This is a genomic window from Burkholderia sp. NLJ2 (genome assembly GCF_049487195.1).
Classification (GTDB): Bacteria; Pseudomonadota; Gammaproteobacteria; order Burkholderiales; family Burkholderiaceae; genus Burkholderia; species Burkholderia pyrrocinia.
The window spans coordinates 1,488,383-1,544,952 of sequence record NZ_CP137810.1 but is presented as its reverse complement, the minus strand read 5'-3'; the positions used below and the strand labels follow the sequence as shown (position 1 = coordinate 1,544,952).

The following is a 56,570-nucleotide window of genomic DNA, read 5'->3' as shown; positions in this document are numbered from 1 at the left end:
CGCAATCGCAGTCGCAATCGCAATAGCAGCCGCAATAGCAGCGGCAATAGCAGTCGCAGCCGCAATCGCAATCGCAATCGCAGCCGCAGCGCCAGTCGCCGCTGTCGACGCTGGAATCGCCTTCGATCGCGTTGCGCGGGTCCGACGGCGACGTCAACCGGCCTGCGTAAACCGCCCCGGCGTGATCCCGAACTGGCGCGCGAAGGCACGTGTCAGGTGGCTCTGATCGGCAAAGCCGGCTTCGGCCGCGGCATCCGCGATCGGCAGGCCGCCGGCGAGCAGCGCGCGCGCCAGCCGCGCGCGCGACTGGATCAGGTAGGCGTGCGGCGTGATACCGAGTTCGCGCGCAAACCCGCGCAACAACTGGAAGCGGCTCACGCCGCTCAGGTCGGCCAGTTCGGCGAGCGAAACGGGCGCGGCCGGCGCCGCGTCGAGCCGTTCGCGGGCGACACGGATCGCCGGCGCGACGCCGGCCGCCGGCAGCGTGCGGTTCGCGTGCCGGGCGAGCAACCCGGCGACGAGCATCACGAGCGCTTCGTCGCGGGCCAGCGGCTGGGTTTCCCCGGCGACGATGCGCGCATGCAACCGGCCGACGGCGGCCGTAAGCCGCACATCGCGCACCGCCGGATGCGCAAGCTCGACGCCGCCGAGGCCTTCTTCCGCCGCGACGCCCGCGACCAGCGCGGGCGCGAGATACAGCATCCGCCAGCGCCGGCCCGTGCCGGCATCGATCGGCGAGCCGTCGTGCATTTCGCCCGGGTTGACCATGATCGCGTCGCCCGCCAGCGCGTCGACCTGCCCGCGGCCGCTCCACGACCGGTGCGCACCGCTGACGATCACGCCGACTCCGAATTCGTCATGCGCGTGGCGCGGAAACGCGCGGTCGGATTCGAGGCTGATCGCCTCGATGCCTTCGCCGGTCCGTCGGTAGTGGGTGACACGGTGCATGTGCGCTCCTCGCGCCGGGCGCGGCGCGGATGACGTGCACTTTAGCGCGTTCCGGCGCCGCGCGCCCTTCATCCTTTTGGCCGATACCGCGCGGCGCGCGCAGCCCGCACCATGTGCACATCGGCAGCGTACACGGCCCGCCGGGCCTGAGGCTGCGCGGGAGACGGCAGGTGGAACGACAGGATCCGGTATTCATTCAGGTTGGCGCGCTCGCGGACGGCTTCGCGCCGGAAGCGAACATCCTCGCGCCCGTCGACGCGCTCGCCGGGCGTACGCTGGCGCTCGGCGATGCATCGGGCGCATGGCGCGTCTATACGTTCGAGCCCGGTGCGCTGCAGTGGCGCGATGCGGCGACCGACGCGAGCGGCCGCGAGCCGTGCCGCGTGACGCGGCTGCGCAACGGGCTGTACTTCGTCGACTACATCGACACGGCCGCCCGCGCGACGTCGGTCAGTCTCGTGATCGATCTCGACAGCGGCGTGTGGACGTCGGTCGTCGGCACGCTGCCGACCGAAGCCGACACGCGCATCGACGCGTTCACGCGCGTCGCGCGCGGGCTGCCGCTGACGGCCGTCCACGCGACGTTCCGGCACGGCACGCTCGGCGGTCATGCGCAGCCGGGTCCGCTGCACCGACCGACGCGCGAACTGATCGGCAAGCGGACGATGTACCGCTACAGCCCGACCGAATGCTACGAGCACATCTACCTGAACGAGAACTTCTACGCGTGGCAATGCCTGCAGGGCGTCGAAGGCGGGCTGGCCGACGTCGATCGCTGCCACTACTTCCGGATCGCCGACGAGCTGTATCTGTTCGTGTGGCGCGAAAAGGTGGTGCCGACGCTCGGCGTCGTGCTGATCGACCTCGCGCAGCGCAAGACCGACGGCAAGATCTTCGGTTACCAGGGCGGCGATTTCGGCACGCTGTCGAACTTCCAGGTCGGCGCCCATGCGCAGGTGCTGAACGAAACCGTCCATCCGCTCGGCGGCGAGGCGCAGCAATGAATGCCGTGCCGGGCAGCGGCCGCCTGCGTGCGGATTTCAGCGGGCGCGTCGTGCTCGTCACGGGCGCCGCGCAAGGGATCGGCGCGGCGATCGCGCGCCGTTTCGCGGAATCCGACGCGTTCGTCGCGCTCGCCGACCTGAACGGCGAGGCCGCCGCCGCGCAGGCCGATGCGCTTGCCAGCGCGGGCGGCGATGCGCGCGCGTATCGGGTGGATGCCGCCAGCCGCGACGAACTGGGCGCGCTGGTCGCGGCGGTCGAGCGCGACGGCGGCCGGCTCGATGTCGTCGTCCACAACGCCGCGTATTTTCCGCTGACGCCGTTCGCGCAGATCGACGAGCCGACGCTCCAGCGGACGCTGTCGGTCAACCTGTCGGCGCTGTTCTGGCTCGCGCAGGCCGCGTTGCCGGCATTCGAGCGCGCGGGGGCCGGCCGGCTGCTCGTCACGTCGTCGGTGACGGGGCCACGTGTCGTCTATCCGGGGCTCGCGCATTACGCGGCGTCGAAGGCCGGCGTGAACGGCTTCATTCGCGCGGCGGCACTGGAGCTTGCGCGTCGCAACGTGACGGTCAACGGGGTCGAGCCGGGGATGATCCGTACGCCGGCGGCCGGCAATCTCGGCGACGCGTCGGTCGCGGCGCAGATCGCCCGCGACATTCCGCTCGCGCGGATGGGCGAGCCGGAGGACATCGCGAACGCGATGCTGTTTCTCGCCTCGGCCGACGCGGCGTACATCACGGGGCAGACGATCGTCGTCGATGGCGGCGCGACCTTGCCGGAGAGCGGGGCGGTGCTTGGTGGCGAGTGACGATTGACCGGGTAACGAGTCGCGGAACGGGGCGGTCCCGGCGGCCCGCTGCGAGCTCACGCAGCAGGCTCGGCATGTTCCGTCGGGGGCATCGTCGCGAGCATCAGTCCGGCATCCCGTCATGGTCCCCGAGTGGTCTGGCGGGCCAGTCCACCCAGCGGTCCGCGCGGGTAAGCTCATAGGCCTCGTTCTTCGGGTAGCGGATGCGGTTGTCGTCGCGCGGACGTTCACCGATCACCATCAGCCTGACTTCGTCCTTCGTGTTGTTGATGAAGGTGTGACAGATTCCGGTACCCGCCGGAAACGCGACGGAATCACCTTCGGCAACGGGGTAAAGCACGCCGTCGATCCAGACATCGGGCTTGCCTTCGAGCACATACACAAACTCCTGCTCGGTGCTTTCGGCATGCGGATATGACGTCCGCCGACCCGGCAGAAGCCTCACGTGATGAATGCCGATACGCGTGATGCCGAGTTCGGCGGAAAGCGGTGCGTCCAGCGCCATCGGCTCGGTGTCGCCGCGATAGCAATGCGCTTCCGGTTCTTCGAGCTCGGTCCAGTGCTTGATGAAAGCGGGGCGGGTCATCGGTTGCGCTCCTTTCGGGGGGATGTCGAGGGTAGCGGTTCAGGCGCCGACGTCAGCAATGATTCGCGCCCCATCTCGGCGAATGGACCTCGGCCGATAACATACCAGCCAATACGAAAGGACGGTTGCGCGTTGCGGCTCCCGGGTGGCGGGACGCGCGACCAGGAGGTCGCAGGCGAAGCGAACGGTGGCATCCACGGAATTTCGCGACGAACCTTTTTGCGCTGCGCAAATGCTGTGCGCGACGCGCGTGTGTCGGCCGCCGCGCATCGCCGAGACTACAGCCAGCCGTTGCGGATGAATTCGACGATCGAATAGCGGCGGTTCTCGAGATCGTGCTGCCGGACGGCCTCGACGATGCGCGACACACCATCCGCGTAGGGCGTCGCGCCGTACACGCGCGATTCGAACTGCAGGCTGCACGCGCCGTCGTCGATGCGTATCCGGTGAACTGCGTGGCGCCCGAGCTGGTCGTCGGGAATCGCGAATTCGCTGCGCTGTACGTCCGGGTCGCGTACGGAGCGGATGTCCTCCGGCCGCACGCCGAGCGACTGGCCGATGCCGACGGCCGTGCCGGGGACGGACGTCTTGCCTGCCTGGTGCGACTCCGTCAGGCCGATCTCGCAGTCGTGAAACAGGTGGCCGCTCGTTTCCAGCATGCTCATGAACTTGAGCATCAGGACGTTCGTGTTCGGACACAGCACGACCGGGAAGTCGTGCGATCCGGTTTCGAGGTCGGAGCCGGTAGACAGTTCGACGAGCGGCGACGCAGTGGCTTCGCAGAACGCGATGACGGCGGGGAGTTCGCGGCCGGAACCGGCATGCACGACGATCGAGCGGGCGTCGCTACGTCGGGCGTCGCTACGTTGCTCATCGGTTCGCGCTCCGTCCGGCCAGGACATCACGCGACAGGTTGCCGGGTCGAGCTTGTGTGCGTCGAGCAGCTCGTTAGCCAGCTTGCCGGTTCCAACGACGAGTACTTGCATGGGATTGACGGGTTGAGGTTCAGGATTCGATACGAAATCGGCGCGGGCGTCGGATAGCCCGGCCCGGTCGAGGTGCGCGCCGGGCCGGCCTCGCGCATTATGCCCGGCCGCCCGCATGTGCGCCTGTCGGGCCGCGCAGGGGCAGCCGCGGCGTGTCAGCTTGCCGACGCCGATGTCGACGCCGATGTCGATGCCGATGCAGACGCCGACGCCGACGCCGACGCCGACGCCGACGCCGATGCCGACGCCGATGCCGACGCCGACGCCGATGCCGATGCCGATGCAGACGTCATCGGCAACCAGGCATTCGCGGTGTTCTGCGCGGCCAGCTGCTTTGCGATCGAGCGTGCGAGCCGGTCGGTATCGGACGCCACCGTATCGTGCTTCGCCTCCGACACGCCGTGCAGGCCGGCGCCGACCGCCGCCGACGTCGCGAGGCGGCCGGCCATCGCGCCGACCCCGGCGGTTTCCGCCATGCCGGGCAGGTGGCCGCTGTTCGCGCTGACGGAGAACGTGGTGAGCGGCTGCGGTGTGCCGTGGGCCGGCTGGAACAGCACGGTCACCGATGCGCCCACTTCGCTCTTTCCCGCGCCAAGCCCGATCAGGATGCGGCGGCGGCGATTGCCGGCGTCGATCGTCTCGAACCGGCCCTGGACGATCAGCGCGTCGCGGTCGTTCGGCACCGGGCCGTCGGTGCGCAGCGCGGGAATGCGTTGCGACCGGAGTTCGCGCACGAGCGCGTCGGCGAGTTGCGCGCGGGTCTTCAGCGCGCTCTGCTGGCGCTGCACGTCGGCGGACGAGCCGCTCGCGAGCATCGCGAGCTTGTTGATCATCCCTCCGTCGACCTTCACGTCGGTCGCGGCCACGTCGAACGTGGACACATAGACGACGTCCGCATGAACCTGCGGCAGCGTGCGGGCGACGGGCGCCGAGGACGTGGCCGTGGTCGCGGTCGATGCGCAGCCGGTCATCGCGAGCGCGCCGGCGATCAGCGCGGCACTGGTCAGATGTTTGGCGTGGGCGGTAAGTGCGTGAAGGGAAGTGAACATGTCGATCTCCGTTGCCTGGATGAAGTTGCCGATACTGTCGCAGCATTCAGGAACGCGAACGATCGGAAGCGGGGCGTGGACGCTGGCGGGAGAGCGGTTTCATGCCGTTGCGCAACACGCAGGCGCAAGTATGCGGAGATGGGGCGGTGTACGCCACGCAGGAATTATGTCGGCACATGTCACGGGCCGGCGTGCGCGGCCGTCAAGCAGTCAAGCAGTCGAGCAGTCGAGCAGTCGAACCCTCAGGCCCTCAGGCCCTCAGGCCCCCAAGCCCTCAAGCCCTCAAGCCCTCAAGCCCTCAAGCCCTCAAGCCCTCAAGCCCCCAAGCCCTCAAGCCCCCAAGCCCTCAGGCCCTCAAGCCCTCAAGCCCCCAAGCCCCCAAGCCCCCAAGCCCCCAAGCCCCCAAGCCCCCAAGCCCCCAAGCCCTCAAGCCGACAGCGACGGTCGGCCCGGCACGGACGCATCGAGCGGCAGCGCGACGACGGCCTCCAGCCCGCCGCCATCGCGGTCGCGGAACGTCAGCGACCCGCCGTGCAGGCGGGCGATCCGCTCGACGATCGCGAGGCCGAGGCCGGTGCCGCCGGCGTGGCTGCGCGCGTTCGCGCCGCGGCTGAACGGCGCCTTGAGCCGTTCGAGTTCCGCCGCGCCGATACCGTTGCCGCGATCGCTGACCACCGCGTACGCGATGCCGCGTTCGCTCCACGTGCGCACGCCGAGGCCCGTACGGCCGTAGACGACCGCGTTCTGCATCAGGTTCATCAGCAGCCGCATCAGGCTGATCGGGCGGAACGCGAACGCGGGTACATCCCCTTCGTCGAATTCGAATTCGTGGCCGAGCCCCGCAAAATCCGCGACGAGCTGGCCGATCAGCGCATTCAGGTCGCCGGTTTGCGGCGTTTCGCGCTCGCCGCTGCCCGCGTAGTCCATGAATTGCTGCAGGATCGTATCGATCTGGTCCAGGTAGTGCTCGGCCGATGCGGTGAGCGCGTCGTGCGTGCCGCGCGGCAGCGCCATCGCGATCGCAAGGCGCAGCTTGGTGAGCGGCGTGCGGATGTCGTGCGACACGCCGGCCAGCATCAGCGAACGGGTGGCTTCCGCCTGTTGCAGCGCGTCGGCCATCCGGTTGAACGCGCGGCTCACGTCGGCGATTTCGGTCGGGCCGTCGGTCGGCAGCGGCGGCGGGCGCTCGCCCGCGCTGACGCGCTGCGCCGCGCGCGCCAGCGCGTCGAGCGGCCGGTTCAGGTGGAGCTGGATCAGGTAGCCGGTCAGCGCGGCGAGCAGCGCCAGCCCGACCGACAGCACGAGGGCCGTCGTAATGCCGCTCGCCTGCGCGTCGGCGGCCATCGGCAGCGGCACCCAGACAGGCGAGCCGGCGGCATGCAGCCGGATCCACAGGCGTTCGTCGTCGCCCGACTGCCAGCGCGCCGGGAGGCCGGGCGGCAGGTGGCGTTCGAGCGCCTGCATGAACACGTCGCGCTGCCAGGTGCGGAAGAAGGCGGCCAGGCTCGGCGCATGCGGCGGCGCAGCGGGCGGCGGCGATGCCTGGCCGCCGAACTGCGCGACCATCGTGCGGCCCGCGTCAGGCGGCATGCTGGCCAGCGTGCGGTCGAGCAATTGCACGTAGTCGGAGAAGATGATCGAGGCACGCTCGATGCGCGGGCGCTGCACGTAGTGCAGCAGCACGCCGAGCGAACAGGAAAGCGACAGCGCGACGAGCGCAACCAGCAGCGCGATGTTGCGCGCGAGCAGCGAGCGCGGCAGCGGGACGCGCATCACGGCTCGACACCGGCCACCAGCATGTAGCCGATGCCCCAGACCGTCTTGATGAAGCGCGGCTTGCCGGGATCGTCTTCGACGATCTGGCGCAGCCGCAGGATCTGTACGTCGACGCTGCGGTCGAGCGCGGCGTGGTCGCGGCCGCGCGCGCGGGCAAGCAGGTTCTCGCGGCTCACCGCGCGGTTCGGCGACGAGCCGAGCGCATGCAACAGCAGCATCTGCGCCGAATGGATCTCGACGAGCACGCCGTCGCGCATCAGCGTCTGCTGGCCGACGTCGAACGTGAATGCGCCGAAGCGCAATCGTTGCGACGTCACCGTCGGCTCGCCGGCCGCCATCTTCTGCCGCCGCAGCAGCGCGCGGACGCGGGCCACGAGTTCGTCGGGGAGAAACGGCTTCGCCAGGTAGTCGTCGGCGCCGGTCTCGAGGCCGACGACCTTGTCCGCCGCATCGCCTTTCGCGGTGAGCATCAGGATCGGCAGCGTCTGGCCTTCCGCGCGCAGGCGCCGGCACACGCTCAGGCCGTCTTCGGGCTCCATCATCAGGTCGAGCACCAGCAGGTCGTACGGTTCGCGCTGCAGCAGGCGGTCGAGCCGCTTGCCGTCGGCGACCGCGCGGACCTGGAAGCCGTGGCCGGTCAGGAAGCGCTGCAGCATGTTGCGCAACTCGGCTTCGTCGTCGAGCACGACGATCCTGCAGGACTGTTCCATCGGTTGCCTCCCGGTGCGTTCCGCGCGGCCGGACTTGCGTCCGGGGTCAGCGGGCCGCCATGCGCTGGCGCATGAAACTGGCGACCTGCGCGAGCGTGACGTAGCCGTTGTGCTGCGCGTCGATCTCGTCGAAATGCTGCGCAACCATCGGCATGCCCGCGGCGGCCTGCTCGCGGGTGAGCTTGCCGTCGTGCGTCGTGTTCGCGGTGGCGAAGCGGGTCTGCAACTGCATGAGCGCATGTTCGACGCGTGCACCGCCGTTCGCCGCGCCCGGCGGCACCTGCTGGGCCGACGCTGCTGCTGAGACGATACACAAAACGACGACGGCAATCATCTTCTTGATGGACTTCATTGGGTTTCTCCTTGCGTGGCCGACGGTCTGCGCCGGCCGGGTGGTTGATGAAACTGAAACGGATGGAAAACGAAACGGGGCGATGAATGGATTCGGGCCGATACCGGGTTACGCCCAGTGCGCGGGCACCCAGACGCGGCCGGCCCAGTGGCCGGGCACCCAGACGACGGCGCGCGGCGGATGAGCGACATACACGGCACGCGGTGCGACGTACACCGACCGCGGCAGCGGCGGCGCGAGGTACAGGACCTTCGGCGGCGGCGGTGCGACATAGACGATGCGCGGCGCGGGGGCGATCACGACGGCCTTCGGCGGCGCAACATGCACGACTTTCGGCGGCGGCGTGACGACGACGGCTTTGGGGGGCGCAGGGGTGACGACGACGGCGGCCGGTGCGGGCGGCGGCGGTGCGACGACGACTGTGGCCGGTGGCGGCGCAGGCGCTGCGACCGCGACCGTGGCGGCGGTCGGCGGGGGAGCCGTCACGACCATCGCGGCCGGCGGGGGCGGCGCGACGGGCACCGGCACTGGCACCGGCAGCGGAACCGGAACCGGAACCGTCCCCCCGGCCACGACAATCGTGCCGCCTGCCGCCGTACTGCCGTGAATCACCGCCGTGCCGCCGGTCGATACCGTGCCGCCGTGCACGATCGTCGAGCCGCCCGACGTCGTCACGATGCCCGGCGCCACGCGCGTCGCGCTGCCGGCATGCGTCACGCTCCCGCCGTCCGTGCCCGTCACGGTGCCCGAGCGCGAGCAGGTCGCGCCCGCGCAATTCGTCGACGCCGTGTGGCTGGCCGTGTTGCCGCCCGATCCCGTGATCGTGCCGCTCGACGAGTACTGGCCCGGGCCGTTGCGCGTCACGCTGCCCGACGTCGATGCGCTGCGGCCGTCCGAACCCGTCAGCGAACCGGCATGCGAGCAGGTGCCATCCGCGCAGCTCGTGTCGCCGCTGTGTTCGACCGAGCGCCCGTTGGGGCCGACGGCGGTGCCGCTGTTCGAGAACTGGCCCGGCGCGGTGCGCGTCACGGTGCCGGTATTGGTCGCGATGCCGCCGCCCGGGCCGATCACGCCGCCCGCATGCGAGCAACTGCCGCCGCCGCATGAGCCGGCGTGTGCGCCGCTGTAGGCGCCGTGCGGCGTGTAGGCGGTGCCGTGGCCGGTCCAGCCGGCGAAGGCCGGCGCGCTGGCGAGCGTGACGAGTGCGGCGGCGGAGAAGAGGAAGCGGGATTTCATCGGGTGTCCTTGCGATTCGTTTCGGTGCACGCAGTGGCGTGGCGACGGGACGAACTTTAGGACGGCGACGCGCGCCAGTCGCGTCATAAAAGATGTCGCGGTGTTACATGTGACGTGCCTTTTTTCGGTACGACGAATGCCTGAATCGGAAGCGTCGATCGCCGGCGAGCCATGTCAGGCACGGCTGACGGCGATGCGGCTGCGTGCGGGTGGCAGGCGGCCGCATCGGTCAACGCGTGTCGTGCGCAGTCCAAACAGGTGTTGCGTTGACATGCGGCGACATATTTGCCGGCCAATTCACGGATGTGCGGCGCATATCGAACGCCGACGATGCGGCACGTACAACCGGAGCCCGCGCCACCTCAACGTGCAGCCGTAGCCATATACCGCCCGATGAATGGCCTCGCGATCGGAAGCCTCCGTGTTCATGTGTCGCGCACTGTCGATCGGCCCCGCCACGACATACGGCGACACATTTCGCGCCCGACATGTTCACGCCGGGTCATCAACCGTCGAACCTCCAATCCACAAGCGCCCGTGACCGCCGCCCGAGCGCATTTCGCCACGACATACGGCGACACATTTCGCGCCCGACTTGTTCACGCCGGGCCATCAACCGTCGAACCTCCAATCCACAAGCGCCCGCAACCGCCACCCGTCGCCCGAACGCATTTCACCGCGACATACGGCGACACATTTGATGCGTGGTCTTTCCATTCCGCGCCCACTACAGTGCGTTCCATTCGACGCGACGGCAGCACATGCCGCACATGACGCGTCCGACTCAACCGAAGGAAAGACCCATCATGCTCACGACCACCGGAAAGCTCGCGTACTTCGTCACACTCTTCATCGTCGCCGTTTCGCTCGTCGAGGCGGCCGTGCTCACCTGGCGCCGCAGCCGCCAGCCCGAACCGTTCGACTGGAACGAGGTCTGGCTGTCGCTCGCCGATCTCGCGGGCCGCAAGCTGCTCGCGCTGGTGCCGCTGTCGCTCGCCACGCCGGTGTTCGATTTCGCATGGGCGCACCGGCTCTTCACGATCCCGCTCCACAGCGTCGCGCTCGCGCTGCTCGTGTTCATCGGCCAGGAGTTCTGCTACTACTGGTATCACCGCGCGTCGCACCGCGTGCGCTTCTTCTGGTCGACCCACGCGGTGCACCATTCGCCGAACCAGTTGACGCTGTCGTCTGCATTCCGTCTCGGCTGGACCGGCAAGATCGCCGGCGCCGCGATGTTCTTCACGCCGCTCGTGTGGCTCGGCGTGCGTCCGGAAGCCGTGCTCGCGATCCTGTCGTTCAACCTGATGTACCAGTTCTGGCTGCACAACACGTGGATGCCGAAGCTCGGCTGGCTCGAATACGTGTTCAACACGCCGTCCGCGCATCGCGTGCACCATGCGTCGAATCTCGACTACCTCGATGCGAACTACGGCGGCGTGCTGATCGTGTTCGACCGGCTGTTCGGCACCTACGTCGCCGAGCGCGCCGACGAGCCGTGCCGCTACGGCCTCGTCACGCCGACCCGCTCGCGCAATCCGTTCGTCGTCGAGCTCGAGCACTGGGCGAGCCTCGCCCGCGACGTCGCGACGGCCCGCGACGTGTGGACCGCGATCCGTTTCGTGATGCTGCCGCCGGGCTGGCGTCCGGGCAACCAGGGCGAAACGACGGAGGAACTGCGCCGCCGCAGCCTCGGCGCCACGCGCACGCAGGCGTGAACGGCGCTACGCTGTCGAAACGCCGGCCGCGCACGCCCGTGCCGCGGCCGGCATGCCCCATGCATCACGCATAAACCACCCATCTTCGATCCAGGAGAGCACATCGATGGAACACGACCTGAAAGGCAAGGCAGTCGCGATCACCGGCGGATTCGGTCATCTGGGCGTCGCGACGGCCGCGTGGCTGGGCGAGCGCGGCGCACGCGTCGCGCTGATCGGCCGCGGCGCGGCGCCGGCTGCGCAGACGCTGCCCGGCGTGCCGGCCGACGCGCTGCGCATCGGCGGCATCGACCTCGTCGACCCGCAGGCCGCCGCACGCGCGCTCGAATCGGTGCACCGCGAATTCGGCCGGGTCGACGCGCTGCTGAACATCGCCGGTGCATTCGTATGGCAGACGATCGCCGATGGCGACGCTGCCACGTGGGACCGCATGTACGAACTGAACGTGAAGACCGCGCTGAACGCGTCGAAGGCCGCGCTGCCTTACCTGCTCGCGAGCCCGGCCGGCCGTGTCGTCAACATCGGCGCGGGCGCGGCGTTCAAGGCCGGCGCGGGCATGGGCGCTTATGCGGCCGCGAAGGCCGGCGTCGCTCGGCTCACCGAGGCGCTGGCGGCCGAACTGCTCGACCGAGGCGTGACGGTGAACGCGATCCTGCCGAGCATCATCGATACGCCGCCGAACCGCGCGGACATGCCCGACGCGGATTTCACGCGCTGGGTCCGGCCGGAACAGATCGCGGCGACGATCGGTTTCCTGCTGTCGGCCGACGCGCAGGCGATCACCGGCGCATCGATTCCGGTGAACGGCCGCGTGGCGTAGCGCGCCCGGGCGGGGCTCGCCGCATCGCGGCTCGCGCCGCGGCCGGCCGTGCGTACAATGTCGCACCGGAAACGCGCGAGCCCAGCCTGAGACCATGAATCAGCCCAATATCCTGATCGTCGAAGATGAAATGGCGATCGCGGACACGATCGTCTATGCCCTCGGCACGGACGGCATGCAGACCGTCCACTGCACGCTCGGGCAGGCGGCGCTCGACCATCTGCGCGACGCGCGCGTCGACCTGGTCGTGCTCGACGTCGGCCTGCCGGACCTCAGCGGCTTCGAAGTGTGCCGGCGGCTGCGCACGTTCACCGACGTGCCGGTGATCTTCCTGACCGCGCGGCACGACGAAATCGACCGGATCGTCGGGCTCGAAATCGGCGCCGACGACTACGTGGTCAAGCCGTTTTCGCCGCGCGAGCTGGCCGCGCGGGTGCGCGTGATCCTGCGGCGCTTCTACCGGACGGCCACGCCGCAACCGACACCCGCGTCCGCGCCGGCAGAGGCGCAGGCCGCGACCACCGCGCCGGGCTTCGTGCTCGACACCGACGGCGCGCGCGTGTCGTGGCTCGGCCACGCGCTGGACCTCACGCGCTACGAATTCGGCCTGCTGGCGCTGCTTGTCCGGCATCCGGGGCGCATCTATTCGCGCGAGCAACTGATGGATCTCGTGTGGCACGAGGCGCTCGATTCGGCCGACCGCACGGTCGACACGCACATCAAGACGCTGCGCGCGAAACTGCGTGCGATCGATCCCGAGCGCGACCCGATCCGCACGCATCGCGGAATGGGTTATTCGCTGCAACCGTAACGACCGGCACCGCCATGCATATCGGCCTGCGCATCTTCTTCGGTTTTTTCCTGATCGTCGGTCTCGCCGCGCTGATCACGCTGCGCGTGTTCGTGCAGGAAGTGAAACCCGGCGTGCGCGAGGCGATGGAGGACACGCTCGTCGACACCGCGCAGGTGCTGGCGACGCTGGCCGCCGACGACATGGCGAACGGGCATATCGCCGACGGCGCCTTCGCGCGGCAGCTCGAAAAACTGCACGAGAGCCCGGTCAGCGCGAACGTGTGGGGCATGCACAAGAACACGATCAGCTACCGCATCTACATCACCGACGCGCACGGCATCGTGCGCTACGACTCGGCCGGCGGCGCGGTCGGGCAGGACTATTCGCGCTGGAACGACGTGTACCGGACGCTGCGCGGCGAATACGGCGCACGCAGCACGCGCGCCGACCCGAACGACGAGAGCAGCACCGTGATGCACGTCGCTGCCCCGATCCGGCGCGGGAACGAGATCATCGGCGTGCTGACGATCGCGAAGCCGAACCAGACGGTTGCGCCGTTCATCGCGCGCAGCCAGCGCAAGATCATGCTGTACGGCGCGTTGCTGATGGGCGGCGCGATCCTGATCGGCGCCGCCTGTACGTGGTGGCTGGTGCTCGGGCTGCGGCGCCTGCAACGTTATGCGCGAGCGATCGCGGCCGGCGAGCGCGCGGCGATGCCGCTGCAGGGCGCGAACGAGCTGGCCGAGCTCGGGCGCGCGGTGGAAAGCATGCACCAGCGCCTCGAGGACCGGCAGTACGTCGAAACCTACATCCACACGCTCACGCACGAGATGAAAAGCCCGCTGGCCGCGATCAGCGGCGCCGCGGAACTGCTGCAGGAAGAGATGCCGGTCGCGAACCGCCGGCGCTTTACCGAGAATATCCGCCGCCAGGCCGGCCGCCTCGAACAGATGATCCGCAAGCTGCTCGCGCTGGCCGAAGTCGAGCAGAAGCAGCGCCTGTCGGTGCGCGAACCGGTCGCGCTGCTGCCGGTGCTCGAACAGCTTGTCGAGGATATCGAGCCGCGTGCGCGCCAGCGCGGCGTGAGCCTGCGGATCGACGCGAACGACGCGAACGACGCGGCCGCTCCGGCCATCGTCGAAGGCGATCCGTTCCTGCTGCGCCAGGCGCTCGGCAACCTGCTCGACAACGCGCTGGATTTCGCGCCGCAGGGCAGCACGATCCGGATCGCGCTCGAACGGCAGCCGGCGGGCAGGGCGCACGTCGCGGTCGTGCGTGTCGCCGACGACGGCCCCGGCGTGCCCGACTACGCGCTGTCGCGCGTGTTCGAACGCTTCTATTCGCTGCCGCGCCCCGACGGGCAGGATCGCAGCACGGGCCTCGGGCTGTGTTTCGTCCGCGAAGTCGCGATGCTGCACCGCGGCCAGGTCGCGCTCGCGAACCGCGACGAAGGCGGCGCGTGCGCGACGCTCACGCTGCCGTCGGCTGGCTGAACGCGCTTCACGTTCGCCACACATTCGCTTCACACCGGCTTCAATCGCCCTTCACCGGGCCCGCTCATGCTGACCGTATCTTCCACTCCGGTACCCGTCGGCAATGAATCGAGTCCTGTTGTTCAAGTCCGTGATCACCGCGTTTCTCGCGCTGTCGATCCTGATCCCGCTGCACATGGTCCAAAGCATCGTGCAGGAACGCGCCGAGTATCGCCAGAGCGCATTGCAGAGCATCTGGGCGAGCTACGCGGGGCCGCAGACGGTGACGGGGCCGGTGCTCGTCGTGCATTACACGGAAGTCACGCGCGTGCGCGACGATACGAAGGCCGGCGGCGCGGCGAAAACGAGCCTGAAAAGCGAGGCGAAGCGCCTGCTCGTGTTTCCGAAGACGCTGAATGTCGACGGCACGCTCAAGGTCGAGGTGCGCTATCGCGGTATCCACAAGGCGCTCGTGTACGGGCTGGACAGCCGGCTGACGGGCACGCTGGCGCTGCCGGACCTGAAGAAGCTGCCGCAGGCCGACGGCCATGTGAGCTTCGCGGTCGACAGCGCGTATGTCGCGATCGGCATCGGCGACATTCGCGGGCTGAAGGCGCAGCCCGACCTGCGCGTCGGCGGCAAGCGGTTCGACGTGGAGCAGGGCACGCGGCTGGACAGCCTGCGCCAGGGCGTGCACGCGAATATCGACCTCGCGGCGCTGGCGGACGCAAACGCCGGGGCCGTCGTGCCGTTCAGCGTCGACCTGCCGCTGGCGGGCGCGGAATCCGTCGCGTTCGCACCGGTGGCCGACCAGAACGATTTCTCGCTGACTTCGACGTGGCCGCATCCGAGCTTCGGCGGCGCGTTCCTGCCGGGCGAGCGAACGATCGATGCGCAGGGTTTCGCCAGCAACTGGCACGTGACGTCGTTCAACACGAAGGCACGCGAGCAGGTCGCGACCGGCAACGGGGAAGGCGCGATCGAGATGGCGTCGGTGTCGGTGATCGAACCCGTGAACGTCTATCTGCAGGCCGAACGCGCGACGAAGTACGGCGCGCTGTTCGTGATGCTCACGTTCGCGAGCTTCTTCATGTACGAACTCGTGAAGCGGCTGCGCATTCACCCGATCCAGTACCTGCTGGTCGGCCTGTCGCTCGCGCTGTTCTTCCTGCTGCTGCTGAGCCTGTCCGAGCACATCGCGTTCGGTTATGCGTATCTCGCGGCGAGCGGCGCTTGCATCGGGCTGCTCGGCTTCTACCTGTCGTTCGTACTGCACAGCGTGAAGCGCGGTGCGACGTTCGCGGCGCTGCTCGCGATGCTGTACGCGGCGCTCTACGGGCTGCTGCTGTCGGAGGACAACGCGCTGATGCTCGGTTCGCTGCTGCTGTTCGCGATCCTCGCCGGCATCATGACGCTCACGCGCCGCATCGACTGGTATGCGCTCGGCGCCGCGTGGCAGCCGCTGGCCGACAAGTCGGGCACGGATGCCGTGAAGCCGGGCGTGCCGGCGAAGTAAGTGCGCGGGATCGCGTGCGCTGCTGGCCGGGGGTGCCCCGGCCGGCGCGCAACGCCGCGCGGAACGGCCGCGATTCACGCTTGAGGCGAAGGTCGGCGAAACCGCGCCAGCGGAATTTCGGCGACGGCCGTGATCTCGATCAGCGGATCCGGATGGTAGAGACGCTCGACCTGAACGGTCGTCGTCACGGGATAGGGCTCGGCGAAGCAGGCCTTGCGGATATCGCCGGCCTGCATGAACGCATCGATGTCGGTCGCGTAGTGGACCAGCGAGATCACATCGCGCACCTGCGGACGGATGTGACGCTGCCGGGCAGGCCGGGCGGCATCCACTTATACTGGTGGACGTTCCTCGTCATTCGATCTTCGCCGTGCCCACGCCTGCCCCCACCGATCCGTCCGCCGACGATCCCCGTCCGACCCCGCCCGAACAGCCTGAACTGGAAGACTGCTGCAACAGCGGCTGCTCACCGTGCGTTTTCGATCTGTATGACGACGCGCTCGCGCGCTATCGCATCGAACTGGCCGAGTGGGAAGCGCGGCACGCGCAACGCAAACAACACCGGTGAGCCGGATGCCGGCGAGCGGCCGCGCATTCGCCGTTCCCGCTTCGGGTCCTGCCTGCGGTGCGATCGCCGTCCCGCGTCACGCGCCCGCATGCAGCCGCCGATGCAGCGGCCCGAGTGCCGTCGATAGCGCGATGCACGCAAGCAATACGACCGTCAGCGTGAACATCGACGTCCGGAACCCCTGCACGTAGTCCACCGCGGCCGGATGCATGCCGAGCCGCGCGAAGAACACGCCGCCGATCGTCGCGGCGCCGACGGCCGCGCCGATCTGCAGCATCGCGCTGACCATGCCTGACGCGACGCCCGCGCGGGCCGCGTCGACTTCCGCGAGCACGATCCGCACGACCGACGGCAGCACGAGCCCTTGCCCGATGCCGATCGCCGCGATGCCTGCGTAGAAGCCGGGCCCGGGCGCGCCTTCGCGGGCGAGCGCGGCGGCGGTCGCGACGCCGGCCGCGAGCATGACGAAGCCGAGCGTCAGCACGCGATGACCGCCGAACCGGCCGACGAGGCGCGGCATCAGCAGCGGGCTAGCGAGAAAGCCGAGCCCGAGCGGCAGGATCGCGAACCCGGACGCGAGCGGCGACCAGTTCAGGCAGCCCTGCAGATAGATCCCGTAGCTCAGGAAGAACGCGCTCAGCGTGTAGAACAGGAACGCGAGCAAGAGCCCGAGCGCGACGACCGGGTTGCGGAACAGGCGCACGTCGAGCAGCGGATCGCGGCCGCGGGCGAGCCTGCGCGCTTCGACCACCAGCAGCGCGCCGAGCATCGGCAGCGCGCCGACGACGCACGCGATCATCCACAGCGGCCAGCCGGCCTCGCGGCCCTGCGTGAGTGGATACACGAGCATCAGCAGGAACAGCGACATCAGCACGGTGCCCGGCACGTCGATGCGCTGGCCGCGCGGCGGCCGGTTTTCCGGGATGAAGCGCCAGCTTCCGACCAGCGCGAGGATGCCGATCGGCAGATTGACCAGGAAGATCGCGCGCCAGCCGAGCCCGAACGGATGCAGGCTGATCAGTGCGCCGCCGCCGAGCTGGCCGATCACGGCCGCGAGGCCGAACGCGAACCCGTAGAAGCCCATCACGCGCACCTGTTCCTGCGGGCTGAACACGCTGCGGATCGTCGCGAGCACCTGCGGCGCGAGGATCGCCGCGAACAGGCCCTGCAGCACGCGGCCGCCGACGAGCACCGCACCGCTGCCGGCGAGCCCGCACAGCGTCGACGCGAGCACGAAGCCGGCCATGCCCAGCATGAACATGCGCTTGCGGCCGTACAGGTCGCCGAGGCGGCCGCCCGTGATCTGCACGACCGCGCTCGCGCATGCATAGGCCGACACGACGAGCTGGAGTTCGGCCGGGCGCGCACCGATGCCGTCGCGGATGGCCGGCAGCGCGAGATTCACGATGAAGTAGTCGAGCGGCGGCAGAATGGCGCCGACCAGCAGGACCACGAGCGCCCAGCCGTGATGGCTGCGCGGCGTCGCCGCGGCAGCCGCGCCGGCCGGCGCGCAGGGGGCAAGGGTGGGGTTCGTCATGAACGAAGGGTCCGAAGAGAATGAGGGCCGTATGCGCGAGCGGTGCAGGCCGGCCATTGACCCCGTATTCTGGGTGCGGTAGATGAATCGGAAAAGCGGGAAAGAGTGGTAGCATCCATCGGATTATTCGATGGATGGAGGATGGCGATGCGCGGTTTCGACCTGGACCAGTTACGCACTTTTGCGGCGGTCGCGGATGCCGGCAGCCTGACGGCCGCCGCGCCGCTGCTGCACCTGTCGCAGTCGACGGTCAGCGAGCAGGTGCGCAAGCTCGAAGTGCGTGCCGGCGTGCCGCTGTTCGTGCGCAGCAAGCGCGGCGTCGAGCCGACGCCGGCCGGCACGCGGTTGCTGCAGCACGCACGGCGCATCGTCGCGCTGAACGAGGCCGCGTTCGACGAGCTGCGCGGGCAGGCGATCAAGGGTGAGCTGCGTGTCGCGATCACCGACTACTACCGGACGAACGAAGTCGCGGGCATGCTGGCGCGGTTGCGGGAGTGCTACCCGCAACTGAGTCTGCACGTGAGCGCGATGAAGAGCGCGGACATCGAGGCGGCGCACGCGAGGGGGCAGATCGATCTCGGCGTCGTGATGCATCTGTCGAGCGGGCCGTTCCGGCCGGCGTCGGCCGATACGCGCTGGGTGTTGCGGCGCGAGCCGCTGTCGTGGGTCGCATCGCCGGCGCTCGCCGAGCAGTTGCCCGAGCCGTTGCCGCTCGTGCTGCTGCCGGACGACTGCATGATGCATCAGATCGCGGTGCGCTCGCTCGACGAACAGCACACGCCGTACGTGCTCGTGCACAGCGCGTCGGGCGTCGCGGGGCTGCAGTCGATGCTCGCGGCGGGGCTCGGTGTCGGCTGTCTCTGCGCGTCGGCGGTCGGCGACGGCATGATGCGGCTCGGCGCGAAATACCGTCTGCCGCCGCTGCCCGACGCGGTGTTTTCGCTGACGCCGCCGATGCCGGGCGAACGCGAGACCGTCACGCAGGCGCGCGAGGTGCTGTCGCGGCAATTGCTGATGTAAAAACGCGCCGCGCGACACGCAGCGGCGCGCATTCGAGAGCAGCAGTAGGGGGCCTACGCATGAACGACGAACTGAAACGCCAGATGGCCGACAGGCTGCAGGACGCGCTGGAGCGGGTGGTCGACGAGCGCTCGCTGATCCATTTCCTGCGCGTGCTCGGCCATGACTGGAACACGGAGCGGCAGCTCGAGGCCGACCTGCCGCCGTCGCCTTACGCGCGCGCCGCACTCGGCTGGGAAAACCGCTCGATCGGCGAGTACCTGGAGGCAATGGTCGAGTGGGCCGAAGCGTCGGAGGAAGGGCTGCGCTTCTACGACGTGCCCGACAATCCGTGGCGGCGCATGGCGGACATCCTGTTCGCCGGGAAAATCTACGAGTAGTCCCGTCCGGGCGATTCGCGCATGCCGCTGCGTGCCTTCTACTCGGCGGCTTCTCCGTCGGCATACGCACGCAGCCCGTCCGCCAGCGCATCGAACACGGCCCGGCAGCGCGGGCTCGTCCGCAGGTCCTCGTGCATCACGATCCAGGTTTCCAGCTTCATCGCGGGCCCGTCCGGCAGCACGCGCACGAGCCGCGCGTCGCGTTGCGCGAGCCCCGTCTGGCAGAAGCCGATGCCGTAGCCCGCGCGGATCATCGCGAGTTGCGCGAGGTTGCTGTCGGTGCGCAGCGCGAACGCATCGCGATTCCACAGCGGCATTCCGCGCCCCGCCGAGCGGATGAACGGCGTGACGGTATCGAAGCCGATCAGCGCGTGATGCGCGAGTTCGTCGACCGTCGCGGGCGTACCGTTGCGCGCCACGTAGTCGTCGCGTGCATACATCCCGACTTCGATCGCGCCGACGCGCCGCGCGACGAGCGCGTCCTGCGCAGGCGGCGCCATTCGCACCGCGATGTCGGCTTCGCGGTTCAGCACGTCCTGGATGCGGTCGGTCGGCACCAGTTCGATGACGAGCCCCGGATGGTCGCGCCGCAATTGCGCGAGCATGGGCGGCAGCACCTCGACGGCGATCACGTCGCTGGCCGAAATCCGCACGGTGCCGCGCACGCCGGCGCCGTGGCTCGCGGCCGCGCGCTCGAACGCGGCCGCCGCGCTGCGCAGCGCCTCCGCATGGCCGCGCAGCGCGAGTGCCGCCTCGGTCGGCAGCAGGCCCGACGGCGAGCGCGTGAACAGCGTCTGGCCGAAGGCGGCTTCGAGCGCTGCAACGTGGCGGCCGGCCGTCGGCTGCGTGATGCCGAGCGCGCGCGCCGCGCCGGACAACGAGCCTTCCGTCAGCACCGCGAGGAAGGTGCGGTAGCGTTCCCAGTTCAGATCGGTGGTCATGCATAAATGTATAGCTGATCTGCTGGGTTAGGCAATTCCTTGTTAGCCGTTGGCACGCCAGAATGCATCTCACGACGGTTCATTCAAGGAGAGCGGTTATGACGACGAACGCAGGCGGGACGCAACGACAGGCACTCGTGCTCGGCGCGAGCGGCGGGATTGGCGGGGAAGTCGCGCGGCAGTTGCGCGATGCCGGCTGGCAGGTGCGCGCGCTCAAGCGCGGGCTCGATGCCGATGTCGTGGAGCGTGACGGGATGACGTGGATACGCGGCGATGCGCTGGATCGCGAGGCGGTGGTGCGGGCCGCGCGTGGCTGCAGCGTGATCGTGCACGCAGTGAACCCGCCCGGCTACCGGAACTGGCCGACGCAGGTGCTGCCGATGATCGACAACACGATCGCGGCCGCGACGGTGGCGCAGGCGACCGTCGTGCTGCCCGGCACGGTCTACAACTACGGCGCCGACGCGTTTCCGGTGCTGCGCGAAGACGCGCCGCAGCATCCGACGACCCGCAAGGGCGCGATCCGTGTCGAACTGGAGCGGCGGCTGCAGGAAGCGACCGCGCAGGGCGTTCGGACAATCATCGTGCGCGCGGGCGATTTCTTCGGAGTGCGTGCCGGCAACAACTGGTTTGCGCAGGGGCTGATCAAGGCCGGGCGGCCCGTGTCGACCATCAGCGTGCCGGGGCGGCCGGGCGTTGGCCATCAGTGGGCGTATCTGCCGGACGTCGCGCGCACGATGGTCGAGCTGATCGAGCGGCGCGACACGCTGGAGCCGTTTGCGCGCTTTCATCTCGGCGGGCATTGGGATGCGGACGGCACGCAGATGGCCGAGGCCATCTGTCGCGTCGCGCAGCGGCACGGGATGCGACCGGCGGTGCGGCGCTTTCCGTGGTGGCTCGTGTGGGCCGCGGCGCCGTTCGTCACGACGCTGCGCGAGATGCTGGAGATGCGCTACCTGTGGCGCGAGCCGCTCCGGATGGACAACGCACGGGTGACGGCGGTGCTCGGCCGCGAGCCGTTGACGCCGCTCGATACGGCAGTGGAGGCGACGCTGGCGGGGCTGGGGTGTCTCAAGTGAGCCAGGGCCCGTGCCACGGCTACGCCCGGGCACGGGAAAGCGTCATCGCGAATTGAAGAACGCCGGGACAACAATTCTCCACATACCCGCGCGCGTCCGATGCGCATCATGTCGGTCAACACCGAAAATGCGAAAACGGGGGGGCGATGTGGTATTTCGGATGGAAAATGTCGGTTGCGGGAGCAATCATGTTCACATTGAGTGGATGTACCAACCTGGCAGATGTGCTGTCCTGCGTCAACTCGCAGTTCAACTTCCCGGACTACCACTGCTTTGAGTCGTACAGGTAGGAACAGGCGCGACGACTGAAAGCCGCCGCGCCCGCGTCCCGTGCGGTTTCCCGCTGTCCGTTACGCTACGACCGGCAACACCTCGACCGCATACCGGTGCCGAATGCTGCGCCCGAGCACCGGGTCGTGCAGTTCCATCTCGAATGCGTCGCCGTCGCCCATTGCCGCGATCGCGCCGTGCACGGCGACGGTGCCGCCATACATCGCGCAGCGCGCGGGCATCGTGCGACGGTCGTCGAAGCGTTGCCACAGCGCGGCAGGCGCGAGCAGGCCGCTGACCGCACCGTGCTGGTACGCAACCCGTTCGCCGCCACGCGCGATCAACCACGAGCGCATCTCGATCGCATCCCAGTGATCGGCGACTTCCGCATGAAGCCACGCATCGCACCCGAGCGGTTTCGCGCACACCTGCTTCGACACCGCGACGCCGTACGCCTCGACTTCGCGATCCGTATGATCGGAGCCGACCGTGACCAGCGTGCCGGCCGGGCTGTCGACCAGTACGCATTCGATCTCGCCGCCCGAGCGTGCGCCGAGTACGCCGATCGACGGCGCCTGCGTCAGCAGTGCGGACGACACGCGATAGAAGCATGGCGTGGTCGACGGCGGCGCGACGCCGAGCGCCGCGAGTTCGTCGATGTGCGCGCGGATCGCTGCCGGATCGCGGCCGGCCCAGCCGGCAATCACGACGCGCTCGATCTCGACGTCGACGGCGGCCGGCGCGCGTTGCAGGGAAATCACGTTGAACGACAGGGCTTGCATGCGGATATCCGTTTGAAGTGCGAAGGAATGAATCGGCTGCGGCGACGCTCAATCCGCGAGCGGCCGGTGCGCGGTCTCGCGCGCGGCGACGAGTGCGATCGACGTGACGACGAGCGCTGCGGTGACGTACAGCGACACGGCGGTGGTCGTACCCGTTTGCCGGAACAGCGTGGCGATCACGAGCGGCGCGAAGCCGCCGCCGACGATGCCGGCGAGCGTGTAGGCCAGCGACGAACCCGCATAGCGCACGCGCGTCGGGAACTGTTCGGTCACGAACGCGCCCTGCGGGCCATACATCACCGCATGGATCACGAGACCGATCGCGACGGCCGCGACGATCGCGCCGGGGCGTGCCGAATCGAGCAGCACGAAGAACGCGAACGCCCACACGATGCCGGCGATCGCGCCGGCGAGATACACGGGGCGGCGGCCGAAGCGGTCCGACAGCGCGCCGAAGAACGGCACCGCGAGCGCGTTGCAGGCCGTGCCGACCATCACGGCCGTCAGCGCGACGGGGCGCGACAGGTGCAGCACGGTCGTCACGTAGGTCAGCGTGAACACGACGATCAGCGCATACAGCACGTCCGAGCCGATCCGCGCGCCGCCCGCGATCAGCAGGCGCCGCCAGTGGACCTTCAGCACGTCGGCGACGGGCACCTCGGCGGTCGCGTGCGATTCGGCGAGCTGCTCGAACTGCGGCGTTTCGTCGACGCCGCGCCGCAGCCAGAAGCCGAACACGACGAGCAGCGCGCTGGCCGCGAACGGCACGCGCCAGCCCCACGACAGGAAGTTCGCGGACGTGGTCGACAGCGTCACGAGCGCGATGCAGCCGGTGCCGAGCAGCGTGCCGAACGACGGGCCCATCTGCGTCCACGACGCGGACAGCCCGCGCCGGTTCTGGTCGCCATGCTCGACCGACAGCAGCACCGCGCCGGCCCATTCGCCGCCGAGCGCGACGCCCTGCACGAAGCGCAGCGCGACGAGCAGGATCGGGCTGAGGATGCCGGCCTGCGCATAGGTCGGCAGCGCACCCATCAGCGCGGTCGTCACGCCCATCAGCACGAGCGTGAGCATCAGCACCGCGCGGCGGCCGATGCGGTCGCCGAGATTGCCGAACACGAAACCGCCGAGCGGGCGCGACACGTAGCCGACCGCATAGGTCGAGAACGCGAGGATCGTGCCGGCCAGCGGATCGACCGACGGGAAGAACAGGTGGTTGAAGACGAGCGCGGCGAGCGTGTTGTAGATCGTGAAGTCGTACCACTCGAGCGACGTGCCGATCATGCTCGCGGTCGCGAGTCGGCTGTTGCGGACGCGGCGGGGCGCGTGGACGGCGGGCTGGGCGAGAGTGCTCATGGTATCGGGCATGTCGTGACGGAGAACGGGATCAGGCGCGGGGCCGACGCGTCGGCCGCGTGCGGAAGCAGCGCGGCCGGCGTCGGCGTTCAGGCAGGCAGTGCGGCGGCGGCCGGTTCCGCATCGGTGGCGCGGCGCGCAACCGGCAGCGGCGCGGCGGCGCGCCACAGCAGGTCGAAGGTGCGCACGTCGTCGTGCCCGGCGAGCGCGGCGGCCACGCGGCGCGTCGCTGCCGCGTCGCTGCCTTCGATCAGCACGAGCGCATCGGCGGCCGGGCGGGCGGCTGCATCTGCGCCGATCGGCGCGGACAGGTCGGGCGCGGTGCGGAAGAGCCGCGCGGCGTGGATGCCGGGTTCCTGCAGTGCGGCGTCGAAGCGCTCGCGTAGTGGCGGCACGTCGATGCGCTCCGGCGGCAGCACGAACAGCGCGAGATGCGCACCTTCGCCGTCGCCGGCTTCGATCGCCAGTTCGCCGACGCGCCGCTGCGTGCCCGTCATCCGTTCGAAGTTCGCGAGCGACCACGCGGTCTGTTGCGTGAACGCGCGCCGGTATGCGTCGCTACGGAACACGTCGAGTGCGTCCGTCACGTACAGCGCGAGGTATTGACGCGGGCCGCCGTCGGTCGCGCGAAAGCGCCGTGCGTGCGTGAAGCCGGGAATCGCGACACGTTCCTGCATGTGCTCGCGGTCGTACCACGCGTTGAAATCGGCTTCGTGCGCGGGGTCGATATCCGTCCAGACGCAAAGCTGGCCGTGCGGAAGGGAAAGGCGGGTCATCGCGGGGTTCCTCGTGACGGGGAGAGGTCAGGAACCGCAGTTTCCCGAAGACGGGCCGCGCCCGTCCAACAAGAAAACAAATTCGCGGTGAACAGGTTTTCTTATGAGCGGCGCGGGCGGCGTTTTGCCGGGGCGGCGGCGGGCGGCGCGGATGGTGTCGTGCGCTTTGCTGTTGTCTTCGTATGTGTCTTTGTTTTGGCCACAGTACGGGCGCGCGATGCGTCGACGGGTTCGGGGCTGGCCGGTGCGGCCGGCTTCGCGACGCTCGCGGCGGCGGCCATCGCGCGTGCGACTTCGCTTGCCAGTTCCGCGATGCGCGCGGCGACCGGCAGGCCCTGGCTGCGGTACGTCGCGACGAGCGGCAGCGCGGGGAATTCGGGCTCGACGTCGAGCAGTTCGAGCGCGCCTTCGTGCAGCTCGCGCCCGATGATCGCGGGCGGCAGCGCGGCCACGCCGAGGCCGTCGGCGACGAGGCGGATCATCGCGGCGACCGACGTGATGCAGTTGATGCTGGCCGGCCGCTCGACCGCTGCGAACAACCGCTCGATCGTCGCGTGCGGCCCCGAGTGGCGCGAGAAGCTGATGATCGGGAATTCCGCGAGGCGCGCGACGTCGAGCGGCTGGCCGCCGAGCCCGAGGCGCGGGCTTGCGGCCCAGCGCACCGGGAATTCGCACAGCGGCAGGTTGGTGAAGTCGGGGCCCGGCACCGGGTCGGTCTGCAGGATCAGGTCGACGCCGTCGGTGCTGAGCAGGCGGATCAGGTGCAGCGTCGTGTCGCTCGTGATCTCGACGTCGAGCCGCGGATAGCGCTCGCGCAGTTGCGCCATCAGCGCCGGGAACCAGCTATGCACGATCGATTCGATCACGCCGATGCGGATCAGGCCGGCATCGCTCGCTGCGTCGATGTCACGCCGCATTTCGCCGTCGAGCCGCACGATCCGCTCTGCATAGGCCAGCATGCGCCGGCCCGCGGGCGTGAGCGTGGCCGAGCGCGTGTTGCGGTCGAACAGGCGCACGTCGAAGGCCTCTTCGAGCGACGCGATGCGGCTCGACACGGCGGCTTGTGTCGTGTGCAGTTTTTCGGCGGTCAGCCGGAAGTTTTCCAGCTTCGCGAGCCAGACGAAGGTTTCAAGAAACCGGATGTTCATCGACGTTCGATCGGTAAGGCGGTGCCGGGGCAGGCGGCGGGATCGGTCGATGGTAGCGGATTTTCGGGGCGGGAAACGAGCGGACGGTGCGGTGAGCGTGCCGTTGCAGGCGTCGGGACGGGCGGCAGAGTGCCGGAGGACGTGTGCGGCACACCGCCCGCAGCGACGCGTCGCGCGGGCGGCGTATTCCCGCGCATCAAAGCTTGTCGAACGCGAGTGTCGGCACGTCGACGACCATCGCACCGCCGTCCGCGACGAGCGTCGCACCGGTCACGAACGATGCATCCGGCGACGCGAGGAACGCGCAGACGGCCGCGATTTCGTCCGGATCGGCCGCGCGCCGCAGCGGCACGTCGGCGCTGACGCGTGCGTACGCACCGTCGAGCGTGTCGCCGTGCGCGGCCATCAGCGGTTCCATTTCAGCGTCGGCCATCGGCGTGCGGACCCAGCCCGGACAGACGGCGTTTGCCCGCACGCCGTGCGGGCCGTAGTCGCGCGCGAGCGACCGCGCGAGCCCGAGCAGCGCGTGCTTGCCGACTGTGTAGCCGCACACGCCGGGCCCGGCCGCGAGCGCCGCGATCGACGCGACCAGCACGATGCTGCCGCGCTGCGCAATCAGGTCGGGCACGCACGCACGCGCGCTGACGAATGCGGTGTCGAGGTTTGCGTGCATCGCGTCGCGCCACTGCGCGTCGTCGGTTTCGTCCGCGCGGCCGACGCCGTGGCCGCCCGCGCATGCGACGAGCGCGTCGACGCGGCCGAAGCGTTCGGCGATCCGCGGCAGGAAGCCGGCCCAGTCGGCGGTGCGCGCGGCGTCGCCGGCGAGCGCGAGGCCGCCCGTTTCGGCGGCCAGCGCGTCGAGCGGCGCCTGACGCCGCCCGATCAGCACGACGCGGTCGCCGCGACTGGCGAAGCGGCGCGCGCACGCGGCGCCGATGCCGGTGCCCGCGCCGGTGATCGCGATCGTGCGGGGTTGCGGGTGCGTCATGTCGTTCTCCGGAAGGGTGTCGTTTCCGGTCACTTTATGCGGCGCCGGCAAACGCCGGTATCAGCCGAAAGGATGAACGCGGACGGCGTCCGCCCGGCAGGAACAGGCGTGGCCCATTTTGCAAAAGCTGACGATGTCCGGCGCCGAATCGCTCTATCCTCCACATTTTTGGGATAAGTCACGAAAGCCCGGCAAAATAGCGCGGGCGAGCGCGTGCATCGATGCGCAGCGCATCGGCCGGCCGATTCCGGCGTGCGTGCGGAGCGGCGGGCCGGCGATATCGGTGCGAGCATGCGCCCGATGCGCAGGCATCGTGTCTGCCGATGGATCGTGTCGCCACGGCGTGTCTTCCGGTTGCGCGCTGGCGCGGCCGGACCATCGACAAGAACAGGGAGGGCCGGTTATGAGGCTGGACGACGAAAGAGAAAGCATGAACGTCGAGGATCGCCGCGGCGCCGGCGGTTTCGGTGGCGGACGCGGCGCGACGATCGGCATCGGCACGATCGTGGTCGCGCTGGCCGCGTCGTATTTCTTCGGGATCGACCCGCGCGTGGTGCTCGAAGGCGCGTCGGCGCTGCAGGGCCGCCAGCAGCAGGCGCAGCCTGCGCCGACGCAACGCCAGGGCGCGCCGGCGAACGATCCGGGCTCGGTGTTTACGCGCAAGGTGCTCGGCAATATCGAGCGCACGTGGACGGGCGTGTTCAACACGCAGCTGCATGCGCAGTACGAGCCGCCGAAGCTCGTGATGTTCACGAACTCGACACCGACCGCATGCGGCACGGGCCAGACGGCGATGGGGCCGTTCTACTGTCCGGCCGACCGCAAGGTCTATATCGATCTCGGCTTCTACGACGAACTGCGCAAGCGCTTCGGTGCGGGCGGCGATTTCGCGCAGGCTTACGTGATCGCGCACGAAGTCGGCCATCACGTGCAGAACCTGCTCGGCATTTCCGACAAGGTCGACGCCGCGCGCAGGCGTTCGAGCCAGGCGCGCTCGAACGCGCTGTCGGTGCGGATGGAACTGCAGGCCGATTGCTTCGCCGGCGTGTGGGCGAACAATGCGCAGCGTGCGAACCAGCGGCTGATGGAACCCGGCGATTTCGAACAGGGGCTGAAGGCGGCGGCCGCGATCGGCGACGATCGGCTGCAGCAGCAAGGGCAGGGTTATGTCGTGCCGGAAAGCTTTACGCACGGCAGCAGCGACCAGCGCGTGTATTGGCTGCGGCGCGGGATGGAGGCGGGCGAGGTGAGCGCCTGCGACACGTTCGCCGCGAACGCGCGCTGACAGAGGGCGCGCAACGTCGCGCCCGTGTCGGCTGGGCCGAACCGCCGAACCGCCGAACTGCCGAACTGCCGAACTGCCGAACTGCCGAACTGCCGAACTGCCGAACTGCCGAACTGCCGAACTGCCGAACTGCCGAACTGCCGAACTGCCGAACTGCCGAACTGCCGAACTGCCGAACTGCCGAACTGCCGAACTGCCGAACTGCCGAACTGCCGAACTGCCGAACTGCCGAACTGCCGAACTGCCAACCCGGCCGGCCACACCGGCTGAACCGGGACGATTTGCCGATTTGTGCTCACCGGCGCTTTTCGGCGCCGGTAGGCTGGCCCGAACTTCGACGCGTTCGCCCGCCAGCCGACTCCACCATGCCGACCCCATCCGTTCCCGCCGCCGACTGGCAACGCGCGCTGCGCGCGTGCGTGGACGCGTTCGACGCGTTCGCGAGCCCGTCCGCGATCGTGTTCTACCGGCTCGACCAGAGCGGCGAACCGGCCGATTTCGAGCTGTTCGGGATGTCGGAATCGATGCATCGCACCTATGTCGCGCGCTACCGGATGCTCGATCCGCTGCATCCGTCGCGTTGCGCGGCAGGGGAATGCGCGGTCGTCACGCTGGCGTCCCAATTGCCTGACGAAAGACGCGAGGCGTCCGCGTACTGGACCCGTTTCCTGCGGCGGCACGACGTGGCCGATGTCGTCGAGATCTGGCTGCGCGACGCGGGCCGCACGGTCGGCGCGTTCTCGTTGCTGCGCTTCGGCACCGATGAAGCAGGCGGAGGTGCGGCCGGGAACAGCACGGCGGGCCGGTTCGCGCCCGGCGAGATCGACGCGCTCGCCCGGCTGCAGCCTGTCGCCGAAGCCGCGCTGAGCCCGCTGCTGCGCGCGCGGCGCGGGATTCACCGGATCGGTTGCGAGGAACGGCTGACCTACCGCGAGGAACAGATCGCGCGCCTCGTGCGCGACGGCCGTTCGAACAAGGAGATCGCGCGCGATCTCGCGCTGGGCCAACCGACCGTCAAGACGCACCTGATGCGCATGTACCGCAAGCTCGGCGTGTCGAACCGCACCGAACTGGTCGGGGCGTTGTTCCTGTAACTCCCCACGCCCTGCCAATTTGCGCTAACTGCGCGCCCGCCTCGCTCGATACAGTGGTCCGACGCCCGCGTGCCCACGCGCACGCGGTCCAGCCACGACAATCCTCGAGACGCCCATGAGCAACACGAACTTCGTCGCCGTCAGCGACACCGTGCGCACCTTCGTTGCGCGCGATTTCGGCCTCTTCATCGACGGTGACATGCAGCCCGCGCACGCGGCTGCTCGACTCGACGTGTACGACCCCGCGACAGGCGAGCGGCTCGCCACGGTCGCGGACGCCGACGAGCACGACGTCGACCGCGCGGTCGCCAGCGCGAAGCACGCGTTCGACACGCGCGTGTGGAGCGGGCTGCGCCCGGCCGACCGCGAACGCATCCTGCTGAAACTCGCCGACCTGATCGAACGCGACACCGAAACGCTCGCGCAGCTCGAAACGCTGAACCAGGGCAAGTCGATCCACGTGTCGCGCGCGATCGAGGTCGGCGCGAGCGTCGAATACGTGCGCTACATGGCCGGCTGGGCGACCAAGATCACCGGCCAGACACTCGACGTGTCGATCCCGTTCCCGCCCGGCGCACGCTATACGGCCTATACGCGCAAGGAACCCGTCGGCGTGGTCGCCGCGATCGTGCCGTGGAATTTCCCGCTGATGATCGCGGTGTGGAAGCTGATTCCCGCGCTCGCGGCCGGCTGCACGATCGTGCTGAAGCCGTCGCCGGAAACGCCGCTCACCGCGCTGCGCCTCGCCGAACTCGCGCGCGAAGCCGGCGTGCCGCCCGGCGCGTTCAACGTCGTCACGGGCGGCCGCACGTGCGGCGCCGCGCTCGCGCGCCACCCGTCGATCGCGAAGATCTCGTTCACGGGCTCGACCGCGACCGGCAAGCTGGTCGGCGCGGCGGCCGTGCAGAACATGACGCGCTTCTCGCTCGAACTCGGCGGCAAGAACCCGATCGTGATGCTCGACGACATCGACGTCGCGCAGGCGCTCGACGGCGTCGCCGCCGGCGCGTTCTTCAACCAGGGGCAGGTGTGCGCGGCCGCGTCGCGCATCTACGTGCATCGCAGCAAGTTCGCGCAGCTCGCGGACGGCCTCGCGGGCGTCGCGCAGTCGATGAAGCTCGGCGCGGGCCTCGACACGACCGCGCAGATCAACCCGCTCGTCTCCGCGCACCATCGCGACAAGGTCGTCCAGCACATCGAAGGCGCGCGCCGCGCGGGCCTCACGTTCCTCGCGGGCGGCACGCCGGCCGACGACCTGCCCGGCTATTTCGTGAAGCCGGCCGTGATCGCCGATCCGCATCCGGACAGCGCGATCGTGCGCGACGAGGTGTTCGGCCCGGTGATCGTTGTCGTGCCGTTCGACGATGCGGCCGACGCGGTGCGCCTCGCGAACGCGTCGCCGTACGGCCTCGCCGCGAGCATCTGGAGCAACGACCTGAAGCGCGTGATGAACCTCGTGCCGCAGATCGAGGCCGGCACCGTGTGGGTGAACTGCCATATCCCGCTCGACCCGTCGATGCCGTTCGGCGGCTACAAGCAATCGGGCATCGGCCGCGAGTTCGGCCAGTACGCGATCGAAGGCTTCACCGAAACCAAATCCGTCTGCATCGCGCACTGACGCGCGGCATCAACCCCGAACCTCGAACCCGAACGACCCAAGTTCAAACGATCCGACAGTGGAGACTGCAATGAGCTACAACGAAGCGAAATTCTGGCACCCGATGGTGCATCCGAACGAAATGAAGCAGCGCAAGCCGATCCGCATCGTGCGCGGCGACGGCTGCTACGTGTTCGACGAAGAGGGGCGGAAGCTCGTCGACGGCGTCGCGGGCCTGTGGAACGTGAACGTTGGCCACAACCGCCAGGAAGTGAAGGACGCGATCGTCCGCCAGCTCGACGAGCTCGAATACTTCCAGCTGTTCGACGGGATCTCGCATCCGCGCGCGGAAGAGTTGTCGAAGAAGGTGATCGACATGCTCGAACCGGAAGGGATGCGCCGCGTGCTGTACAGCTCGGGCGGTTCCGACTCGATCGAGACCGCGCTGAAGATCGCGCGCCAGTACTGGAAGGTGCGCGGCCAGGCCGATCGCACGAAGTTCATCTCGCTGAAGCAGGGTTATCACGGCACGCACTTCGGCGGCGCGTCGGTGAACGGCAACACGGTGTTCCGCCGCAACTACGAGCCGAACCTGCCCGGCTGCTTCCACGTCGAGACGCCGTGGCTGTACCGCAACCCGTTCACGCAGGACCCGGAGGAACTCGGCCGGATCTGCGCGGAAATGCTCGAGCGCGAGATCCTGTTCCAGAGCCCCGACACGGTCGCCGCGTTCATCGCGGAGCCGATCCAGGGCGCGGGCGGCGTGATCGTGCCGCCGGCCAACTACTGGCCGCTCGTGCGCGAGGTGTGCGACCGCTATGGCGTGCTGCTGATCGCCGATGAAGTCGTGACGGGCTTCGGCCGCAGCGGCAGCCTGTTCGGCAGCCGCGGCTGGGGCGTGCGCCCGGACATCATGTGTCTCGCGAAGGGGATCTCGTCGGGCTACGTGCCGCTCGGCGCGACGGTCGTGAACGCGCGGATCGAGGACGCGTTCGCCGCGAATGCGGACTTCGGCGGCGCGATCATGCACGGCTACACGTATGCGGGCCACCCGGTCGCGTGCGCGGCCGCGATCGCGAGCCTCGACATCGTCGTCAAGGAAGACCTGCCGGCGAATGCGGCGAAGCAGGGCGCGTATCTGCTCGAAGCGCTGCAGCCGTTCGCGGAACGCTTCGCGTCGGTCGGCGAGGTGCGCGGCAAGGGGCTGATGCTCGCGCTCGACCTCGTCGCGAACAAAGAAACGCGCGAGCCGATCGACCCGCTGTCCGGCTATGCGAACGCGGTCGCGGAAGTCGCGCGCGAGAACGGCGTGCTGGTGCGGCCGGTCGGCACGAAGATCATCCTGTCGCCGCCGCTCGTGATCCAGCGCGAACAGCTCGACCGGATCGTCGACGCGCTCGCGGCGGGTTTCGAGGCCGTGCCGTTCGCGTGACGGCATGACGGTGTGAGCGCGTGACCGCAAACCGGCGGCGTGCGGCCAGGCCGCCCGCCGCCGGTTTGCCGATTTGCGCTATGACCGGATTATTTTGCCTGCGTATTTTTTCGACATCGGATCAAGTGTGATCGACAGGAAGCCCGGGCGACGAAGCGCGGGTTCGGGTCAACAAAGGAAGGAGACAAAGATGTCGGGATGGTCAGGAGTTACCGGCGCCGCGGGCGAGTCGTCCGCCGGCACGCCGGCCGAAACGGGCGGCACGGCGCTGAAGGCAGGCGCGGTCGGTTTTCCGACCGCGCTGGCGAGCGCTGTCGGCCTCATCATGGCAAGCCCGGTGATCCTCACCGCGACGTCGGGCTTCGGGATGGGCGGCTGGGCGTTCGCGGTCGCGATGATCATCGCGTTCGTGATGATGCAGGCGCAGGCGACCACGTTCTCCGAAGCCGCCGCGATGTTGCCGACGGCCGGCTCGGTTTACGATTACCTGTCGTGCGGGCTGGGCCGCTTCTGGGCGATCACCGGCACGATCTCCGCGTATTTCCTCGTGCACGTGTTCGCCGGCACGGCCGAGACGATCCTGAGCGGCATCATGGCGCTCGTCAATTTCGAATCGCTGAACGCCGCGTTCGAGAAGCACAACAGCTCGTGGCTCGTCGGCGTCGGCCTCGTGGTCACGTTCGCGATCACCAACATCATCGGCATCAAGGTGTTCAGCAAGCTCGAGATCGTGCTGACAGCCGGCATGTGGCTGTCGCTGATGATCTTCGGAATCCTCGGGCTCGCGGCCGCGCCGGCCGTGCACCTCGACGGCTGGTTCGGCGGCTCGGAAGTCGGCACGTCGGTGCCGGCCGTGCTGTCGCTGGTCGGGATGGCGATGTTCATGTTCGTCGGCTGCGAGTTCGTCACGCCGCTCGCGCCGGAAATGAAGGCGCCCGGCCGCACGATTCCGCGTGCGATGACGATCGGCCTCGTCGGCGTCGCGATCTGCATGTTCCTGTACGGCGCGGCGATCCGCCGCCAGGTCGCGAACGTGCCCGTGAGCCCCGACGGCCTCACGCACCTGCTCGACACGCCGGGCGCGATTCCCGCGTTCGCGCTGCAGGTGCTTGGGCCCTTCGGCCGCATCTGGTTCGGCGTCGCGTTCCTGTTCGCGGGCGCTGCGACGATCAACACGCTGATGGCCGGGCTGCCGCGGATCCTGTACGGGATGGCGATCGACGGCGCGCTGCCGCGCTGCTTCGCGTACCTGCATCCGCGCTTCAAGACGCCGGTGGTCGGCATCGTCGCGGCGGCCGTCGTGCCGATCATCCATGCGTGGCTGATCAACGGCAATCTCGACAGCATCCTGCACCTCGTGCTCGCCGCGACCTGCGCGTGGGGCACTGCGTACCTGCTCGTCACCGCGTCGGTCGTGATGCTGCGGATCCGCCGCCCGGACCTGCCGCGCCCGTACCGTTCGCCGCTGTTTCCGCTGCCGCAGATCGTGTCGAGCGTCGGCATCGTGCTCGCGATCTGGTACATCACGCCGCCCGGCATGAACGCGCGCGACATCTACGTGCCGTTCGGCGCGATGCTCGGGCTCACCGCGCTGTATGCGCTGTTCTGGACGCTCGTCGTGCAGCGCCGGCATCCGTTCAAGCCGGTGCCGGTCGAGGAAGTGCTGCGCAACGAGCACGTCGCGTCGTGAAGGCCGCACTCGCCCGGTGGCGCGCGGCGCCCGATGAGCTGCCACTCGGCCATCGGCCCGGCGCGATCGCCGCGCGCGTGCTTGCCGACCTGCATGCCGCGCGTGACGCCGACGGTGCCAGTGGTCCGGCGGCGCGGCTGCCGAACGGCGTGTGTGTGAGCGTCGAGGAGCGCGTCGAGCGCCAGTTCCTGATGCATACGGTCAGCGTGAAGGTGGCGGCGACCGTCTGCGGCCCGGCAGTGCAGGGCCGCGCCCGCATACGGCAAACCGGCTGGCTGCGTCGCACCGGCATCGATGCAGTGCCAGCGCCGGGATGCGACCCCGGATTCGTCGACACGGTGGCTGCACTGGTCGCCGAGCCGTCGCTGGCCGACGCGCTGCGGCTGCTGCACCTGACCGACTGCGCGATCGACGCGCGCGACGGCCTCTGGACGCTCGCGATCGTGCCGTTCGGCGGCAGCGAGGTCGTGAACCGGATGCCGTCGTTTCGTCGTTATGTCCGGCTGACCGGCGAGCAGGCCGCCGCGCTGTCGGCGGCCTGTCTTGCGTTCGAAACCGCACTGCACGGGATTTTGCGCGGGTAAAGTGTGGCGTTGCGCGCCGCGCCGGCGGCTGCGCCCAGGAATCAGGGTTTCACCGGAGGCGCCGATGTTGTTCCAGTCACGCTCGCACGAAGACGTGCACGACCACGGGCTCGCGATCGCGGGCTGGCATCAGGTCTACCGCCAGATGACGCCGGGCCGCTTCAGGGGCACGGTCACGCAGGTGCTGTACGACGATTTCCACTTCTTCCGCGAAACGACCAACCGGCGCGTCGCGCAAACCGGGCTCGCGCCGGCCGGGCGCACGTCGCTCGCGGTGCCGCTGTCCGTGCCGCTCGCCGGCACGTTCCAGGGCCAGCCGGTCGACGGTTATGCGCTGCTCGCGCTGCGCGCCGGCGAGGATTTCGAATTCCATACGCCGGAAGGGATGGGGCTCGTCGGGATCAGCGCGGCGTCCGACATGGTCGACGAGCTGTGCGAGGCCGAATTCGGCGCGGCCGGCGCGCGCAAGCTGCGGCACGTGACGCGGCTGTCCGATGCGCAGGGCGTCGCGCTCGGCGTGCGGCTGTCGTCGCTGATCGACGATGCGCAGCGCAACCCGGGCCACCTCGAATACGCGGCCACCCGCAAGATGTTCCGCGACGCGATGCTCGGCATGTTCCTCGATGCGCTCGAACAGGGCATTGGCGTCGAGCGCCGCGACATCACGCACGCCACCTACAGCGACATCGTGAGCCGCTGCGAGAAGCATCTGCGCGACCGGCCCGAAGAACCCGTCACCGTGCTCGAACTGTGCCGCGCGCTGCGCTGCAGCCGCCGCACGCTGCAAACCAGCTTCCAGCGCGTCGCCGACGTCACGCCGGTCGGTTATCTGCGCACGATCCGGCTGAACGCGGTGCGGCGCATGCTGCGCACGACGTCGGTACAACAGCTCGGCGTCGGCGAGGCCGCCGCGAGCTGGGGTTTTACGCATCTCGGCTATTTCGCGCGCGAGTATCGCGACCTGTTCGGCGAGCTGCCTTCCCAGACGACGCGTCCCGACTGACGCACGCGCATCGCGACGGCGCCGTCGGGCACCGTCGCGGGCGGCGCGATCCACCGTTTGCCGATTTGCGATAGAGGTCCTGAATTTTCGCTGGATAGAGTCCCGTCACCCATTTCGACAACACCATCGATTTGCACTGCGTATCGATGATCACATAGGGCGGGACATGAAGATCGGACGACGACTGGCCGCGGCCGCGGCTACGCTGGGTTGCATGCACGCGCACGCGCAGACCTCGGGCAGCGTGACGCTGTACGGCACCGTGGACACCGGCATCATCTACTCGACGAACCAGCAGTTCACGCGCGCCGACGGCAGCACGGGCGGCGGCCATGCGTGGCAGATGGGCGGCGGCAACCTCGTGCCGTCCCGCTTCGGATTCCAGGGCGCCGAGCCGCTCGGCGGCGGGCTCGACGCGGTGTTCACGCTCGAACAGCAGTTCCTGTCCGCGAACGGGCAGGCGCTGCAGGGCGGCACCGCCTTCAGCCGGCAGGCGTGGGTCGGGCTGCGCCAGGACGGGATCGGCACGCTCGGCCTCGGCCGGCAATACGACTCGTACACGGACATGCTCGGCGCCTATGTGTCGAGCAACAACTGGGCGACGCCGTACGGCTCGCATCTCGGCGACGTCGACAACCTGAACGCCGCGTTCAACTTCAACAACGCGGTGAAGTTCACCAGCGCCGATTTCAACGGCCTCACGTTCGGCGGCACGTTCAGCTTCGGCGGGCAGGCCGGCGATTTTTCCGCGAAGCGCGGTTATGCGGTGGCCGCGACGTATACGCGCGCGCCGGTGGCATTCTCGGTCGGCTATCTCGACCTGCATCAGCCGCTCGACGCGGCGCTCGGCGGCGCGAGCGGCTATATCGGCGATTTCGCGTGCAGCAACCCGGGTGCGATGTATTGCCTGCTGCAGGACGCCGGCTCGATGCGCGCGTTCGGCGCGGGCGGCTCGGTGACGCTCGGCGCGGCGACGGTCGCGCTGACCTACACGCATACGCGCCTCGGCGACAGCCGCTATTTCTCGACCGCCGCGCAGCCTCGCACGCAGGCGTTCACGTTCGACATCGGCGAGCTGAACGTCACGTACATGTTTACGCCCGCGCTGCAGGGCGGCGTCGCGTATATCTTCAACGCCGCGCATACCGACGGGCGCGGCACGACGCGTTTCCACCAGGTGAACGTCGGCACGAACTACAGCCTGTCGAAGCGCACGGCGCTGTATGCGGTCGCGATCGGCCAGATCGCAAGCGGCACGGGGCTCGGCACCGACGCGAACGGCAACGCGGTGAACTATGCACAGATTCCGGTGCTCGCGAACAGCAACTCGAGCCGGCAGCTGGCGGTGATGGCCGGGATCCGCGTGAACTTCTGACCTGGCCGGGGAGGTCCGGCCGGGAAGGCCCGGCCGGGGAGGTCTGGCCGGGAAGGCGGCGCCGGGGCGGTCGGGCGGGCGGGGCGGCAGGGCACGGCGGCGGTCTCTTCTGCCGCGTGCCATAAATTCTTAACGATCGGCGTGAACAATGGCGTTCGCTTCAGGCAGCCGGAAGCGTCGCCCGCGTTGCACACGTGTGCAACGCCCGGCTGTCCCGCCACCACGCCGAACGAGAGAGACCTCATGACCTTGCTGAGCCGCCTGCGCGCGCTGTCCGCCGCCCTTGCGCTGTCCTTCGCCGCCACGCACGCCGTTGCCGCGGATCTCGTCATCGCAGGCCGCGACGACATCTACGGGAAGGGGTTGGCCGACGCCGTTGCCGGCTTCAACAAACTGCACCCGGGCACCGAGATCGAGCTGCTCAAGCTGCCGAACGCGAACCTGTACCAGAAGCTCAAGCTGTCGATGCGCGAAGGCACCGGTGCGTACGACCTCGTGATGATGGACGACACGTGGGCGCCCGAATTCATCGGCAACGGCTGGCTGAAGCCGCTGCCCGCGTCGCTCGCGGACGCCGATCTCGTGCCGTCGGCCGTCGCGCTCGGCCGCAATGCGGCCGGTGCGCTGTACGCGCTGCCGATCGTCGGCAACGTCGAGATGTTCGCGTACCGCAAGGACCTGCTCGCGAAGTACAAGCTGCAGCCGCCGCGCAACTGGGACGACGTGCTGAAGATCGCGCAGACCATCGGCGGCGCGGACAAGAGCGTGTCGGGCGTCGTGTTTCGCGGCACGAAGGGCAACCCGGTCGTGACGGGCTTCCTGCCGATCCTGTGGGCCTACGGCGGCGACGTGTTCGACCGTGCCGGCAACGTGACGATCGATTCGCGCGAGGCGCAGGCTGCGCTGAAGACGTTCCTCGCGCTGAAGGCGTCCGCGCCGAAGGACGTCGACGTGTACGGCGCGGCGGAAGTGCGCGATGCGCTGCAGCGCGGCACGGCTGCGCAGTCGATCGAAGTGTGGCCCGCGTGGGTGCCGGCGCTCGACGATCCGAAGCAGTCGCGCGTGGTCGGGCAGATCGCGCTGCAGCCGCCGCCCGGGCAGACCGCCGGCCCGGCGCCGATGCTCGGCATCTGGCAGATGGGCATTCCGAAGGACGCGCCGCACGCGAAGCTCGCGCAGGACTTCCTGGCGTACCTGACCGCCCGCGACACGCAGACCCGCCTCGCCGGAATCGGCATTCCGCCGACCCGCCGCAGCGTGTTCGCCGATCCGGCGCTGGTGCGCCAGTACCGCTGGTATCCCGATCAACTGAAGGCGCTCGAGGCCGGCCGTGCGCGGCCGCGCGTGAACGACTGGCAGCAGGTCGAGAGCATTCTCGGCGACCAGCTCCAGCTCGCGCTGACCGGGCAGGCCGCACCCGACGCCGCGCTGCGCCAGGCACAGCAGAAAATCGCGCAGGCGATGGCCGCGGCCGGCAAGTGACGGCCCGCCTCGCGATGTTGTCCGGAACCCGCGCATGAAAGCCTTCGGCCGCAGCCTGCCGTTCGTCGCGCTGCTCGGTCCGGCGCTGCTGGTGCTCGCCGCGCTCGCGCTGTATCCGGTCGCGCAGGTGCTGATCGATTCGTTCTGCCGGGTCGACTACGCGGCCGGCCGCCGCGCGTTCGCGGGACTCGCGAACTATCGCGCGGTGCTCGGCGACGACGCGTTCACGGCCGGCTTCGGCAACACGCTGCGCTTCACGATTGTGGCGTCGCTTGCCGAGGTCGCGCTCGGCTTCGGCCTCGCGCTGCTGTTCGTGCGCGCCTTTCCGGGGCGACGCATCGCGCTGCCGCTCGCGATCCTGCCGATGATGCTGTCCACGCTCGTGTGCTCGGCGATCTGGCGCAACTGGCTCAACTTCGACGGTTTCCTGAACGCGCTGCTCGCGGCGTTCGGCATCGAAGGCGTGCGCTGGTTGTCCGATCCGCATCTCGCGCTGTGGTCGCTCGCGCTCGTCGACGTGTGGCAATGGACGCCGATGGCGTTCCTGATCGTGCTGGCCGGGCTGCAGTCGATTCCCGGCGAACTGTACGAAGCCGCTCGCACCGACGGCGCGAGCGAGTGGCAGTGCCTGCGCGACATCACGCTGCCGCTCGCGGCGCCGCAGATCGGCCTTGCGCTGCTGCTGCGCTCGATCGACACGTTCAAGCTGTTCGACAAGGTCTATGCGCTGACGGGCGGCGGCCCCGGCAACGCAACGCAGACGCTGTCGACCTATATCTACGACACGGGCTTCCGCTTCTTCAACGTCGGGCCGGCGAGTGCCGCGTCGGTGCTGATGCTCGCGGCGTCCGCGCTGCTGGTCTCGGGGTATGTATGGCAGACGGTTCGCAAGCGGCGCGCATGACGGCGCAACCCGCGGGCATCACGCGCGCGCGAACGGGCGCCGCATTCGGTCGCGCGATGCCGTGGGCGCTGCGTGTCGCCGCGCTCGCGCTGTTGCTGCTGCCGTGCCTGTGGATGGCCGGCGCGGCCTTCATGCCGACGCTCGAACGCCTCGATCATCCGTTGCGGATCTGGCCGGCCGCGCCGACCTTCGAGCATTTCGCGTCGGTGTGGTCCAACGGCATCGGCGCGCCGCTCTTCAATTCGCTGCTGGTCGGGTTCGGCACGACGCTGCTCGCGCTGGCGCTCGCGTTTCCGGCCGCTTATGCGCTGGTGCGGCTGCGGTTCCCGGCGCGGCTCGATCTGCTGTTCCTGGTGCTCGTGCTGGCGTTGAAGCTGATGCCGCCGATCACGATCGCGGTGCCGCTGTTCGCGCTCGCGAAGCGGCTGCACCTGCTCGATTCGACGCTCGGCCTGATGCTCGCATACCAGATCTATGCGTTGCCGATGGCGATCTGGATGCTGCTCGCGTTCGTGCGCGACGTGCCGATCGAGTACGAAGAGGCGGCCTGCATCGACGGTGCGGGGCTCGCACGGCGGCTCGTGCAGATCGTGCTGCCGCTGTGCGCGCCGGGGCTGATCGCGACGGCGATCTTCGTGTTCATCGCCGCATGGAACGAGTTCCTGATCGCGCTGCTGTTCGTGTCGACGCCGAGCCGCTTCACGCTGCCGCTCGCGATCGCCGGTTATGTGACGGAGAACGGGATCGATTGGGGCGATTTGATGAGCGCGGGGCTGATGGCGTCGCTGCCCACGCTGGCCGTGGCCGGTTATGTGCAGCGCTACCTGTTGCGCGGGTTCGCGGGTGGGTTGAAGTGACGCGGCAACGCCGCGCCCGATTTCACCATGTCATGCGCAGCTATGCCGCACCACCTGCGTGACCGGCACGACGCGCGTGCGCGACGCGCCGTCGAACGTCTGCATCCGGTCGGCGAGCAGGTCGATCGCCGCGTGCGCGAGGCCGCGCGTGTCCTGCCGGAGCGTCGTCAGCCGATAGGCATCGTATTCGGCGGCCGGGATGTCGTCGAAGCCGATCACGCGCAGGTCTTCCGGCACGCGCAACCCGAATTCGCTGCGCGCGACGTCGATCACGCCGAGCGCGAGCAGGTCGGACGAACAGAACACGCCGTCGGGCCGCTCGCCGGCCGCGAACAGTTGCCGCGCGGCATCGATCCCGCATGCATGGGTGTCGGATTTCGTGTCGAGTACGCGCGCGAGCGTCGCGTCGTATGCGTCGCCGCGCCCGATCGCCTGCTCGAACGCCACGGCGCGCGACTGCGCGCTGTAGCTCGCACCGCGCGGCCCGACGAATGCGAGCCGGCGCGCGCCGGCCCGCACGAGCCGCTGCGCCGCATGGACGGCCCCCGCCGCGTTGTCGCTGACGACGACATCCGCGCCCGGCAGGTTCGCGTCGCGGTTGATCATCACGACCGGAATCCGGTGTTCGAGATACTGCTGCGCCACCGACAGCGGCGGCGACGCGGACGTCATCACGAGGCCTGCGATCCGGTAGCTGAGCAGCTGTTCGAGCGATTGCCGGACCTGGCGCGGGTCTTCCGCATTGGTCACGAGCGGCGTGAGTGCGCGCTGCCCGAGCGCGGCCATCAGGTCCGTCAGCAGTCGCGCGCGAAACGGATTCTCGAAGCCGGCCGTCACGACGCCGATCATGCTGCTGCGCTGCGTGATCATGTCGCGCGCGATCAGGTTGACCTGGTAGCCGAGCGCACGCGCGGCGACCATCACGCGTTCGCGCGTTTGCGGCGCGATGCTCGCGGTCGGCGAGAACGCGCGCGACACCGCGGAGCGCGATACGCCGGCCCGCGCCGCGACATCCGACGCCGTCACCCACGGTTTTCTTTCCTTGTCATTCATCGATACATGATCCTTTCGAGCCACGAAACGTGCATGCCGCTCGCCGACTGGATGTCGGCGCTCGACGATGCGCGGCTGCTGCATACGCTGACCCTACCGGGCAGCCATGACACCTGTGCGTATACGGTCGACGATCGGCTCGTGCGCACGCAGCGTGCGCCGCTCGACGCGCAGCTCGCGCATGGCGTGCGGCTGCTCGACATCCGTTGCCGGCACGTGCGCGATGCGTTCGACATCCATCACGGCGGCATCGCGCTCGGCATGACGTTCGACGACGTGCTGGCAACCTGTACACGTTTTCTCGATGCGCATCCGCGCGAATGCATCGTGATGTCGGTGAAGGACGAGTGGCCGGCGCACGCGTGCACGCGCGGTTTCGATGCGACGTTCGACGCGCATCGTGCGCGGCACCCGCGGCTGCGCTGGCATGCCGGCGGCACGCTGCCCGCGCTTGGCGACGTGCGCGGCGCGGTCGTGCTGCTGCGGCGCTTTCGCAGCGGCCGGCCGCTCGGCATCGACCTGACCGCGTGGCCCGACAACGCGACGTTCACGATCGATCATCCCGACGGGGCGTTCGTGATCCAGGACGAATACCGCGTGCCGGTGGCCGCGTCGATCGGCTGGAAGTGGCGCGCGATCGACACGCTGCTCACGCTCCTGCCGACGCCGGAAAGCGGCCGCTGGGCGATCAATTTCTGCAGCGGGACCGGGATGGGCGCGAATCCTTCGACGGTCGCGCATGGCGACGGCCGGGTGCAGGGCATTCATGCGCGACTGGCCGAACGATTGCGCGAGCAGCGCGGCCCGTGCGGCGCGATGCTGCTCGATTTCTGCGATGACGACGATTGGGCGTTGGTGCGCGCGCTGATCGCGTGCAACGACCATGCGCGAGCGCCGGGCGTCTGGCGCAAGGCGTTTCGCTGTTAGCGAAGATTGACACTGAAGAACGCGAGCGCCTTTGCGTCGAGCGTCGCGTGGAATGCCGCGCGATCGAATCCCTTCGCATCGGTACAGACTTCAGGCGAGTCGTGCGCCAGTTGTTCGGGGCACGGCGCGAGAAACGCGAAATGCGCGGAATTCGGCACGACGTGGAATTCCGGCCGTTGCGGCAGCAGGCCGGCCAGCTCGGGGACCGTTTCCGGGTCCACGCCGTCGCCGCCCGCTTCCGACGCCCAGAGCTGGATCGGCGCGTGCACGTCCTTCAGCGTATCGGCGGTCGGGAATACGTCGAACGGGTCGGCGAGCACGTAGGCCTTGATTCGCGGATCGTGCGTCAGCGGTTGGCGCGGCAAGTCATGGTCGCGGATCTGCTTGCAGATCAGCCAGGTCGGGTCCGGGCAGGCCACGTGCGCGTGCACGAAATCCGGATTGGCGCCGGCCAGCACGAGGCCCGTATAGCCGCCGCGCGAGAAGCCGAAGAAGCCGATCCGCGCGGGATCGATATGCGCGGCGTCGGGTGCGTTGGCCAGCATGTAGTCGACCAGGCGCTTGATGTCGGCCGGCCGCTCGGCGAAATCCTGCAGGTCGGCTGCGTGGCTCAGGTCGGCATGCGTGTCGCCGGGATGATTGATCGCCGCGACGACGAAGCCCGCGTCGGCGAGCGTTTCGGCGAGGTCGTGATGTCCGAAGTACGTGCCGGCGTGACCGTGCGAGATCACGACGAGCGGCAGCTTGTCGCCGACGGTCGGGCAGTCGCGTTGCCCTTTCAGCAGGAACGGGCCGATCGTGAGCGATTGCGCGGGTGTCGCGCAGGGCGTCCAGATGGCCGCGCGCAGCTCGGGGCCAGCCGTGTCGGCCGGGATGCTGACGAACTTGACGCCGGCCGCGTGCGCGACCGTGGCGGACAGGCAGAGCAGGGCAGCCGATAGCCAGGTTTTCATGGTGCATCCCTCCGGGACAATGAGCAGACTACCGTTGCGGATCGCCGGTCGGTCGCCGGCGTGCGATTGCACAAGTACGACGATCAGTGTGCGTCGCCGATCGTGATGCAGAAATGCAGCCGGTCGGTCGTTGCGGGGTATTCGTCGCGCCACACCTGCGCTTCGGACGTCATCGTGCTGCGGCAGAACGCGGCAGCATCCGCCAGCGGCCAGTCCGCCAGACTCACGGTGCCCTGCGGCGCGCTGCCGTGTCCGACTCGTCCGTCGGCAGTCAGAACCCAGCCTTCCCATCCGTAGATCGGAATGCGATGACGCACGCAATAATCGATGCATTCGAGCGCGGCGTCGAGCGGAAGCACGATCTCGAGACGGGAAATCGATTGCGCGGAGAGTGCGGCAGGAATCTTCCCGAGTTGCGACATGGCGGGCGGCTGGGGGCGGTGTGGCGCGGGACCGGCGGGCTACCGCGTCGCGATCGCCACCGCCGCACCGGCCATCGCGGTCGCGCTCGTGCGGTTCGCGATCCGTTTCGCGCGCGCCGAAGTGAGAAAAGCCCGCGCACGCACCGCGAGCAGCGACCAGAAGCAGTCGGCGAGGATCAGCACCGCGAGCATCGTGCCGACGAGTTCGGCCCACGCGAGAACGCCCACGTGCGTCAGATCGACGATGGTCGGCAGCAGCGCGAGATAGAACAGCATGATCTTCGGATTGCCGAGCGTGACCAGCATGCCCGCGACGAACATGCGCCACGGCGACTGGCCGCGCGGCAGGTCGTCCGCGCCCGTCCCGGTCGGGGCGGTCCACATCTTCCACGCGAGGAACAGCAGGTATGCGACGCCGAGCAGCTTCAGCACGATCAGGCCCGTCTCGAACGTGCGCGCGAACGCGGACAGCCCCGCGACCGCGAGCGTGAGCCACAGCGCTTCGCCGAGCCACATCGCCGCGAGGAACGGCAGCACGTCTCGCACGCCGTTCGTCAGCACGCGCGCGACGAGCGCGGCGACGCTCGGGCCGGGCGTGCCGGCGGTGACGAGCAGGGCGAAGGCGAAGACGGCGAGCGCGGACAACGTCATGACGGACCTCGTGGGTGGCGAATTCGAAACGTATGAAGTTTCGATTATAGTGACGGCCGTTCCAGACTGCCTGCCTGAATTGCCGCAATGACTCCATCGATCCTGATCCGTCCCGCCACGCGGGAAGACGCGGCCGCAATGGCCGCCGTGGAAGTCGCCGCCGCGCAGCGGTTTCGCGAGATCGGCATGACCGACATCGCCGATGGCGAGCCGACCGATACGGCCGACGTGCTCGCGCGCATCGACGACGGCCGCGCGATTGTCGCGGTCGATGCGCAGGGCGTGTGCGTCGGGTTTGCGTTCTACCGGCTGCTCGATGCGCAGCGGTTGTATCTGGAGGAGCTGGATGTCGCGCCGTCGCATGCCGGACAGCGGATCGGCGCGCGCCTGATCGAAGCGATCAACGCGCGCGCGGCGGCGGGCGGGATCGCGCAGGTCGTGCTGTCGACGTTCCGCGATGCGCCGTGGAATGCGCCGTACTACGCGCGCCTCGGTTTCCGGATCATCGACGACGCGTCGCTCGACGACACGCTGCGCGCGGTCCGCGCGCACCACGTCGCGCGCGGGCTCGACGAGACACAGCGCGTGTTCATGCGCGCGGACGTGCGCGCCTGAACACGTGCTGCCCGGCCGTCAGGCCGCGTCGCTCAGCGCCGGGTAGTCGGTGTAGCCCGTTTCGCCTTCCGCGTAGAACGTCTCCGGCACCGGCTTGTTGAGCGGCGCGCCGAGCTCGAGGCGGCGCGGCAGGTCGGGGTTCGCGATGAACAGCTTGCCCCATGCGATCGCGTCGGCGCTGCCGTTCTCGAGTGCGGCCTGCGCGGAATCGAGCGTGAACTGCTCGTTCGCGATCAGCGGGCCGCCGAACGCTTCCTTCAGGCGCGGGCTCAAGTGGTCGCCCGAATACGATTCGCGCGTGAAGATGAACGCGATCTTGCGGCGGCCGAGTTCGCGCGCGACATAGCCGAACGTCGCCGCCGGATCGGAATCGCCCATCGTGTGCGCGTCGCCGCGCGGCGCGAGGTGCACGCCGACACGGCCGGCGCCCCACACGTCGATCGCGGCGTCGACCACTTCGAGCAGCAGGCGCGCGCGGTTCTCGACCGGGCCGCCGTAGGCGTCGGTGCGGCGATTGGTGCTGTCCTGCAGGAACTGGTCGAGCAGGTAGCCGTTCGCGCCGTGGATCTCGACGCCGTCGAAGCCGGCCGCCTTCGCGTTTTCGGCCCCCTTGCGGTACGCGGCGACGATGCCCGGAATTTCGTCGAGTTCGAGCGCGCGCGGCGTCACGTAGGGACGCTGCGGACGCACGAGGCTCACGTGGCCGCCCGCGGCGATCGCGCTCGGCGCGACCGGCAGGTCGCCGTCCAGGAATACCGGATCGGAGATCCGGCCGACGTGCCAGAGTTGCAGCACGATGCGCCCGCCGGCCGCGTGCACGGCCTGCGTCAGCTGCTTCCAGCCCTCGACCTGCTCATCGGACCAGATGCCGGGCGTGTCCGCGTAGCCGACACCCTGCGGCGTGACCGACGTTGCTTCGGTAATGATCAGGCCGGCCGATGCGCGTTCGGCGTAATAGCGGGCCATCAGTGCGTTCGGCACACGCGTCGCGCCCGCACGGGAGCGGGTGAGCGGCGCCATCACGATGCGGTTCGGCAGGGTCAGGTCGCCGAGGGTAACGGGATCGAACAGCGTGGGCATGGCAGATAACCTCTTCACGAAAGGCGGGCGCGCCGTCGCGTCATGCGCAACGCAGGCCCGCATGGCCGATACGGCCGGTTGGCTAGAGATCGCGGCGCAAAGCGTCGTGAAATGCGTCGATGACGGCCTCGTTGCGCCGGAAGAACGCCCACTGGCCGATCCGCGTCGACGTCACGAGCCCCGCGCGTTGCAGCGTCGCGAGGTGCGCGGAAACGGTCGACTGTGACAGCCCGCAGCGCGCGTCGATCTGGCCCGCGCAGACGCCGTGTTCGTACGGCAGCGTCTGTGCCGGAAAATGCTCGCCCGGCGTTTTCAGCCAGACGAGGATTTCCCGGCGGACGGGGTTCGAGAGCGCTTTCAGGATCGCGTCGATGTCGATTTCGGTCGGCATGGATGGAGCAGGTGTTTCGGTCGGGCAGACGGGTATCGTCGATGGGCGAATCATATATCGGGATTTGACGATATGTTTGAAAGCACTGCTGGCTTTGGGGTTGATAGCTGTCGGTAATCCCCCCGAAAAACCGGTGTGATCAGAAGTAGAATTTTCTCGTTGAGGGAGTTCTACAGCATGAAGAAGTCGAGATTCACGGACAGCCAGATCATGGACGCGCTCAAGCGCATGGAATCGGGGCAGTCGGTGCCGGACCTGTGCCGGGAGCTGGGCATCCGCACGGCGACGTTCTACAAATGGCGTTCGAAGTACGGCGGCATGGACGTCTCGCTGATCGCACGGATGAAGGAGTTGGAGGCCGAGAACGCCCGGCTGCGCAATATGTACGTCGAGGAGAAGATCAAGGCTGAGATCGTAGCGGAGGCGCTCGCAATAAAAGATTGAGGCCATCTTGCCGGCGTGAGATGGCCATGCATGCGGTGTTCAGCCGGGGCATATCGATCCGGCTGGCATGTGAGGCATTTGGGATCAGCCAGGCCTGTTATCAGTACGTCGGTCGGCGCAGCGCCGAGAACGACGAGATTGCGAACTGGCTGCTGCGCCTGACGGAGAACCATCGGAACTGGGGCTTCGGGCTGTGCTTCCTGTGCCTGCGCAACGTGAGGGGCTTCGGCTGGAATCACAGGCGCGTGTACCGGATCTATCGCAAACTGGAACTGAACCCGCGGATCAAGCCACGCAAGCGACTGGTCAGGCAGGTACCGGAGCGCTGGCGGTGCCGTGCGCCGTCAACCAGGTATGGTCGATGGACTTCATGCACGACCAACTGGCCGACGGACGCAGCATCCGGCTGTTCAACGTGATCGAGGACTTCAACCGCGAGGCACTCGGCATCGAGATCGACTTCTCATTGCCGTCCGAACGCGTGATCCGTGCGCTGTGGCAGATCATCGGTTGGCGCGGCAGGCCCGAAGCGATTCGGTGCGATAACGGGCCCGAGTACCTGAGCGCAGCGATCATCGAATGGGCCCGACAGTACGGCATCAGGCTCGACTACATCCAGCCGGGCAAGCCGCAGCAAAATGCGTATGTCGAACGATTCAACCGGACCGTGCGGTACGAATGGCTGTCGCAGTACCACTGGGAAGACTTGGACCACGTGCAGCGCTTCGCGACCGATTGGATGTGGACTTACACTCATGACCGACCGACCGACCGACCGACCGACCGACCGACCGACCGACCGACCGACCGACCGACCGACCGACCGACCGACCGACCGACCGACCGACCGACCGACCGACCGACCGACCGACCGACCGACCGACCGACCGACCGACCGACCGAACATGGACCTGGGCGGATTCACGCCAAAGCAGCGGTTGGCCATGGCCGCTTAGTTTCTACTTCTGAACCCCGTGGAAAACGGGGGGATTACCCCTGACGCCGACGACGGAGCGCGCGTTAGTGTGAGCAGTCGTATCCCGTCCAATCAATATATTGCATCGTGAAAGACTGCAAAATTGGTGGGTTAAATTCGTCCATTATTTGCGAAAGACCGCACGGTGGGACGTTTTTTGGATGCGATCGCGTATGAAATATCGTCAAATGCGTGCGATATCATAATGGCGATTTGATAGGATGGTCGGCGTATTAGTGGAATGAACGTCGTTTTCCGTCGCCGGCATTTTCCCAATAATGGTTTCGATACAGTGAGGACGGCCGTGATCACCGGTCCGGACGTTCTTGCCTCCGCGGCCGTGCGGGGTATCTGAGAGGAAGGAAGAAAAAAATGGAAGCCAGGGCACCCTCGCTCGGGGAGCTGTCGTCCAGCGGTCTTTTTGACGCTTTTCACCGAGGCATTCTGCAAAACGATCGGCTGCTGAAACTCGACACGCCCCTTGGCGCGAACACCCTCGTTGCCTTACGTGCCGAAGGCCACGCAAAAATAGGGCGCGACTATCGATGGACTGTCGATGTAGCGTCGATGCGCACCGATATCACGCTCCTGTCGTTGATGCATCAGGCCGTAACGTTGTGGATTCAGCAGGTAACCGCACCGTTCGCCGAGTCGACTTATCGCCCCGTCCACGGCTTTGTTCACCGTATCGGGATGCTCGGGGCCGATGGTGGCCTGGCCGTCTACCAGCTCGAGATATCGTCAGCCTTGTACTTCCTTGGGCATACCCGCGACGATCATTTTTGGCTCGAAAAGGATGCACGGGAGATCCTGTCGAATGTATTTGACCGATATCCACAGCTGCAAGGTTGCTATCGGTTCAACACCGTCAACTCACCCCGTGTGCGGTCGTATTGCAGACAGGCCGAGTCTGACCTGAATTTCGTCCATCGGCTGCTCGAGGATGAGGGTTGGTATTTCTACTGGGAGCACGCGAACACCCAGTCAGGGGAGCTACCGAGGACCAGCTTGGTCATCGTCGACCGTCTTTCGTCGCTACCGAATCCAAAGGATGCGACCTATACCCGCGGCAACGCGAGCAATGAAAGCGACGGCGTGGCGCAATGGGCAGCTATCCAAACCCTCCAAAGCGTGCGCTACACAACCCGTTCATTCGACTACAAGCGCCCGAGCTTCGACTTCGAGGCAGTTAGCGAAATCGAGTCGACGACCTACGACATCGAGCAGCGGCGACAACGCGAGACACAAAGCATCCCGACGGTGCCGATGGAGGTTTTCGAATCGACGCCGTATGGGTATGCCACCACGGATGCCGGTGGGTCCCGTGCGCGATTGCACACCCAGGCTTGGGATGCGCAGGCACTGCGCTACGCCGCAGTCGCCGGATTGCGGTGGATCGACGCGGGGTCTCGTTTCGTGCTGAACGACCACCCTCGACATACGGATTCCGACTCAAAGCACCGCGAGTTTGTCGCGATCGAAGCGCGGTGGCTCGTCGAAAACAACGTGCCTGTGGCTCGTCAGGGTGCCGCCTTCCCCCACAGTTTGCAGCGGCAAGTTTCCGATGCGAAAGCCGCGCGCGGTAGCGATTTCCAATCGCAGCCACACCCGGCCGACGGCGAAACTGGATTCTTCGTCGTCGAGGTTGAAGCTCAAGCCACGACTATCGAATATCGGAGCCCGTTCGAGCACCGCAAACCAATCGTGCATATCGAGCATGCGATCGTGGTTGCGCCCGACGGAGAAGAAGCGTGGGCCGACGAATCGAACCGAGTTCGCGTGAGGCACGCGTGGGATCGCCAAAGTCCTGCAGGTGCTTTCAACACATCACCGTTGCTGTTGTCGTTGCAGTCCGACACTGGGAACTCATACGGCGCCGTACACGTTCCGCGCGCGGGCGAATGGGTGGCGATTAGTCACTGGGGCGGTGATTGTGATCGTCCGTTCGTGTTAGGACGGCTCAACGGCGGTACGACTCAACCGCCTTGGCATACGAACGTGTTGCTATCGGGCTTCCAGTCAAGTGGGTTCGGCGGTACGGGCGCCTTCAACTCGTTGGTGCACGACGACTCAACCAACCAAGGTGCGACCCGACTGACCTCCTTTACGGGTTCGAGTTACAGCTCGTTCCATCAGGGTTATCTGATCAGCCAAGACCGGAATACGCGTGGGCGTTACCTTGGTGCAGGTTTTCAGATTCACACCGACGACTACGGAGCCGTACGCGCGAATCGCGGCCTCTATTTGAGCACGCACGCCAAGGCGCACGATGCGGAGCAGCTCGATGTCGTTGAGGCTCGGGATCAGCTGACGCGCTCGGGCATGCTTGTTGAATCGCTATCAAGCGCCAGCGCGACGGCGCAGGCCGAGTCGCTGGAGGGGAGTCAAGACACGCTGAAAGCCGTCGCAAAGGCTACCGAACATCCCGTTTCGGGACAAACGTCAGGGGGCAGGACCGATGGCGGCGGGACAGGGGAAGCCAACGGCTTCGCCACCCCGATGATCGTGATGGCCACGCCAGCCGATATCGGATTAACGTCGCGACAGTCGACTAGCATCGCAACCGATCGGCACATCAACCTGGTCAGCGGCGAACACACTCACGTTGCTACGGGCAAATCTCTCGTCGTGGCAGCGGCGGAAAAAATCAGCCTGTTCGTGCAGAAAGCGGGGATGAAGCTGTTCGCTGCAAAGGGCAAGGTCGAGATCGCGGCGCAAAGTGACGCGATGACCCTGTTCGCCGATCGTGACGTAACGGTTACCAGCAATCAGGGTAGGGTTGTAATCGAGGCGAAGCAGGAGCTGATCCTCAAGTGTGGCGGCTCGTACATTCGCATCACCGCGGATGGTATCGAAGATGGCTCGCGAGGACCACGCACGATCAAATCGGCATCGTTCAGCCGACAAGGTCCGAGCTCGATCGCCGAACACATGAACAGCTTGCCTAAAACAGCATTCAACGATCCCTATGTGCTTCGCCACTCGATCACGGGCGAAGCACTCAAGAACCATCCGTACGAATTCGTACGGAGCGATGGAACAGTCATCAAGGGGGTCACGGACGAACTCGGCAAGACCTCCGTGCAGAAGAACGTGGACGTCGAGACGATGACTGTACGTGTGTTGCCTCGCACGCTTAACGAGGCCGGCTAGACGGACCGAATCGTGGAACGAGGCGATCGCCATCTACACACTCTGAATCTCTCCGATCAACCGCAGTCATCGTAGGTACCGGTATGGGCACGAGCAATTCCGGCGGCAACAACGCAACCAAGCAATCCGATACGGTCGTTATTCAAGGGCAGCACGAGCCAGGCGGCGGGTCGTCCGCAAAGGTGACGTTAACGCCCGATGCTAACAAATGCAGCAAAGAGGTTCATTGCGATCCGCGGCCGCCTATTCCGGTAATCTTTATTCCCGGGGTGATGGGTTCCCTGCTGATCAACAAAAATACCGGGCAGGAGATCTGGAATCCGCCAAATGAAGTCAACCGTGCAGCGATAGGATTCGGCTGGCATGGATACTTTGCAGATGCGTCGGAGCGAGAAACAAAGTACGACACGTCCTCAGCAGTCGTGTCGACTCTCGGGGCAATCGTGACGACGGGTTGCGATCTGACGGCAGACGAGGCGCGACGGCGAGGCTGGGGGTCGGTCCATTGCAAGAGCTACCACGGGTCACTCGCTTGGCTTGAGCGAGAACTCAACAATCCGATGAAGGCAGGGAAGCTCCTTGGCGCCTGGGCAAACGGCGACCCCAAAGGTGAGGACTTCACATTGCGCCCGGTCATCGGCACCGCGCCGTCGAATTACGGCGCGAATGGTGCGGGTATCGACCCGCTTCAGGTCGGCTCGGATGAGTTTAAGAAGTTCTGTCAGTACCGGTATCCAGTGTATGCGGTCGGCTACAACTGGCTGCAATCGAATCTCCTGTCGGCCGAAGACGCCGTGAAGGGCGTCGACTATGTCGATCAGAAAACCCACAAGAAATACCATTTGATGGGCATCAAGGAGATCTGTGCCGAGAACAAAGTAAAGAAGGCGATCATCATCACACACTCCATGGGTGGCCTGGTCGCCCGCATGGCTTCTGTGATTGCCGGTTACGAGGATCTAATGTATGGCGTGATTCACGGGGCTCAGCCGGCGACTGGCGCACCTTTGGCCGCACGCCGGTTTCGCGCGGGGGCTGAAGGGGAAGGGCAAGTCCTCAATAAGGTACTGGTGGGTCGAAATGCGCCGGAATTCACGGCAATCACGGTCAATGCGCCGGGGCCGTTGGAGCTCCTTCCGATGCCCGATTATCACGACTATGATCCGTGGTGGGTTGTGCGGGACTCGAAGCGGCAGGAAGTGCTTACGCTGCCGAAGAAAAACGACACGCTCAAGCTCTTTACGTCACAGGCGTGGTACGGCTTGGTTCCTAACCAGTCTGACGGAATGCTTGACCCGGCGGGGATCGCCAAACGGCGCCTGCAAACGACTCAGCCTGGCATGACACTGCAGAAGAATTTTCTGACGACAATGCAGGATGTGGTTGACCGGCAGCATCAGTTGATCAACAACTACCATCCGAACACCTATGCATTCTACGGGAACGGTCCTTTGCTACGGTCGAGTGAGGTTGACCCAACGAAGGGCGGTACAGTCAAGGTTCCTACCCGGCAAGAGACCACGGCAACGGCGGACAAGCTGCTCACCTTTGGCCGAATCTATTGGCGTGGCGATTTCCCGGTAGGAACGACCGAAGACGATCTGCTGAAGGCTGAATTTTTGAGTGATGACCAGAAGGGGCAGATCCGTATCCGGGTCAAGGGACTTGCCTGTACACTTTTTGCGGAAATCATGGATCCCAATTTTCCGCAGGAACGAGGCTTGATCTTCGGGGATGGCACTGTGCCAAGCTGGTCTGGGGAATCCGTCGCACGTGGTTTGAAGGCCGGTGTCCCTGGCGAGAAGGCAAAAGGTGTGCAGATCGCCTTCACGCAGAATGGATTCGACCACCAGGGCTGTTTCGGGCACCCATGGGCGAAGTGGGCCACACTCTATAGTGTGGTCAAGGTCGCAAAATCGATCGACGTTCCTGTATGACAACATTGAACCAGTTCACAAATCGAATCGCAGTCGTGCTCGTGGCCTTCTCGGTAGGGTTGGCCGCGTGCTCGAAGAGTAATCCGTCGGAGTTGCCTATGACCACCCCCGTGATGCACGACACCCGCCCGTGGTGTATCGGCCGTTTCGTTCTTGACCTTCCCCATGATGCAGAGGTGTACAACCAAGAATACAAGTACATGGGATACTCGATCGATGTCACGAAGAATGTAGGTCAACAGGAATTCGGACGGCGAGTGGAAGCGCGCGAGCACGAACTGAAGACCAAACTGCGGGTTGATCCGCACAATTCATATTCACCGACCAAGACGCCTTGGCTGCATCAAGCGGCGCAACCCAATGAGTACTCGCGCTTCTTCGTTTTCGGGCGATACGACGTTCCGCCCGCCGAGCTTGCGTACGACGTGGAGGGGTATGCGTGGTCACACGATACGCAATTCACCTTGAAGAACAAGTTCGGAGATGGTTATGACCAGAGCGCGGTTCAGAACGCATCCGAGGTACTCCGAAACATTCGCCCGCGCGATGACTGGGATGTGCCGAACGATAGTGCATTTTGCTTTAACGGTGGCCTTATCGGCGGCAAACAACTTCCGGCGTTCGATGCGACTGTCGCGGCCGGTCTTGTTCCGGGGCGACCGTCTAATCTGATCGTGAAGATGCGCGAATCTGTTGATGCCGATCAGAAGACGTCGCTGTTGAGCGGACTCTCAGAATTCGAAGCTCAGCTGAAGCCGTATGCGGAGCACTATAAGGTATTGCGAAAAGGCAAGCGTCAGGTCGCCGGCATTCAAGCCGAGGAAATTCTCGTCGGCATTCACGAAGATGGTGTTCAGAAATACCAGTTTTACCTGCTGGCACCTGGGATAGAGGGCGACCCGTCAAAACCGCACACCGCTATTCAATTGTTGTTCGGTGCGGATCCTGACGCGGTGAATTCGGCGTCCGTGACGACGTCGCCGGTGAATGAAGAGCAGGCCGTCCAGGCGTGGGACACGGTCCTGAACAGCTTCCATTATCGTGGCGCAGCGAAGTAAGCAGGAGATCGAGGAATGCCGCGCTATGACATCGTGAAGGGCGATCTGACAACAGTTGGCGGAGTGGTGCAGGCCGGGGATGGGGCCGACCTGATCAATGGTCGGGAGCAAGCCTACGAGCATGATCCCGTCTTCTGTCCGGTCTGCAAAACCGTCGGGAAAATCGCGTGTGATGGCACGCGGATTTCCACCACCGGACCCGATGGGCGCCAGGCAGCGCTCAGTGACGATCTTTGCAACTGTCTGTGTTCGCCACCACCGCGTCTGGTTGCCTCGCAGACGACGTCGTTTAGCGACACTTAGCTATTCAGGGAGAATGTCTCTCTGCGTGACAATAAGCGGATTCTTTCACTTCTTCTGGCGGCGGAAATGAGCCGGTGCTCGGATACGCCGTAGCGCACCGGGATCGTCGCCGAAAAAAAGCAAAACTTCAGGGTGCACATCCGTCGACTTCCCGTCGTGTCTGCCTGTCGGACCGCGTTAGTATGGCCACCCCTTGATTTCAATGCTTTATACCGGGTAGCCTGACCTAGGCGGGACAACAGCTTCCAGTCCGACCCTCAAATAATATCCAGTAAAATCAAATGGTTTCTGTCTGGTTGTTTTTCATGCTCCATCAGGTGACGCCATCACGGAGTCCCAAGTTTGGGTTCCATCACACGCAGCACCGGCTGGCCGCCAACAACCGTCAGTGGAAAGTACGACCGGTGGGTGGCCGGGTCGACAGCGACGACATGTGCATTCAGCTCGAGGCGACCCCTCGCCGATTTTGGTGACTTTCGAGCCTCTGACGCTGAACATCGAACCGATGCCTGCTTCGCCCACAACGTAGAGGGTGTCCTGCACCGAATCGAACGCGAGCACATCGGGGGCGCTGCCGATATCGAACGAATGGACGACGCGCCGGGCGCACAAATCAAAGACGAGAAGCTTGTCGTTGCCCTCGCACGCGATGAAGGCGAGGCGATCACGCGGATCGATCAACAGGCCGTGGTTGCCTTTGGCACCGGGTAGATCGAAGCGGCCACCATCCGGCGCTGCACGCATGATTGCCGCAGGCGCTCCTTCTCCTGTCGGGGGGCAATCAATTCCGGTTTTGCGTTGTGTCGCTGCGTTGTGTCGCGCGGACCGCGGGGAATGCAATCAGATGTCAGATGTACGGGGAATGACGACGGCCTGTCCGTGCAATCTGCCGTCCGTATCGAGAAGCTGCCACAGGGTTGCTTCCTCGATCATGAAGCGCTGGCCGGATTTCGTGATGCGAACCCCTTTGTATCCGGTCTCGTAACCAAGCCGCTGGACGCGTGCGAGGAATTGCTGCCGTTCCTCGCGATTCGGCGCTTCGGCAGAGAGCCGGGACGGAAGTCGGGTGATTTCATCCCAGCTATATCCGAATCGGTGCTGTGCAGCCTTGTTGGCATAAATAAAGAGCGGATCGGGGTCGGTGTTGTGTGCAAGCACTGCGAACGGGGCGCGCTCATAGAGCCACTCGGTAGCGTCATTCTCGGGAACGGTTGCCGGCACGAGCGGGCGACCGAGCAGTCGAGCATGGCTGTCGGCAAGCAACCGATAAAAGGCTGGATTGCGAAAGAGCGGAGTCATCTGACACATCACGGGAAGATCGGAAGCCGTTACGATACAGCAGCTTCATGCGGCGCTGCGCATCGTGCCGGATCGCGCGGGTACGCCATCCGGACATGGCAGCCGGGAGCGAAGCGCCGAACGTGGATGCGAGAGGCTGCGCGCCGACGCGAAGCAGGTATCCGGTGCTGACGAGCATGAGTGTGCGGGCCGTCGCCGAATCTCCCGGCTCGTTTGAAAACGCCCGGATGAAAATACTGCTCAAGCTTTCCGCTTTACTGGGTCGACCTGCCCGAAGTCATGCAACGCGCAACTCGCACATGCCCGCGTATGTCCTGTACTGCCGCTTCCGCGGCCTGGACGCCGGAGAGAATCGCCGTCGGTACGCCATACCCCGGGAACGTTGTTTGTCCTCCGAGATAGAGGCCGCGCAGCCCTGTCCGATGCGGAAAGAACTTGTCAGGCGTGGTGCCTGGCGCAATGCCGTAGAGCGCCCCCTCGTACAGATGGCGTCCGCGCGCGAAATCCTGCGGATCCGATACGCGGATGTTTTCGAAGCAAACGCCGGGAAGATGGGCCTGTATCGCGTTGAGATAGTCGCCGACCGCGGCCTGCGTCATCGCGCTCGTCCATCCCGATGCGGAATGGATTCCCGTTGCTGGCGCATACAGTTCCAATACTGCCTTGCCGTTTGGCGCAAGCCCCGGCAGCACCTGTGACGGACAGGTGTAGGCGAGCCAGCGAGGCGCGCCGGGCGTCAATACATGCATGGCCGCCTGTTGCGGCATCGGGGGGACATGATTGGTCATGAAGGCGCGGGGCAGCGCGGCGCCGGTGCAGCCGATCTGGATTGAAATCGCGCGATGCGAGAGCGGTGCCACGCGGGCCGTGTGCGCCAGCCGCCGAGGTACGGCGTGGGCGGGCAACAGGTGGCGGACCACTTCGAAACCTGAACACGTCGCCACGACGCAATCGGTCGAGATGCGCTCGCCGTCGGCAAGCGCGATGCCCCGGGCGGCCCCGTTCTCTACGAGGATTTCGCGTACATGGGCACCGAACCTGATCGGCACCGATCTCCTGGCCAGTTCGCGCGCCATGACGGAGCTGATGGCGCCCATGCCTGCGCGAGGCAAATGGAATCCCTCCTCCAGCATGGCCAGCAAGCCAATGATCTGCGTCGCCGGAAGGCGATCGGGCGGTTGCCCGGTGTAGAGCAGTGTCGATGCAACGGCCGCCTGCAGGTCTGCATCAGCGAAGTGCGACGCGATCAGGCGGCTGACATGCCCATTCATGCGGGGCAGGTAACGCCACAGTTTGCCTAACGTCCGTAGAAGCGAAGGCTCCTGCGGCAGAACGTCATCAACCAGCGTCCGGTAGACGGGGCCCCATTGCCGTTGGAGCCTGCCAAGGCC

Annotated in this window: 51 protein-coding genes and 3 pseudogenes (1 of these 54 cut by a window edge); 29 read left to right on the top strand and 25 right to left on the bottom strand. The window is 67.1% G+C overall.

Annotated features, from left to right (window positions below):
• Positions 1–153: 153 nt before the first annotated feature.
• Positions 154–948: a helix-turn-helix domain-containing protein gene (locus tag R9B84_RS29255; protein WP_423763434.1), complete on the bottom strand. Its 795-nt coding sequence runs from the start codon at positions 946–948 to the stop codon at positions 154–156.
• A 170-nt stretch (positions 949–1,118) separates the two neighbouring features.
• On the opposite strand from R9B84_RS29255, the gene R9B84_RS29250 reads away from it, so the two are divergent.
• Positions 1,119–1,952 (top strand): molybdenum cofactor biosynthesis F family protein, encoded by an 834-nt coding sequence (locus R9B84_RS29250; protein ID WP_423763433.1) that lies wholly within the window; start codon positions 1,119–1,121, stop codon positions 1,950–1,952.
• Positions 1,949–2,758, top strand: coding sequence for an SDR family oxidoreductase (locus R9B84_RS29245; protein WP_423763432.1), 810 nt, complete (start codon positions 1,949–1,951; stop codon positions 2,756–2,758). Before R9B84_RS29250 ends, R9B84_RS29245 begins: the two co-directional genes overlap by 4 nt.
• Positions 2,759–2,861: 103 nt before the next feature.
• Here the strand turns inward: R9B84_RS29245 and R9B84_RS29240 are convergent, their stop codons facing one another.
• The 7 genes from R9B84_RS29240 to R9B84_RS29210 form a co-directional block, all read right to left on the bottom strand.
• Entirely contained in the window at positions 2,862–3,344 is a 483-nt protein-coding gene (locus tag R9B84_RS29240) for a cupin domain-containing protein (RefSeq protein WP_423763431.1), read from the bottom strand.
• Between the two features lie 278 nt (positions 3,345–3,622).
• Complete coding sequence (locus R9B84_RS29235) at positions 3,623–4,330, bottom strand: dihydrodipicolinate reductase (RefSeq protein WP_423763430.1); 708 nt, start codon at positions 4,328–4,330, stop codon at positions 3,623–3,625.
• A gap of 155 nt (positions 4,331–4,485) precedes the next feature.
• Positions 4,486–5,379, bottom strand: a complete 894-nt coding sequence (locus R9B84_RS29230) for a DUF4410 domain-containing protein (protein ID WP_423763429.1) — start codon at positions 5,377–5,379, stop codon at positions 4,486–4,488.
• 426 nt (positions 5,380–5,805) lie between these two features.
• Positions 5,806–7,152: an ATP-binding protein gene (locus R9B84_RS29225; protein WP_423763428.1), complete on the bottom strand. Its 1,347-nt coding sequence runs from the start codon at positions 7,150–7,152 to the stop codon at positions 5,806–5,808.
• Positions 7,152–7,865, bottom strand: coding sequence for a response regulator (locus R9B84_RS29220; RefSeq protein ID WP_423763427.1), 714 nt, complete (start codon positions 7,863–7,865; stop codon positions 7,152–7,154). The genes R9B84_RS29225 and R9B84_RS29220 overlap by 1 nt, the downstream gene beginning before the upstream one ends.
• Before the next feature lie 46 nt (positions 7,866–7,911).
• Positions 7,912–8,217: an EF-hand domain-containing protein gene (locus R9B84_RS29215; protein WP_423763426.1), complete on the bottom strand. Its 306-nt coding sequence runs from the start codon at positions 8,215–8,217 to the stop codon at positions 7,912–7,914.
• 108 nt (positions 8,218–8,325) lie between these two features.
• Positions 8,326–9,453, bottom strand: a complete 1,128-nt coding sequence (locus R9B84_RS29210) for a hypothetical protein (RefSeq protein ID WP_423763425.1) — start codon at positions 9,451–9,453, stop codon at positions 8,326–8,328.
• 806 nt (positions 9,454–10,259) lie between these two features.
• Between R9B84_RS29210 and R9B84_RS29205 the strand changes: the two genes are divergently transcribed.
• The 5 genes from R9B84_RS29205 to creD all read left to right on the top strand — a co-directional run bounded on the left by R9B84_RS29205 (position 10,260) and on the right by creD (position 15,769).
• Positions 10,260–11,168 (top strand): sterol desaturase family protein, encoded by a 909-nt coding sequence (locus R9B84_RS29205; RefSeq protein ID WP_262545334.1) that lies wholly within the window; start codon positions 10,260–10,262, stop codon positions 11,166–11,168.
• Between the two features lie 106 nt (positions 11,169–11,274).
• Entirely contained in the window at positions 11,275–11,988 is a 714-nt protein-coding gene (locus R9B84_RS29200) for an SDR family NAD(P)-dependent oxidoreductase (protein ID WP_423763424.1), read from the top strand.
• Between the two features lie 94 nt (positions 11,989–12,082).
• Positions 12,083–12,799: a two-component system response regulator CreB gene (creB, locus tag R9B84_RS29195; RefSeq protein WP_423763423.1), complete on the top strand. Its 717-nt coding sequence runs from the start codon at positions 12,083–12,085 to the stop codon at positions 12,797–12,799.
• Between the two features lie 14 nt (positions 12,800–12,813).
• Positions 12,814–14,274, top strand: a complete 1,461-nt coding sequence (creC, locus tag R9B84_RS29190; RefSeq protein ID WP_423763422.1) for a two-component system sensor histidine kinase CreC — start codon at positions 12,814–12,816, stop codon at positions 14,272–14,274.
• 103 nt (positions 14,275–14,377) lie between these two features.
• On the top strand, positions 14,378–15,769 hold the full coding sequence (gene creD, locus R9B84_RS29185; protein WP_423763421.1) for a cell envelope integrity protein CreD: 1,392 nt from the start codon (positions 14,378–14,380) through the stop codon (positions 15,767–15,769).
• A gap of 74 nt (positions 15,770–15,843) precedes the next feature.
• Here the strand turns inward: creD and R9B84_RS29180 are convergent.
• Positions 15,844–16,059, bottom strand: a pseudogene (locus R9B84_RS29180) (RidA family protein); the annotation flags it as partial.
• A gap of 80 nt (positions 16,060–16,139) precedes the next feature.
• Here R9B84_RS29180 and R9B84_RS29175 point away from each other — a divergent pair.
• Positions 16,140–16,337 (top strand): oxidoreductase-like domain-containing protein, encoded by a 198-nt coding sequence (locus R9B84_RS29175; RefSeq protein ID WP_423763420.1) that lies wholly within the window; start codon positions 16,140–16,142, stop codon positions 16,335–16,337.
• A gap of 76 nt (positions 16,338–16,413) precedes the next feature.
• Here R9B84_RS29175 and R9B84_RS29170 read toward each other — a convergent pair whose 3' ends face one another.
• On the bottom strand, positions 16,414–17,874 hold the full coding sequence (locus R9B84_RS29170; protein WP_423763419.1) for an MFS transporter: 1,461 nt from the start codon (positions 17,872–17,874) through the stop codon (positions 16,414–16,416).
• A 147-nt stretch (positions 17,875–18,021) separates the two neighbouring features.
• Here R9B84_RS29170 and R9B84_RS29165 point away from each other — a divergent pair, with 147 nt between their 5' ends.
• Both R9B84_RS29165 and R9B84_RS29160 read left to right on the top strand, forming a co-directional pair.
• Positions 18,022–18,894 carry a LysR family transcriptional regulator gene (locus R9B84_RS29165; protein WP_423763418.1) on the top strand — a complete coding sequence of 291 codons (873 nt, stop codon included), beginning with the start codon at positions 18,022–18,024 and terminating at the stop codon, positions 18,892–18,894.
• A 59-nt stretch (positions 18,895–18,953) separates the two neighbouring features.
• Positions 18,954–19,274 (top strand): DUF7660 family protein, encoded by a 321-nt coding sequence (locus tag R9B84_RS29160; protein ID WP_423763417.1) that lies wholly within the window; start codon positions 18,954–18,956, stop codon positions 19,272–19,274.
• A gap of 38 nt (positions 19,275–19,312) precedes the next feature.
• On the opposite strand, the gene R9B84_RS29155 is transcribed toward R9B84_RS29160, so the two are convergent.
• Positions 19,313–20,215, bottom strand: a complete 903-nt coding sequence (locus R9B84_RS29155) for a LysR family transcriptional regulator (RefSeq protein WP_423763416.1) — start codon at positions 20,213–20,215, stop codon at positions 19,313–19,315.
• A gap of 98 nt (positions 20,216–20,313) precedes the next feature.
• Between R9B84_RS29155 and R9B84_RS29150 the strand changes: the two genes are divergently transcribed.
• Positions 20,314–21,294: an NAD-dependent epimerase/dehydratase family protein gene (locus R9B84_RS29150; RefSeq protein ID WP_423763415.1), complete on the top strand. Its 981-nt coding sequence runs from the start codon at positions 20,314–20,316 to the stop codon at positions 21,292–21,294.
• A gap of 350 nt (positions 21,295–21,644) precedes the next feature.
• Here the strand turns inward: R9B84_RS29150 and R9B84_RS29145 are convergent, their stop codons facing one another.
• The 5 genes from R9B84_RS29145 to R9B84_RS29125 form a co-directional block, all read right to left on the bottom strand.
• Positions 21,645–22,346, bottom strand: coding sequence for a DUF2848 domain-containing protein (locus R9B84_RS29145; protein WP_423763414.1), 702 nt, complete (start codon positions 22,344–22,346; stop codon positions 21,645–21,647).
• 48 nt (positions 22,347–22,394) lie between these two features.
• On the bottom strand, positions 22,395–23,714 hold the full coding sequence (locus R9B84_RS29140; protein WP_423763413.1) for an MFS transporter: 1,320 nt from the start codon (positions 23,712–23,714) through the stop codon (positions 22,395–22,397).
• Between the two features lie 77 nt (positions 23,715–23,791).
• Positions 23,792–24,478 (bottom strand): hypothetical protein, encoded by a 687-nt coding sequence (locus R9B84_RS29135; protein WP_423763412.1) that lies wholly within the window; start codon positions 24,476–24,478, stop codon positions 23,792–23,794.
• A 101-nt stretch (positions 24,479–24,579) separates the two neighbouring features.
• Entirely contained in the window at positions 24,580–25,626 is a 1,047-nt protein-coding gene (locus R9B84_RS29130; RefSeq protein ID WP_423763411.1) for a LysR family transcriptional regulator, read from the bottom strand.
• Between the two features lie 196 nt (positions 25,627–25,822).
• Complete coding sequence (locus tag R9B84_RS29125; protein ID WP_423763410.1) at positions 25,823–26,614, bottom strand: SDR family NAD(P)-dependent oxidoreductase; 792 nt, start codon at positions 26,612–26,614, stop codon at positions 25,823–25,825.
• Between the two features lie 403 nt (positions 26,615–27,017).
• Here R9B84_RS29125 and ypfJ point away from each other — a divergent pair, with 403 nt between their 5' ends.
• From ypfJ to R9B84_RS29070, 11 genes are all read left to right on the top strand, one after another.
• Positions 27,018–27,899: a KPN_02809 family neutral zinc metallopeptidase gene (ypfJ, locus tag R9B84_RS29120; protein WP_423763409.1), complete on the top strand. Its 882-nt coding sequence runs from the start codon at positions 27,018–27,020 to the stop codon at positions 27,897–27,899.
• 365 nt (positions 27,900–28,264) lie between these two features.
• Positions 28,265–28,993, top strand: coding sequence for a response regulator transcription factor (locus R9B84_RS29115; RefSeq protein ID WP_423763408.1), 729 nt, complete (start codon positions 28,265–28,267; stop codon positions 28,991–28,993).
• Positions 28,994–29,108: 115 nt separating this feature from the next.
• Complete coding sequence (locus R9B84_RS29110) at positions 29,109–30,611, top strand: aldehyde dehydrogenase family protein (RefSeq protein ID WP_423763407.1); 1,503 nt, start codon at positions 29,109–29,111, stop codon at positions 30,609–30,611.
• A gap of 70 nt (positions 30,612–30,681) precedes the next feature.
• Positions 30,682–32,022 (top strand): aspartate aminotransferase family protein, encoded by a 1,341-nt coding sequence (locus R9B84_RS29105; RefSeq protein ID WP_423763406.1) that lies wholly within the window; start codon positions 30,682–30,684, stop codon positions 32,020–32,022.
• 190 nt (positions 32,023–32,212) lie between these two features.
• Positions 32,213–33,712 (top strand): APC family permease, encoded by a 1,500-nt coding sequence (locus R9B84_RS29100; protein ID WP_423763405.1) that lies wholly within the window; start codon positions 32,213–32,215, stop codon positions 33,710–33,712.
• Entirely contained in the window at positions 33,709–34,296 is a 588-nt protein-coding gene (locus R9B84_RS29095) for a DUF3156 family protein (RefSeq protein WP_423763404.1), read from the top strand. The genes R9B84_RS29100 and R9B84_RS29095 overlap by 4 nt, the downstream gene beginning before the upstream one ends.
• Positions 34,297–34,360: 64 nt before the next feature.
• Entirely contained in the window at positions 34,361–35,299 is a 939-nt protein-coding gene (locus R9B84_RS29090; RefSeq protein WP_262545296.1) for a helix-turn-helix domain-containing protein, read from the top strand.
• Positions 35,300–35,465: 166 nt separating this feature from the next.
• On the top strand, positions 35,466–36,674 hold the full coding sequence (locus R9B84_RS29085; protein ID WP_423763403.1) for a porin: 1,209 nt from the start codon (positions 35,466–35,468) through the stop codon (positions 36,672–36,674).
• 243 nt (positions 36,675–36,917) lie between these two features.
• A complete protein-coding gene (locus tag R9B84_RS29080; protein ID WP_423763402.1) occupies positions 36,918–38,156 on the top strand; it encodes an ABC transporter substrate-binding protein in 1,239 nt (412 codons plus the stop codon).
• Positions 38,157–38,190: 34 nt separating this feature from the next.
• Complete coding sequence (locus R9B84_RS29075) at positions 38,191–39,060, top strand: carbohydrate ABC transporter permease (protein WP_105392649.1); 870 nt, start codon at positions 38,191–38,193, stop codon at positions 39,058–39,060.
• Positions 39,057–39,917, top strand: a complete 861-nt coding sequence (locus tag R9B84_RS29070) for a carbohydrate ABC transporter permease (protein WP_423763401.1) — start codon at positions 39,057–39,059, stop codon at positions 39,915–39,917. The genes R9B84_RS29075 and R9B84_RS29070 overlap by 4 nt, the downstream gene beginning before the upstream one ends.
• A 30-nt stretch (positions 39,918–39,947) precedes the next feature.
• On the opposite strand, the gene R9B84_RS29065 is transcribed toward R9B84_RS29070, so the two are convergent.
• Positions 39,948–40,970 carry a LacI family DNA-binding transcriptional regulator gene (locus R9B84_RS29065; protein WP_423763400.1) on the bottom strand — a complete coding sequence of 341 codons (1,023 nt, stop codon included), beginning with the start codon at positions 40,968–40,970 and terminating at the stop codon, positions 39,948–39,950.
• Between the two features lie 6 nt (positions 40,971–40,976).
• Between R9B84_RS29065 and R9B84_RS29060 the strand changes: the two genes are divergently transcribed.
• The gene (locus R9B84_RS29060) at positions 40,977–41,897 is read left to right on the top strand and encodes a phosphatidylinositol-specific phospholipase C (protein ID WP_423763399.1); all 921 of its coding nucleotides are present in this window, start codon (positions 40,977–40,979) and stop codon (positions 41,895–41,897) included.
• Here the strand turns inward: R9B84_RS29060 and R9B84_RS29055 are convergent.
• The 3 genes from R9B84_RS29055 to R9B84_RS29045 all read right to left on the bottom strand — a co-directional run bounded on the left by R9B84_RS29055 (position 41,894) and on the right by R9B84_RS29045 (position 43,923).
• The gene (locus tag R9B84_RS29055; protein WP_423763398.1) at positions 41,894–42,850 is read right to left on the bottom strand and encodes an alpha/beta hydrolase family protein; all 957 of its coding nucleotides are present in this window, start codon (positions 42,848–42,850) and stop codon (positions 41,894–41,896) included. The genes R9B84_RS29060 and R9B84_RS29055 overlap by 4 nt on opposite strands.
• Before the next feature lie 83 nt (positions 42,851–42,933).
• On the bottom strand, positions 42,934–43,272 hold the full coding sequence (locus R9B84_RS29050; protein ID WP_423763397.1) for a hypothetical protein: 339 nt from the start codon (positions 43,270–43,272) through the stop codon (positions 42,934–42,936).
• A gap of 39 nt (positions 43,273–43,311) precedes the next feature.
• Positions 43,312–43,923, bottom strand: coding sequence for a LysE family translocator (locus R9B84_RS29045; RefSeq protein ID WP_105392651.1), 612 nt, complete (start codon positions 43,921–43,923; stop codon positions 43,312–43,314).
• Between the two features lie 87 nt (positions 43,924–44,010).
• On the opposite strand from R9B84_RS29045, the gene R9B84_RS29040 reads away from it, so the two are divergent.
• The gene (locus R9B84_RS29040; RefSeq protein WP_423763396.1) at positions 44,011–44,538 is read left to right on the top strand and encodes a GNAT family N-acetyltransferase; all 528 of its coding nucleotides are present in this window, start codon (positions 44,011–44,013) and stop codon (positions 44,536–44,538) included.
• An 18-nt stretch (positions 44,539–44,556) separates the two neighbouring features.
• Here R9B84_RS29040 and R9B84_RS29035 read toward each other — a convergent pair whose 3' ends face one another.
• Both R9B84_RS29035 and R9B84_RS29030 read right to left on the bottom strand, forming a co-directional pair.
• Positions 44,557–45,618, bottom strand: coding sequence for an alkene reductase (locus R9B84_RS29035; protein WP_423763395.1), 1,062 nt, complete (start codon positions 45,616–45,618; stop codon positions 44,557–44,559).
• Positions 45,619–45,700: 82 nt separating this feature from the next.
• A complete protein-coding gene (locus tag R9B84_RS29030) occupies positions 45,701–46,009 on the bottom strand; it encodes an ArsR/SmtB family transcription factor (RefSeq protein WP_096473910.1) in 309 nt (102 codons plus the stop codon).
• 177 nt (positions 46,010–46,186) lie between these two features.
• On the opposite strand from R9B84_RS29030, the pseudogene R9B84_RS29025 reads away from it, so the two are divergent.
• The 5 genes and pseudogenes from R9B84_RS29025 to R9B84_RS29005 form a co-directional block, all read left to right on the top strand.
• A pseudogene (locus R9B84_RS29025) lies at positions 46,187–47,219 on the top strand (IS3 family transposase); the annotation flags it as partial.
• Positions 47,220–47,801: 582 nt separating this feature from the next.
• A complete protein-coding gene (locus tag R9B84_RS29020; protein WP_423763394.1) occupies positions 47,802–50,582 on the top strand; it encodes a type VI secretion system Vgr family protein in 2,781 nt (926 codons plus the stop codon).
• A gap of 83 nt (positions 50,583–50,665) precedes the next feature.
• Complete coding sequence (locus tag R9B84_RS29015) at positions 50,666–52,519, top strand: esterase/lipase family protein (RefSeq protein WP_423763393.1); 1,854 nt, start codon at positions 50,666–50,668, stop codon at positions 52,517–52,519.
• Positions 52,520–52,617: 98 nt separating this feature from the next.
• Positions 52,618–53,577 carry a T6SS immunity protein Tli4 family protein gene (locus tag R9B84_RS29010; RefSeq protein WP_423763392.1) on the top strand — a complete coding sequence of 320 codons (960 nt, stop codon included), beginning with the start codon at positions 52,618–52,620 and terminating at the stop codon, positions 53,575–53,577.
• A gap of 15 nt (positions 53,578–53,592) precedes the next feature.
• A complete protein-coding gene (locus R9B84_RS29005) occupies positions 53,593–53,880 on the top strand; it encodes a PAAR domain-containing protein (RefSeq protein WP_423763391.1) in 288 nt (95 codons plus the stop codon).
• Between the two features lie 326 nt (positions 53,881–54,206).
• On the opposite strand, the pseudogene R9B84_RS29000 reads toward R9B84_RS29005, so the two are convergent.
• From R9B84_RS29000 to R9B84_RS28990, 3 genes and pseudogenes are all read right to left on the bottom strand, one after another.
• Positions 54,207–54,600: pseudogene (locus R9B84_RS29000) on the bottom strand (YncE family protein); the annotation flags it as partial.
• Positions 54,601–54,720: 120 nt separating this feature from the next.
• Positions 54,721–55,179 (bottom strand): MEKHLA domain-containing protein, encoded by a 459-nt coding sequence (locus R9B84_RS28995; RefSeq protein WP_423763390.1) that lies wholly within the window; start codon positions 55,177–55,179, stop codon positions 54,721–54,723.
• 254 nt (positions 55,180–55,433) lie between these two features.
• A protein-coding gene (locus R9B84_RS28990; RefSeq protein ID WP_423763389.1) for a phytoene desaturase family protein crosses the window boundary here: on the bottom strand, positions 55,434–56,570 show its 3' portion. It continues 378 nt past the right edge of the window; the window shows 1,137 of its 1,515 coding nt (coding positions 379–1,515); its start codon lies off the right edge, out of view; its stop codon occupies positions 55,434–55,436.

Bases quoted from the DNA above. Each gene is read 5' to 3' on its own strand.
- R9B84_RS29155 (WP_423763416.1), bottom strand. From the start codon at position 20,215: ATGACCACCGATCTGAACTGGGAACGCTACCGCACCTTCCTCGCGGTG.
- R9B84_RS29235 (WP_423763430.1), bottom strand. From the start codon at position 4,330: ATGCAAGTACTCGTCGTTGGAACCGGCAAGCTGGCTAACGAGCTGCTC.
- R9B84_RS29055 (WP_423763398.1), bottom strand. From the start codon at position 42,850: ATGAAAACCTGGCTATCGGCTGCCCTGCTCTGCCTGTCCGCCACGGTC.
- R9B84_RS29145 (WP_423763414.1), bottom strand. From the start codon at position 22,346: ATGCAAGCCCTGTCGTTCAACGTGATTTCCCTGCAACGCGCGCCGGCC.
- R9B84_RS29035 (WP_423763395.1), bottom strand. From the start codon at position 45,618: ATGCCCACGCTGTTCGATCCCGTTACCCTCGGCGACCTGACCCTGCCG.
- R9B84_RS29015 (WP_423763393.1), top strand. From the start codon at position 50,666: ATGGGCACGAGCAATTCCGGCGGCAACAACGCAACCAAGCAATCCGAT.
- R9B84_RS29045 (WP_105392651.1), bottom strand. From the start codon at position 43,923: ATGACGTTGTCCGCGCTCGCCGTCTTCGCCTTCGCCCTGCTCGTCACC.
- R9B84_RS29090 (WP_262545296.1), top strand. From the start codon at position 34,361: ATGTTGTTCCAGTCACGCTCGCACGAAGACGTGCACGACCACGGGCTC.
- R9B84_RS29005 (WP_423763391.1), top strand. From the start codon at position 53,593: ATGCCGCGCTATGACATCGTGAAGGGCGATCTGACAACAGTTGGCGGA.
- R9B84_RS29135 (WP_423763412.1), bottom strand. From the start codon at position 24,478: ATGACCCGCCTTTCCCTTCCGCACGGCCAGCTTTGCGTCTGGACGGAT.
- R9B84_RS29070 (WP_423763401.1), top strand. From the start codon at position 39,057: ATGACGGCGCAACCCGCGGGCATCACGCGCGCGCGAACGGGCGCCGCA.
- R9B84_RS29050 (WP_423763397.1), bottom strand. From the start codon at position 43,272: ATGTCGCAACTCGGGAAGATTCCTGCCGCACTCTCCGCGCAATCGATT.
- creB (WP_423763423.1), top strand. From the start codon at position 12,083: ATGAATCAGCCCAATATCCTGATCGTCGAAGATGAAATGGCGATCGCG.
- R9B84_RS29205 (WP_262545334.1), top strand. From the start codon at position 10,260: ATGCTCACGACCACCGGAAAGCTCGCGTACTTCGTCACACTCTTCATC.
- R9B84_RS29140 (WP_423763413.1), bottom strand. From the start codon at position 23,714: ATGCCCGATACCATGAGCACTCTCGCCCAGCCCGCCGTCCACGCGCCC.
- R9B84_RS29220 (WP_423763427.1), bottom strand. From the start codon at position 7,865: ATGGAACAGTCCTGCAGGATCGTCGTGCTCGACGACGAAGCCGAGTTG.
- R9B84_RS29065 (WP_423763400.1), bottom strand. From the start codon at position 40,970: ATGAATGACAAGGAAAGAAAACCGTGGGTGACGGCGTCGGATGTCGCG.
- R9B84_RS29110 (WP_423763407.1), top strand. From the start codon at position 29,109: ATGAGCAACACGAACTTCGTCGCCGTCAGCGACACCGTGCGCACCTTC.
- R9B84_RS29165 (WP_423763418.1), top strand. From the start codon at position 18,022: ATGCGCGGTTTCGACCTGGACCAGTTACGCACTTTTGCGGCGGTCGCG.
- creC (WP_423763422.1), top strand. From the start codon at position 12,814: ATGCATATCGGCCTGCGCATCTTCTTCGGTTTTTTCCTGATCGTCGGT.
- R9B84_RS29150 (WP_423763415.1), top strand. From the start codon at position 20,314: ATGACGACGAACGCAGGCGGGACGCAACGACAGGCACTCGTGCTCGGC.
- R9B84_RS29085 (WP_423763403.1), top strand. From the start codon at position 35,466: ATGAAGATCGGACGACGACTGGCCGCGGCCGCGGCTACGCTGGGTTGC.
- R9B84_RS29245 (WP_423763432.1), top strand. From the start codon at position 1,949: ATGAATGCCGTGCCGGGCAGCGGCCGCCTGCGTGCGGATTTCAGCGGG.
- R9B84_RS29115 (WP_423763408.1), top strand. From the start codon at position 28,265: ATGCCGACCCCATCCGTTCCCGCCGCCGACTGGCAACGCGCGCTGCGC.
- R9B84_RS29130 (WP_423763411.1), bottom strand. From the start codon at position 25,626: ATGAACATCCGGTTTCTTGAAACCTTCGTCTGGCTCGCGAAGCTGGAA.
- R9B84_RS29075 (WP_105392649.1), top strand. From the start codon at position 38,191: ATGAAAGCCTTCGGCCGCAGCCTGCCGTTCGTCGCGCTGCTCGGTCCG.
- R9B84_RS29170 (WP_423763419.1), bottom strand. From the start codon at position 17,874: ATGACGAACCCCACCCTTGCCCCCTGCGCGCCGGCCGGCGCGGCTGCC.
- R9B84_RS29160 (WP_423763417.1), top strand. From the start codon at position 18,954: ATGAACGACGAACTGAAACGCCAGATGGCCGACAGGCTGCAGGACGCG.
- R9B84_RS29020 (WP_423763394.1), top strand. From the start codon at position 47,802: ATGGAAGCCAGGGCACCCTCGCTCGGGGAGCTGTCGTCCAGCGGTCTT.
- R9B84_RS29060 (WP_423763399.1), top strand. From the start codon at position 40,977: ATGATCCTTTCGAGCCACGAAACGTGCATGCCGCTCGCCGACTGGATG.
- creD (WP_423763421.1), top strand. From the start codon at position 14,378: ATGAATCGAGTCCTGTTGTTCAAGTCCGTGATCACCGCGTTTCTCGCG.
- R9B84_RS29210 (WP_423763425.1), bottom strand. From the start codon at position 9,453: ATGAAATCCCGCTTCCTCTTCTCCGCCGCCGCACTCGTCACGCTCGCC.
- R9B84_RS29125 (WP_423763410.1), bottom strand. From the start codon at position 26,614: ATGACGCACCCGCAACCCCGCACGATCGCGATCACCGGCGCGGGCACC.
- R9B84_RS29100 (WP_423763405.1), top strand. From the start codon at position 32,213: ATGTCGGGATGGTCAGGAGTTACCGGCGCCGCGGGCGAGTCGTCCGCC.
- ypfJ (WP_423763409.1), top strand. From the start codon at position 27,018: ATGAGGCTGGACGACGAAAGAGAAAGCATGAACGTCGAGGATCGCCGC.
- R9B84_RS29010 (WP_423763392.1), top strand. From the start codon at position 52,618: ATGACCACCCCCGTGATGCACGACACCCGCCCGTGGTGTATCGGCCGT.
- R9B84_RS28995 (WP_423763390.1), bottom strand. From the start codon at position 55,179: ATGACTCCGCTCTTTCGCAATCCAGCCTTTTATCGGTTGCTTGCCGAC.
- R9B84_RS29215 (WP_423763426.1), bottom strand. From the start codon at position 8,217: ATGAAGTCCATCAAGAAGATGATTGCCGTCGTCGTTTTGTGTATCGTC.
- R9B84_RS29080 (WP_423763402.1), top strand. From the start codon at position 36,918: ATGACCTTGCTGAGCCGCCTGCGCGCGCTGTCCGCCGCCCTTGCGCTG.
- R9B84_RS29225 (WP_423763428.1), bottom strand. From the start codon at position 7,152: ATGCGCGTCCCGCTGCCGCGCTCGCTGCTCGCGCGCAACATCGCGCTG.
- R9B84_RS29030 (WP_096473910.1), bottom strand. From the start codon at position 46,009: ATGCCGACCGAAATCGACATCGACGCGATCCTGAAAGCGCTCTCGAAC.
- R9B84_RS29200 (WP_423763424.1), top strand. From the start codon at position 11,275: ATGGAACACGACCTGAAAGGCAAGGCAGTCGCGATCACCGGCGGATTC.
- R9B84_RS29105 (WP_423763406.1), top strand. From the start codon at position 30,682: ATGAGCTACAACGAAGCGAAATTCTGGCACCCGATGGTGCATCCGAAC.
- R9B84_RS29255 (WP_423763434.1), bottom strand. From the start codon at position 948: ATGCACCGTGTCACCCACTACCGACGGACCGGCGAAGGCATCGAGGCG.
- R9B84_RS29040 (WP_423763396.1), top strand. From the start codon at position 44,011: ATGACTCCATCGATCCTGATCCGTCCCGCCACGCGGGAAGACGCGGCC.
- R9B84_RS29230 (WP_423763429.1), bottom strand. From the start codon at position 5,379: ATGTTCACTTCCCTTCACGCACTTACCGCCCACGCCAAACATCTGACC.
- R9B84_RS29240 (WP_423763431.1), bottom strand. From the start codon at position 3,344: ATGACCCGCCCCGCTTTCATCAAGCACTGGACCGAGCTCGAAGAACCG.